51 protein-coding genes (1 of these 51 cut by a window edge) are annotated in these 55,931 nt (G+C 71.7%); 23 read left to right on the forward strand and 28 right to left on the reverse strand.

What is annotated here, in order from left to right; all coding sequences use genetic code 11:
* Positions 1–7 precede the first annotated feature (7 nt).
* Together ACIHFD_RS35305 and ACIHFD_RS35310 are read right to left on the reverse strand one after the other, a co-directional pair.
* Entirely contained in the window at positions 8–1,066 is a 1,059-nt protein-coding gene (locus ACIHFD_RS35305) for an ADP-ribosylglycohydrolase family protein (protein ID WP_397370635.1), read from the reverse strand.
* The gene (locus ACIHFD_RS35310; RefSeq protein ID WP_397370636.1) at positions 1,056–2,066 is read right to left on the reverse strand and encodes an ADP-ribosylglycohydrolase family protein; all 1,011 of its coding nucleotides are present in this window, start codon (positions 2,064–2,066) and stop codon (positions 1,056–1,058) included. The genes ACIHFD_RS35305 and ACIHFD_RS35310 overlap by 11 nt, the downstream gene beginning before the upstream one ends.
* Before the next feature lie 182 nt (positions 2,067–2,248).
* Here ACIHFD_RS35310 and ACIHFD_RS35315 point away from each other — a divergent pair, with 182 nt between their 5' ends.
* The 4 genes from ACIHFD_RS35315 to ACIHFD_RS35330 are packed head-to-tail and all read left to right on the forward strand — an operon-like array spanning position 2,249 to position 6,326.
* Positions 2,249–3,259, forward strand: a complete 1,011-nt coding sequence (locus tag ACIHFD_RS35315) for a LacI family DNA-binding transcriptional regulator (protein WP_363975133.1) — start codon at positions 2,249–2,251, stop codon at positions 3,257–3,259.
* Between the two features lie 21 nt (positions 3,260–3,280).
* Positions 3,281–4,633, forward strand: coding sequence for an ABC transporter substrate-binding protein (locus tag ACIHFD_RS35320; RefSeq protein ID WP_397370637.1), 1,353 nt, complete (start codon positions 3,281–3,283; stop codon positions 4,631–4,633).
* The gene (locus tag ACIHFD_RS35325; protein WP_355199872.1) at positions 4,630–5,514 is read left to right on the forward strand and encodes a sugar ABC transporter permease; all 885 of its coding nucleotides are present in this window, start codon (positions 4,630–4,632) and stop codon (positions 5,512–5,514) included. Before ACIHFD_RS35320 ends, ACIHFD_RS35325 begins: the two co-directional genes overlap by 4 nt.
* Positions 5,511–6,326 (forward strand): carbohydrate ABC transporter permease, encoded by an 816-nt coding sequence (locus ACIHFD_RS35330; RefSeq protein ID WP_350735656.1) that lies wholly within the window; start codon positions 5,511–5,513, stop codon positions 6,324–6,326. The genes ACIHFD_RS35325 and ACIHFD_RS35330 overlap by 4 nt, the downstream gene beginning before the upstream one ends.
* Here the strand turns inward: ACIHFD_RS35330 and ACIHFD_RS35335 are convergent.
* The gene (locus ACIHFD_RS35335; protein WP_397370638.1) at positions 6,299–6,916 is read right to left on the reverse strand and encodes a TetR/AcrR family transcriptional regulator; all 618 of its coding nucleotides are present in this window, start codon (positions 6,914–6,916) and stop codon (positions 6,299–6,301) included. The two genes, ACIHFD_RS35330 and ACIHFD_RS35335, sit on opposite strands and share 28 nt — an antisense overlap.
* 73 nt (positions 6,917–6,989) lie before the next feature.
* Here ACIHFD_RS35335 and ACIHFD_RS35340 point away from each other — a divergent pair, with 73 nt between their 5' ends.
* Positions 6,990–7,406 carry a VOC family protein gene (locus ACIHFD_RS35340; RefSeq protein ID WP_363975118.1) on the forward strand — a complete coding sequence of 139 codons (417 nt, stop codon included), beginning with the start codon at positions 6,990–6,992 and terminating at the stop codon, positions 7,404–7,406.
* Between the two features lie 23 nt (positions 7,407–7,429).
* Here the strand turns inward: ACIHFD_RS35340 and ACIHFD_RS35345 are convergent, their stop codons facing one another.
* Complete coding sequence (locus tag ACIHFD_RS35345) at positions 7,430–8,758, reverse strand: cellulose binding domain-containing protein (RefSeq protein WP_397370639.1); 1,329 nt, start codon at positions 8,756–8,758, stop codon at positions 7,430–7,432.
* 199 nt (positions 8,759–8,957) lie between these two features.
* Between ACIHFD_RS35345 and ACIHFD_RS35350 the strand changes: the two genes are divergently transcribed.
* A complete protein-coding gene (locus ACIHFD_RS35350; RefSeq protein ID WP_397370640.1) occupies positions 8,958–10,001 on the forward strand; it encodes a cellulose binding domain-containing protein in 1,044 nt (347 codons plus the stop codon).
* Between the two features lie 20 nt (positions 10,002–10,021).
* Here the strand turns inward: ACIHFD_RS35350 and ACIHFD_RS35355 are convergent, their stop codons facing one another.
* Positions 10,022–10,228, reverse strand: a complete 207-nt coding sequence (locus ACIHFD_RS35355; protein WP_397370706.1) for a hypothetical protein — start codon at positions 10,226–10,228, stop codon at positions 10,022–10,024.
* Here ACIHFD_RS35355 and ACIHFD_RS35360 point away from each other — a divergent pair.
* Positions 10,182–10,541 carry an ATP-binding cassette domain-containing protein gene (locus ACIHFD_RS35360; RefSeq protein ID WP_397370704.1) on the forward strand — a complete coding sequence of 120 codons (360 nt, stop codon included), beginning with the start codon at positions 10,182–10,184 and terminating at the stop codon, positions 10,539–10,541. The two genes, ACIHFD_RS35355 and ACIHFD_RS35360, sit on opposite strands and share 47 nt — an antisense overlap.
* 4 nt (positions 10,542–10,545) lie before the next feature.
* Here ACIHFD_RS35360 and ACIHFD_RS35365 read toward each other — a convergent pair whose 3' ends face one another.
* Positions 10,546–11,490, reverse strand: a complete 945-nt coding sequence (locus ACIHFD_RS35365; RefSeq protein WP_350735667.1) for a methionyl-tRNA formyltransferase — start codon at positions 11,488–11,490, stop codon at positions 10,546–10,548.
* A gap of 127 nt (positions 11,491–11,617) precedes the next feature.
* Here ACIHFD_RS35365 and ACIHFD_RS35370 point away from each other — a divergent pair, with 127 nt between their 5' ends.
* Positions 11,618–12,916, forward strand: coding sequence for a lysine N(6)-hydroxylase/L-ornithine N(5)-oxygenase family protein (locus ACIHFD_RS35370; protein ID WP_397370642.1), 1,299 nt, complete (start codon positions 11,618–11,620; stop codon positions 12,914–12,916).
* Between the two features lie 26 nt (positions 12,917–12,942).
* On the opposite strand, the gene ACIHFD_RS35375 is transcribed toward ACIHFD_RS35370, so the two are convergent.
* Positions 12,943–14,019, reverse strand: a complete 1,077-nt coding sequence (locus ACIHFD_RS35375) for an alpha/beta hydrolase-fold protein (protein WP_397370643.1) — start codon at positions 14,017–14,019, stop codon at positions 12,943–12,945.
* Between the two features lie 94 nt (positions 14,020–14,113).
* On the opposite strand from ACIHFD_RS35375, the gene ACIHFD_RS35380 reads away from it, so the two are divergent.
* From ACIHFD_RS35380 to ACIHFD_RS35410, 7 genes are all read left to right on the forward strand, one after another.
* On the forward strand, positions 14,114–15,169 hold the full coding sequence (locus ACIHFD_RS35380; protein ID WP_397370644.1) for a FecCD family ABC transporter permease: 1,056 nt from the start codon (positions 14,114–14,116) through the stop codon (positions 15,167–15,169).
* 11 nt (positions 15,170–15,180) lie between these two features.
* On the forward strand, positions 15,181–16,230 hold the full coding sequence (locus ACIHFD_RS35385) for a FecCD family ABC transporter permease (protein ID WP_397370645.1): 1,050 nt from the start codon (positions 15,181–15,183) through the stop codon (positions 16,228–16,230).
* An 87-nt stretch (positions 16,231–16,317) separates the two neighbouring features.
* The gene (locus ACIHFD_RS35390; RefSeq protein WP_397370646.1) at positions 16,318–17,340 is read left to right on the forward strand and encodes an iron-siderophore ABC transporter substrate-binding protein; all 1,023 of its coding nucleotides are present in this window, start codon (positions 16,318–16,320) and stop codon (positions 17,338–17,340) included.
* A 46-nt stretch (positions 17,341–17,386) separates the two neighbouring features.
* A complete protein-coding gene (locus ACIHFD_RS35395; protein ID WP_397370647.1) occupies positions 17,387–19,192 on the forward strand; it encodes an ABC transporter ATP-binding protein in 1,806 nt (601 codons plus the stop codon).
* A 7-nt stretch (positions 19,193–19,199) separates the two neighbouring features.
* Positions 19,200–30,062, forward strand: a complete 10,863-nt coding sequence (locus ACIHFD_RS35400; RefSeq protein WP_397370648.1) for an amino acid adenylation domain-containing protein — start codon at positions 19,200–19,202, stop codon at positions 30,060–30,062.
* On the forward strand, positions 30,049–31,737 hold the full coding sequence (locus tag ACIHFD_RS35405) for an ABC transporter transmembrane domain-containing protein (RefSeq protein ID WP_397370649.1): 1,689 nt from the start codon (positions 30,049–30,051) through the stop codon (positions 31,735–31,737). Before ACIHFD_RS35400 ends, ACIHFD_RS35405 begins: the two co-directional genes overlap by 14 nt.
* A gap of 18 nt (positions 31,738–31,755) precedes the next feature.
* Positions 31,756–31,965: an MbtH family protein gene (locus ACIHFD_RS35410; RefSeq protein WP_397370650.1), complete on the forward strand. Its 210-nt coding sequence runs from the start codon at positions 31,756–31,758 to the stop codon at positions 31,963–31,965.
* Here ACIHFD_RS35410 and ACIHFD_RS35415 read toward each other — a convergent pair.
* Together ACIHFD_RS35415 and ACIHFD_RS35420 are read right to left on the reverse strand one after the other, a co-directional pair.
* Positions 31,958–33,040 carry a cellulose binding domain-containing protein gene (locus ACIHFD_RS35415; protein ID WP_397370651.1) on the reverse strand — a complete coding sequence of 361 codons (1,083 nt, stop codon included), beginning with the start codon at positions 33,038–33,040 and terminating at the stop codon, positions 31,958–31,960. The two genes, ACIHFD_RS35410 and ACIHFD_RS35415, sit on opposite strands and share 8 nt — an antisense overlap.
* Before the next feature lie 58 nt (positions 33,041–33,098).
* Entirely contained in the window at positions 33,099–34,883 is a 1,785-nt protein-coding gene (locus ACIHFD_RS35420; protein WP_397370652.1) for a cellulase family glycosylhydrolase, read from the reverse strand.
* Positions 34,884–35,055: 172 nt separating this feature from the next.
* Between ACIHFD_RS35420 and ACIHFD_RS35425 the strand changes: the two genes are divergently transcribed.
* The gene (locus ACIHFD_RS35425) at positions 35,056–36,720 is read left to right on the forward strand and encodes a hypothetical protein (RefSeq protein ID WP_397370653.1); all 1,665 of its coding nucleotides are present in this window, start codon (positions 35,056–35,058) and stop codon (positions 36,718–36,720) included.
* A gap of 2 nt (positions 36,721–36,722) precedes the next feature.
* Here the strand turns inward: ACIHFD_RS35425 and ACIHFD_RS35430 are convergent, their stop codons facing one another.
* Complete coding sequence (locus ACIHFD_RS35430; protein WP_397370654.1) at positions 36,723–38,843, reverse strand: hypothetical protein; 2,121 nt, start codon at positions 38,841–38,843, stop codon at positions 36,723–36,725.
* Positions 38,844–39,009: 166 nt separating this feature from the next.
* On the opposite strand from ACIHFD_RS35430, the gene ACIHFD_RS35435 reads away from it, so the two are divergent.
* The 3 genes from ACIHFD_RS35435 to ACIHFD_RS35445 all read left to right on the forward strand — a co-directional run bounded on the left by ACIHFD_RS35435 (position 39,010) and on the right by ACIHFD_RS35445 (position 41,088).
* On the forward strand, positions 39,010–39,405 hold the full coding sequence (locus tag ACIHFD_RS35435) for a hypothetical protein (protein WP_350735705.1): 396 nt from the start codon (positions 39,010–39,012) through the stop codon (positions 39,403–39,405).
* Between the two features lie 152 nt (positions 39,406–39,557).
* Entirely contained in the window at positions 39,558–40,460 is a 903-nt protein-coding gene (locus ACIHFD_RS35440; RefSeq protein WP_397370655.1) for a family 16 glycosylhydrolase, read from the forward strand.
* 64 nt (positions 40,461–40,524) lie between these two features.
* On the forward strand, positions 40,525–41,088 hold the full coding sequence (locus tag ACIHFD_RS35445) for a hemerythrin domain-containing protein (protein WP_397370656.1): 564 nt from the start codon (positions 40,525–40,527) through the stop codon (positions 41,086–41,088).
* 72 nt (positions 41,089–41,160) lie between these two features.
* Here the strand turns inward: ACIHFD_RS35445 and ACIHFD_RS35450 are convergent, their stop codons facing one another.
* The 14 genes from ACIHFD_RS35450 to ACIHFD_RS35515 form a co-directional block, all read right to left on the reverse strand.
* On the reverse strand, positions 41,161–41,490 hold the full coding sequence (locus tag ACIHFD_RS35450) for a gas vesicle protein K (protein WP_397370657.1): 330 nt from the start codon (positions 41,488–41,490) through the stop codon (positions 41,161–41,163).
* Complete coding sequence (locus ACIHFD_RS35455; RefSeq protein ID WP_397370658.1) at positions 41,471–41,710, reverse strand: gas vesicle protein; 240 nt, start codon at positions 41,708–41,710, stop codon at positions 41,471–41,473. The genes ACIHFD_RS35450 and ACIHFD_RS35455 overlap by 20 nt, the downstream gene beginning before the upstream one ends.
* Entirely contained in the window at positions 41,707–42,486 is a 780-nt protein-coding gene (locus tag ACIHFD_RS35460) for a GvpL/GvpF family gas vesicle protein (protein ID WP_397370659.1), read from the reverse strand. The genes ACIHFD_RS35455 and ACIHFD_RS35460 overlap by 4 nt, the downstream gene beginning before the upstream one ends.
* Positions 42,476–42,895, reverse strand: a complete 420-nt coding sequence (locus ACIHFD_RS35465; RefSeq protein WP_397370660.1) for a gas vesicle protein — start codon at positions 42,893–42,895, stop codon at positions 42,476–42,478. The genes ACIHFD_RS35460 and ACIHFD_RS35465 overlap by 11 nt, the downstream gene beginning before the upstream one ends.
* Positions 42,892–43,263 (reverse strand): gas vesicle protein GvpO, encoded by a 372-nt coding sequence (gvpO, locus tag ACIHFD_RS35470; protein ID WP_397370661.1) that lies wholly within the window; start codon positions 43,261–43,263, stop codon positions 42,892–42,894. Before gvpO ends, ACIHFD_RS35465 begins: the two co-directional genes overlap by 4 nt.
* A gap of 4 nt (positions 43,264–43,267) precedes the next feature.
* Complete coding sequence (locus ACIHFD_RS35475) at positions 43,268–43,531, reverse strand: gas vesicle protein GvpG (protein WP_397370662.1); 264 nt, start codon at positions 43,529–43,531, stop codon at positions 43,268–43,270.
* Positions 43,531–44,340 carry a GvpL/GvpF family gas vesicle protein gene (locus ACIHFD_RS35480; RefSeq protein ID WP_397370663.1) on the reverse strand — a complete coding sequence of 270 codons (810 nt, stop codon included), beginning with the start codon at positions 44,338–44,340 and terminating at the stop codon, positions 43,531–43,533. The genes ACIHFD_RS35475 and ACIHFD_RS35480 overlap by 1 nt, the downstream gene beginning before the upstream one ends.
* A 2-nt stretch (positions 44,341–44,342) precedes the next feature.
* The gene (gene gvpJ / locus ACIHFD_RS35485; protein ID WP_397370705.1) at positions 44,343–44,720 is read right to left on the reverse strand and encodes a gas vesicle protein GvpJ; all 378 of its coding nucleotides are present in this window, start codon (positions 44,718–44,720) and stop codon (positions 44,343–44,345) included.
* A gap of 66 nt (positions 44,721–44,786) precedes the next feature.
* The gene (locus ACIHFD_RS35490) at positions 44,787–45,908 is read right to left on the reverse strand and encodes an SRPBCC family protein (RefSeq protein WP_397370664.1); all 1,122 of its coding nucleotides are present in this window, start codon (positions 45,906–45,908) and stop codon (positions 44,787–44,789) included.
* A gap of 5 nt (positions 45,909–45,913) precedes the next feature.
* Positions 45,914–46,387 (reverse strand): hypothetical protein, encoded by a 474-nt coding sequence (locus ACIHFD_RS35495; protein ID WP_397370665.1) that lies wholly within the window; start codon positions 46,385–46,387, stop codon positions 45,914–45,916.
* 264 nt (positions 46,388–46,651) lie between these two features.
* Positions 46,652–46,972, reverse strand: a complete 321-nt coding sequence (locus ACIHFD_RS35500; RefSeq protein WP_355199900.1) for a plasmid stabilization protein — start codon at positions 46,970–46,972, stop codon at positions 46,652–46,654.
* Positions 46,973–47,081: 109 nt separating this feature from the next.
* The gene (locus ACIHFD_RS35505) at positions 47,082–47,630 is read right to left on the reverse strand and encodes an SRPBCC family protein (protein WP_397370666.1); all 549 of its coding nucleotides are present in this window, start codon (positions 47,628–47,630) and stop codon (positions 47,082–47,084) included.
* Positions 47,631–47,985: 355 nt separating this feature from the next.
* Positions 47,986–48,351 carry a hypothetical protein gene (locus ACIHFD_RS35510; protein ID WP_397370668.1) on the reverse strand — a complete coding sequence of 122 codons (366 nt, stop codon included), beginning with the start codon at positions 48,349–48,351 and terminating at the stop codon, positions 47,986–47,988.
* Positions 48,352–48,460: 109 nt separating this feature from the next.
* Positions 48,461–48,595, reverse strand: coding sequence for a hypothetical protein (locus ACIHFD_RS35515; RefSeq protein ID WP_397370669.1), 135 nt, complete (start codon positions 48,593–48,595; stop codon positions 48,461–48,463).
* A 121-nt stretch (positions 48,596–48,716) separates the two neighbouring features.
* Here ACIHFD_RS35515 and ACIHFD_RS35520 point away from each other — a divergent pair, with 121 nt between their 5' ends.
* From ACIHFD_RS35520 to ACIHFD_RS35530, 3 genes are all read left to right on the forward strand, one after another.
* Entirely contained in the window at positions 48,717–48,881 is a 165-nt protein-coding gene (locus tag ACIHFD_RS35520; protein ID WP_397370670.1) for a glycoside hydrolase family 15 protein, read from the forward strand.
* 69 nt (positions 48,882–48,950) lie between these two features.
* Positions 48,951–49,292, forward strand: coding sequence for a DUF3147 family protein (locus tag ACIHFD_RS35525; RefSeq protein ID WP_397370671.1), 342 nt, complete (start codon positions 48,951–48,953; stop codon positions 49,290–49,292).
* Entirely contained in the window at positions 49,289–49,681 is a 393-nt protein-coding gene (locus ACIHFD_RS35530) for a DUF3147 family protein (RefSeq protein WP_397370672.1), read from the forward strand. The genes ACIHFD_RS35525 and ACIHFD_RS35530 overlap by 4 nt, the downstream gene beginning before the upstream one ends.
* A gap of 78 nt (positions 49,682–49,759) precedes the next feature.
* Here ACIHFD_RS35530 and ACIHFD_RS35535 read toward each other — a convergent pair whose 3' ends face one another.
* Entirely contained in the window at positions 49,760–49,990 is a 231-nt protein-coding gene (locus tag ACIHFD_RS35535) for a hypothetical protein (protein WP_397370673.1), read from the reverse strand.
* Between the two features lie 79 nt (positions 49,991–50,069).
* Positions 50,070–53,606 carry an alpha-N-acetylglucosaminidase TIM-barrel domain-containing protein gene (locus tag ACIHFD_RS35540; protein WP_397370674.1) on the reverse strand — a complete coding sequence of 1,179 codons (3,537 nt, stop codon included), beginning with the start codon at positions 53,604–53,606 and terminating at the stop codon, positions 50,070–50,072.
* Positions 53,607–53,713: 107 nt separating this feature from the next.
* Between ACIHFD_RS35540 and ACIHFD_RS35545 the strand changes: the two genes are divergently transcribed.
* Positions 53,714–54,901, forward strand: a complete 1,188-nt coding sequence (locus ACIHFD_RS35545) for an ROK family protein (RefSeq protein WP_397370675.1) — start codon at positions 53,714–53,716, stop codon at positions 54,899–54,901.
* A gap of 8 nt (positions 54,902–54,909) precedes the next feature.
* Here ACIHFD_RS35545 and ACIHFD_RS35550 read toward each other — a convergent pair whose 3' ends face one another.
* Complete coding sequence (locus ACIHFD_RS35550; RefSeq protein ID WP_397370676.1) at positions 54,910–55,392, reverse strand: 4-oxalocrotonate tautomerase family protein; 483 nt, start codon at positions 55,390–55,392, stop codon at positions 54,910–54,912.
* 99 nt (positions 55,393–55,491) lie between these two features.
* Positions 55,492–55,931, reverse strand: the final stretch of a protein-coding gene (locus ACIHFD_RS35555) for a zinc-binding dehydrogenase (RefSeq protein ID WP_397370677.1). The gene runs 706 nt beyond the window's last position; the window shows 440 of its 1,146 coding nt (coding positions 707–1,146); the start codon falls outside the window, past its right edge; it ends in the stop codon at positions 55,492–55,494.

Below are 55,931 nucleotides of genomic sequence, written 5' to 3' on the forward strand. Positions count from 1 at the left end.
GTTCGGCTCAGCCGGGCCCGTTGACGTCCGACTCGGACGCGGCCAGCAGGCGACCCGCAAGAGCCGTGAGGCTGAGCCCCTTCAGGTCGGGCATAAGGACGCCGGCAATCTCATCGACATGCCGGCGCCAGGCGTCGGGGACGGCGGCGGCCCCCGACGCCGCGCCGCACAGCGCGCCCACCATGGCCGGCATGCTGTCGGACTGCCGGGCGACCAGCGCGGCCGAGCCGAGAGCCGTGGCGAGGTCGCCGTCGGCCAGCTCGGCCAGGACGAAGGCCGTGGGCAGGGTCTCGGCGGCCACTCCCCCGTGGCTGTACACGGCCGGGCTGAGCCGCTCGACCAGGCCGGGGACGGCGTCGAAGGCCGTACGCGCCGACTCTCGGACGCGGGCCGCCCTGGCGAGGTTGCGGGCGGTCCAGCTGTTCTCGGGGAAGGCGCCCGCCGCCTCCCGCAGCGCGTCGCGGAGGGAGGCGCCGCCGACGAGCGATGCGATGGCGACGGCCATCGCCTGAGCGGCCCAGACCCCGTCCTCGGCGTGGGTGATCTCGGCATAGCGTCGCGCGACCTCGGCGGCCCCGGCCGGGTCGCCGGCGTAGTAGAGGCCGATCGACACTCCGGCGGGCACGGCGCTGTCGGAGTAGTGCATCGGGTTGTCGTTGCCGGTGGCGGGCGGCGTCAGGCCCCTGGCGCTGTTGATGATCGCGGAGCGTTCGGCGACGCCGGTCCATACGTCGGACGACATCCGCTTGCGCCATTCGGCGAAGAGCGCGGCCGAATCGTGGCCCGGCGCCTCGAGGAGCACCAGCGCGGCCATGGCCGCGGTCTCGGCGTCGTCCGTGGGAGACAGCGGAATGTCGTCCCCGATGCCGAGGGTGAACGGCAGCAACGGGCGCGAGACCCGCTGTTCGTCCAGCGCGGCCGAGAGCCGCCAACCGGCGGCCCGCGCCCAGGCCGAGCCGGCCCTGCGGTGGAACTGGGCGGGAAGGCCCGCGGCGTCACCGGCGGCCAGCCCCAGCAGGGCGCCGGCCGCACGGTTCTCCCGCGTGGCGGTGGCGTCAACGCCCATCGACGGCCACCTCCCTGAGCGCCGAGCTCTGCCGGCCGGCGTCGTGCAGCCGGTCGGCCAGGTCGACGAGGTCCGTGCCGGCGGTGGCGGTGATGCATCGTCCGCTCACGCGTGCCACCTGGGCCCGCCACCGTTCGGGGATGGCCTGGGCGCCGTGCAGGGCGCCCGCCATGGCGCCGGCGATGGCGGCGATGGTGTCGGAGTCGCGGCCGATGTTGACGCCCGCCAGCACCACCTGGGTGAAGTCCCCCCGGTGGGCGGCGAACAGGCCGAAGGCCAGCGCGACCGCCTCCGGGGCGGCATCGGCCCAGGGGTAGTGGAAGAGCGGGATCTCCGCGTACAGCGCTTCCTCCGCGGCGGCGGGTGAGCCCGCCGCCGCGGCCACGTCGAGCGCCCGGCCCACCAGCCGCGCCGACCAGGAGTCCCGTGGCAGCGCGCGCACGCCCGCGTCGATCACGTCGCGGTGGTCGTGCGCGGTCATCGCGACGGCGACGGCCGCGGCGACCGCCTGGGCGCCGAAGACGCCGTCGCGGGCGTGGCTGACCGAGGCGTCGACGGCCGCGATCCTGGCGGCCTCGTCGGGGTCGCCCATGCAGAGGATGCCGACGGGAGCGATCCGCATCGCGGCGCCGTCGCTCCACATCTCGTAGCTGTCGCTGCCGCTCTGCGGCGGTCGCAGCCCCGAACGCAGGTTGGCGAGGGCGACCATCTCGCTGAAGCCGGCGCCGTGGAAGCCGCCCCGCTGCGCCGCGACCGCGTCCAGCCAGACGTCGGCCACGTCGTCGGCGGTGATGCTCCTGCCGTGGGCGAGCAGGCCCCGGGCGCAGAGGACCGCGTACTCGGTGTCGTCGGTGCCGGCCGCGTCCTCGGTGAGGAAGTCGGTGACCCTGCCGTAGCGTGCGTGGATCTCAGCAGGTGTCATGCCTTCGGTGGGTGCGCCGAGGGCATCGCCGACCGCGAGGCCGAGCAGCGCGCCTCGGCACCGGTCCAGAGTGGTCACTCGCTCTCCAGAGTCGCATCGTTTTGCATGATGCCGCACACGCTAGCAGCGCACGCTCCCCCACGAACAGCGAGCTGCCTGGGATGACTTCTGGAAACAGGATCGTTACGCTGACCCCTTGACCGAAGCCGGGGCCGCACTCCATGCTACGACCCAAATCGATTTGCATTTGTGGGAGCGAGATGAAGGAAGCAGGCCGGCGCCCGGACATCGCCGCCGTCGCCGCGGCCGCCGGAGTCAGCGTGACGACCGTGTCGCACGTGCTGAGCGGCCGCAGACCGGTCAGCGCCCGTACCCGGGCCAAGGTGGAGGCGGTCATCGAAGAGCTCGGCTACCGGCCGAACCCGTCGGCCCGCAGCCTGCGGACGGACCGCAGCGAGTCGATCGCGCTGATCGTCCCCGATCTGACCAACCCGTTCTACCCGCTGGTCGCGGCGGGGCTGCAGGACGTGCTGATGTCGAGCGGTTACCTGCTGTCCGTCACCGACGCGGCGCTGCCCAGCCGGGCCCTGCCCGAGGTCGTACGGCACGTGCTGGCCCGCAGGGTCGACGGCATCGTGCTGGCCACCTACGGCGCCACCGATCAGGACATCGACAAGATCGCGAAATCCGGAACCAAGCTCGTACGGCTGGGCGGCCGGTTCCGCGCCGAGTTCGGCGACATCGTCAGGGCCGACGACACCAGCGGCGTGCACGACATCGTCAGCCACCTGATCGACCGGGGATACCAGCGCATCGCGTTCCTCAACGGCGAGCCGCACGCGCACCCGAGCCAGATCAGGCTCGAAGGCTACGAGCGGGCGCTGCGCGAGGCCGGCCGGCCGATCCTGCCCGAGCTGATCCACTCGGGCACGTTCACCCGGGCGGGCGGCGTGGAGGGGGCCAAAGTCCTGCTCTCCCGCTCGCCCCGCCCCGACGCCCTGGTCTGCGCCAACGACCTCATCGCCGTCGGAGCGCTCGACGTGACCAGGCAGCTCGGTCTGTCCGTCCCCGGCGACGTGGCCGTCACCGGCTACGACGACATCGAGGCCGCATCCCTCATCACCCCCGCCCTGACCACAGTGCTCAACCCGGCCCGCGAGATCGGCAGGACCTGCGCACGTCTTCTGCTCGACCGGCTGGCCGGCGAGTACGACGACACGGCCCGCGAGATCGTCCTCGCCCACCGGCTCATCGTCCGCGACTCGTCATAGCCGTCCGTAAGGAGAACCACCTTGTCCGTCAACCTCGCCCGCCGTGACTTCCTCAAGCTGAGCGGCACCACCGTGGCCGCCGGTCTGGCGCTCGCCGCGTGCGGCAGTTCGTCCTCCGGCTCCGGCGGCAACAGCGTCACCTACTGGGCCGCCTTCGCCACCCCCGACAGCGAGAAGTACTTCCGCCAGAACCTCGTCGACGCCTTCAACAAGAGCGCCAAGGACGTCCGCGTCAAGATGGACGTCAAGCAGCTCATGACGCTGGGCAACCTGACCAACACCGCGGTGGCGGCGGGCAAGGGCCCCGACGTCGTCTACGCCGACGGCCCCTCGGCCGCACTGTCCTTCGCCAAGAGCGCCAAGACCGTGACGCTCGACGAGTACGCCACGAAGTACGGCTGGCAGGACAAGCTGCTGCCCTGGGCGTACGAAGTCAGCAAGATCGACGGCAAGCTCCACTCCGTGCCCGTCGGCTACGGCTCGCTGGTGCTCTACTACAACCCCGACACCTTCGCCCAGCACGGCTGGAAGGTGCCGACCACGCTGACCGAGTTCGAGACCGTGTGCGCCGCCGCCAAGAGCGCGGGCCTGATCCCCGTGGGGGCGGGCAACAGCGGCTACAAGGCGCAGAGCGAGTGGTACCTGACCTGCGTGCTCAACGCCGCCGCCGGCCCGAAGGCGATCCACGAGGCGCTCACCGGCGCCCGCAAGTGGGACGACAAGGTCTTCGTCGACGCCATCACCCTGTTCAAGGCGCAGATCGACAAGGGCTGGTGGGGCGGCGGGGCCGACCGCTGGTTCACCAACACCGACACCGACATGTTCACCGGCCTCGCCGCCGGCAAGGTCGCGATGTACATGACGGGAACGTGGAGCTTCGACTCGGCCGGCACGTTCTTCACCGGCGACAAGAAGTGGGACTGGGCGCCGCTGCCCTCGCTCGGTGACGGCGTGCCCGCCGGGGTCTATCCGCTGGCGATCGGCACCACGCTGTCGATCAACGCGCGTTCGGAGAACCCGGCGGGGGCGGCCGAGTTCATCGACTACCTCATCGCCGATCCCAAGCGCATGCTCGATTTCCTCGCCACGACCGGCACCAACCCCCCGCCGCTCAAGGTCTCCGCCGACGCCTACCCGGCCGGCATGGACGAGCGGGTGGCGCGGCTGTACAAGGCCATCCCCGAAACCACGAACCTGGGCTACGCGAGCTGGAGCTTCGTCCCGCCGAAGACGGACACCTATCTCTACACGGAGTTCGACAAGGTCATCACGGGTGCGATGTCGCCCGCCGACTTCTGCGCCGGACTGCAGAAGACCTTCGCCGCAGAGCTCGCGGCGGGCGCGGTGGCCAAGCCGTTCGCCCCCGAGTCGTGAGCGCGCCCCGTGCCCGCGCCCGGCTGACGGCCTGGCTGTTCATCGCTCCTCTGCTGCTCGTGAACCTGCTCGTCGTCGCCGGGCCCGGCCTGATGTCGGTGTACTACTCCTTCACGGACTGGGACGGCCTCGACGAGGCGCACTTCGTCGGGCTCGCCAACTACGCGACGCTGTTCGGCAGCCCCGACTTCCGCGGGGCCCTGCTGCACAACCTGCTCTGGACGGCCTTCTTCCTGGTCGTGCCGATGTCGATGGGGCTGCTCGGCGCCTTCCTGCTGTCCCGGATCAAGCGCGGCCAGCTGCTGTTCCGGCTGCTCTACTTCATCCCGTACGTGATCGCGACCGTCGTCTCGGCCGCCATCTGGCGGCAGATCCTCAGCCCGACCAGCGGCCTGGCACCCGCCCTCGGCAGCCTGGGCCTCCCCTGGCTCAACGACGTGAACTTCCTGGGTGACGGGCGGATCGCGCTCGGCGCGGTCGCCTTCATCAACAACTGGCAGTGGTGGGGCTTCCTGGTCGTGATCTTCCTGGCGGCCATGCAGTCGATCGAGCCGTCGCTCTACGAGGCGGCGAGGATGGACGGCGCCGGCAGCTGGCGCGAGTTCTGGCACATCACCCTGCCGTCGATCCGCCCGACCTTCATGTTCCTGTCGCTGATGACCGTCATCTGGTCGTTCCTCGTCTTCGACTACATCTACATCCTGACCCAGGGAGGTCCCGCCGGCTCGACCGACGTGCTCAGCACCGTGATGTACCGCGCCGCGTTCAGCGAGCAGCAGGCCGGCTACGCCTCGGCGATCGGCGTCATCCTGGCCCTGATCAGCGCGGTCACCGTCGGCGGCTACCTCTACCTGCGCCGCCGCCTGAGGTGGGAGATATGACCCGGCGCCCGTTCGCCTACCTGATCCTGACCGTCCTGGCCGTCTACGCCCTCGGCCCGATGCTGGTCTTCGTCCTGGCCTCGCTGAAGACTCCGAGCGAGATCAGCGCCAACCCCCTGGGCCTTCCCGGCGAGTTCCGCTGGGAGAACTTCGCGACGGCCTGGACCGACGCGAACATGGGCGCGGGCCTGGTCAACAGCGCCATCATCGCCGTGTCGACCGCGGCGGGGGTCTGCGTCATCTCCGGCTGCGCCGCCTACGCGCTCGGCCGGCTCGACCTGCCCAAACCCGGACTGTTCATCCTCTATCTGCTGGTCGCCAGCTCGCTGCCCATCCAGCTGTTCCTGGTGCCCCTGCTGTCCCTGTGGACGAAGATCGGGCTGTACGACAGCAGGTTCGGGCTGATCGTCATCTACTGGGCCATCTACAGTCCGTTCGCCACGTTGCTGATCCGTTCGTTCCTGCTCGCCGTCCCCAGGGAGTACGAAGCGGCGGCGCGTCTCGACGGCGCGGGAGAGGTGCGGCTGTTCACCCGGATCGTCTTCCCGCTGATCTGGCCGGGCGTCCTCACCGCGGGCCTGATCGCGGGGCTGCAGGCGTACAACGAGTTCCTGCTGGCCGTGACGTTCATCCAGGACAGCGAGAAACTGCCGGTCTCCCTGTCGCTCTACTCCTTCCAGCAGGGCTTCTCCCCCGACTGGGCGCTGGTCAGCGCGGCCGGTCTGATCATGGCCCTGCCGCCGCTGGTGCTGTTCCTGTCTCTGCAACGCCGCTTCGTCGAGGGTTACACCTCCTCGGGGATGTCGGGCTGAGCGTGCCGTAGCGCCTCCAGCAGCCGCGCGAGGGCGGACTGGGTGGCCGGCAGGTCCGCGGGGTCGTCCGAGCCGGCCAGCCACAGCGCCGCCTCGTTCATCGCGCCGGACAGCAGGTGGGTCAGCGGCGCGACCGGCTGGGGCGCGATCGTGCCCTCCTTGATCAGGTCGGTGAGCGCGTCGGCCAGGTGGCGGGCCGAGGCGGCCTCGTCCATCGCGCGCCATTCGGTCCAGCCGAGCACGGCGGGGCCGTCGACGAGCATGATCCGCTGAACGCCCGGGGCCGTGCTGGCCGTCAGGAACGCCTGGCAGCCGACGGTCAGGCGGGTCCAGAGGTCGTCGTGGACGTCGGCGGTCCGCGCCACCGTCTCGGCCACCTCCTGCTGCACCTGCTCCAGGACGGCCCTGAACAACTCGGCCTTGCTCTCGAAGAGGTGGTAGAGCGCGCCCTTGGTCACCCCGGCCTCGGCGACGATCTCCGACAGGCTCACCGCGCCGTAACCCCGGTCCGCGAACAGGCGCCTGCTCTCCCGCAGCAGGACCTGCCTGGTCTGCTCCCGTTGCTGCGCCCGGACGCCGTGCGTCTTCATGCTTCCTCCCTTGACATACCGATGGTACGTCAAATACACATTCACGTACCGATGGTATGTGAAAGAGGTTCGTATGAAACTGACCAGCTTCTATCCCGTGATCTGCACCGCACGGCTTCAGGAGTCCCGCGACTTCTACACCGGGCTCCTGGGGTTCGAGACGACGTTCGAGGCCGACTGGTACGTCAGCCTGCGGCGCCCCGGGACGCCGTCGTATGAGCTCGCGCTGCTCGACCACACCCACCCGACGCTGCCCGAGGCGTATCGCGTCCCGGTCCGCGGGCTGCTGCTCAACTTCGAGGTGGCGGACGTGGACGCCGAATGGGAACGGCTCGTCGTCGGCGCGGGGCTGACCGCCGAGCTGGCGCTGCGCAGCGAGGACTTCGGGCAGCGGCACTTCATCGTGGCCGATCCCAACGGGGTCCTCATCGACGTCATCACCCCGATCGCGCCCTCGGCTGAGTACGCCGGGCAGTACGCCGGCTCATGACGCCCGGGCGGCGAAGCGGGTGGTCAGGTGGCGGTGCAGGCGAGTGCCGGGGTGGCGGCGGTCCCGGCGGCGGTGAAACCGAAGGTGGTGGTGGCGTCGGCGGCGAGCCTGCCGTTCCAGGACTCGTTGCGGACGCTGACGGACGGCGCGGTGCCCGAGCGGACCCTGCCCCCCAGCTGGGTGATGCTCTGCGATCCGGGCCAGTTCCAGGTGACCGTCCAGCCGTTGATCGCCGAGGTGCCGGCGCGGACGGTGACCGTGGACTGGAAGCCTCCGGGCCAGGCGTTGACCGTCTCGATCGTCGCCGCGCATCCGGTCGGCACCGGCGTCGGCGTGGGGGTCGGGGTCGGAGTGGGGCCGGGCGTGCCGTCGGCGGGGACGTTCCAGGGGATCTGGGCCGGGGTGGGCGCCGGATAGGGCACGTTGTCGAACGTACGCGAGACGGGCTTGCCCATGAGGTGCTTGTCAGCGAAGTCCATGATCGCGTTGTAGTCGTTCATGTCGATCTGGTGGCCGCCCGGGCGGTAGGCGATGCCGATCCGGTCGGCGGCCCCGAGATACTGGTAGACCATCTTGGCCCCCCGGTAGGTCAGGCCGCTGCCCTGGGGGTTGGTCCGCACGTCCGAGCCCTCGGTGCCGCCGGTGGCCAGCAGCGGGCGGGGCGCCACCAGCGCCGCCACCGAGTGCTGGTCGAACGGCAGCCGGTTGGCCTGGTTGCGGAACGTGGCGAACCGCGGTGTGAACCAGTAAGCGGCCCCGAGAATGTCCTCGAGCTTCTCGTCGTTGGTGTTGCCGGTGAAGAAGAACCGGTAGTTGCCCATCCCGGCCGTGCCCGACGACCCCGGTACGGTCAGCGCGATCCGCTCGTCGAACGCCCCCGCGACCGCGGCTGCCTTGCCATAGCGGGAGTAGCCCGACACGCCGACCTTGGTGGCGTCGATCTGGGGCACCGCCGCCTTGATCGCGTCCAGCGTCCGGTGGACGCCCCATGCCCAGGCCATGAGCACGCCGGTGTCCACGTCGGTGCCGTTGTACAACGTCCAGAACGCGCCGGTCTTGGCGGTGCTGTCGGCGGCGATGCTGTTGGGGTCGATGCCGACCTCGGCGTACCCGCGGCTGGTCACACTCGCTGCCAGCGGGTTGAGCAGGATGAGCGCGGGGAACGGGCCGGTGCCGCCGGGCAGCCGGACGGTCGCGTTGAACGAGGCCGAGCGGCCGTTGGCCTGCACGGTCACGGTCAGCGTGGTGCCGTTGCGGGTGCCGGTGACGCTGGTGGGCGCGGGCGGCAGGTGCCCGTACTCGTAGTACTGGATCAGCTCGCTGAGCTGCGCCGGATACCCGAAACGTTTCACGGGGCCGGTGGCGTGAAATTTTCATCCTCCGTCCGGGGCGGGCCGCGCTGCGCGACCAGGGAAGACGGCGGGCGGCAGGACGGGATCGGCGGGGCGGCGCATTGACGGGTCCACGCCCGGCGGGGTTCGCTCCACGTGGAAGGGGCCGACCGTTCAGGGACCGCGGTCTCTGTTAGCGCTCGCAGAAACGGAGACATCCATGGTGAGGATGACGCGCCTGCTGAGCGGCCTGGTCGCCGTGCTGGCGCTGCTCGCGGCCACGGTGTACGCCACGGCGGCCGGCGCGGAGTCGAACGGCGGCGTTCGGGTGATGCCGCTCGGCGACTCGATCACCGACGGGTTCAACGTGCCAGGGGGTTACCGTGTCGACCTGTGGCAGAAGCTGGTGGCCGCCGGCTACCGGGTCGACTTCGTCGGATCCCAGTTCAACGGGCCGTCGAACCTGGGCGACCACGACCACGAAGGCCACTCCGGATGGCGGATCGACCAGATCGACGCCAACATCGTGACCTGGCTGCGCACCTACCAGCCGCGTACGATCCTGCTGCACATCGGCACCAACGACATGTACCAGAACCCGACCGGCGCGTCCTCCAGGCTGGCCACGCTCATCGACCGCATCACCGGCACCGCACCCGACGCCGAGGTGTTCGTGGCGACGATCATCCCCCTCAACGGCGCCGACCCGACCGTCAGGGGCTTCAACTCGGCGATCCCCGGCATCGTGCAGTCCAGGGCCGCGGCCGGCAAGCACGTCCACCTGGTGGACATGTACAGCGCCCTGACCACCGCGGACCTGGCCGACGGCGTCCACCCCAACGCCGGCGGCTACAGCAAGATGGCGACCGTCTGGTACAACGCCCTGCGCTCGGTCCCCGGCAGCCTGGAGGGAACCCCGACCCCCACGCCGACCCCGACGCCCACGCCTCCCGGGCAGGGCGGCGCCTGCACCGCGACCTACCGGACGGTCAACACCTGGAGCGGCGGCTTCCAGGCGGAGGTGACCGTACACAACAACGGCTCGGCGCCGCTGAACGGGTGGACCGTGGGCATGACCCTGGCCGCCGGGCAGGCCGTCACCAACCTGTGGGGCGGCGTGAACACCGGCACCAGCGGCGCGATCAGCGTCCGCAACGCCTCCTACAACGGCACCCTCGCGGGCGGCGGCACCACGACGTTCGGCTACGTCGCCGGCGGCAACGGCGCGAACACGCCCACCGGCATCGGCTGCTCCAGCCCCTGAGCGGTCCCAGGCGCCGGCCGCTACCTCTGACTGCGCGAGCTGCACGAGGCGAGCACCAGCGGCGCGCTCGCCCCGCCCGACCGCCTGCGCGACGGCATCACCCTGTCCGGCGTGGACTTCTCGTACGGCGGGCCGCCCGTGCTGCGCGGCATCGACCTGCGGCTCCCGGCCGGGGCCACGGTGGCGCTGGTCGGCGACCACGGCAGCGGGAAGACGACGCTGGTCAAGCTGCTGTGCGGGTTCTACCGGCCGACCGGCGGCACAATCACCGTGGACGGGACACCCCTCGCCGAGCTGGATCCCGCGGCCTGGCGGGACCGCGTGACCAGGGCGGGGAGATCAGGCTCGGCAAGGCCCTCGGCGACGGCGTCGAGCTGTCCGGCGGCCAGTGGCAGAAGGTCGCCCTGTCACGGGCGTTCATGCGGTCGACGCCACTGCTCGACGAGCCGACGGCCGCGCTGGACGCGGCCAGCGCGTACGAGGTCTACCAGCGGTACGCGGAGGCGGCCCAGGAGCCTCCAGGCCTCCGCCTACCAGTGATCGCTCACGGGTGGCGGGAGAGGTAGCCGCCCATCGTCCGGAACACCTCGCCGGCCGGCAGGTCGGTGCCGTCCTCGGTGCGCACCCGTTCGATCACCAGGCCGTGGCTGCCGCCCCGGCGGGCCTCGGCGCCGGCGACGATGACGATGCCGTCGCCCTCGCGGATGAACACCCGGCCCGGAGTGCCGCCGTAGACGCCCTGGGAGACCGAGGCCTTCAGGACGCGGACGCGCTCGCCCCTGTAGTGGGTGAAAGCGTTGGGATAGGGGTCGGACTGGGCGCGTACCAGCCGTTCGATGTCCTCGGCGGGCCAGTTCCAGTCGATGTTGCTGTCCTCGATCGAACGCTTGTGGAAGAAGCTGGCCTTGGTGCGGTCCTGGGGCGTCCACTCGGTACGGCCGGACGCGATGAGGTCCAGGGCCTCCGCGACGATGGGGCCGATGAGGTCGACCGTGCGGTGGAACAGGTCGGTGGCGGTGTCGGCCGGGCCGACCGGGACCGCGCGCTGCACGACGATGTCCCCGGCGTCCAGTTCGGCGTTCATCATGTGGGCGGTGACGCCGACCTCCTTCTCGCCGTTGATGAGCGCCCAGATGAGCGGGGAGAAGCCGGCGTAGGCCGGAAGCAGCGAGTCGTGCACGTTGAGGATGCCGTGCCGGGGCAGGGTGAAGATCTCCGGCGGTATCCAGGTGCGCCAGTTGTTGGCGACGATGAGGTCAGGCTCGACTTCCTTGAGGGTGAGCAGGAGCTCGTCGTCGGGCCGGTTGCGGAGTACGACGGGGACGCCGTGCGCCTCGGCCAGCTCGGCCACCGAGTCGCTCCAGATCTTCTCGTAGGCGTGGTCGCTCTGAGGGTGAGTGACCGCCAGCACCACGTCATGCCCGGAGTCCAGCAGGGCTTGGAGGGTGCGATGCCCCCAGGTCTGGTAGCCGAACATCACGACCCGCATCAGCGCTCTCCTTGTGAGGTGAGGGAAATAAAGGTTAGGCTCGCCTAATTAGGCGAGCCTAACCTAAGTTGGTTCTTGATTCCACCCACGGCTCCCCATCTCGGACCGCTCTCTCGAAAGGCCTTTCATGCCCACTGCCGAGCAGCCCGTCCACGACCTCGTCGGCATCGGTTTCGGCCCGTCGAACCTCGCCCTGGCCATCGCGCTGCGCGAGCGGCAGGCGCGCACCGGCGAGCGGATCGACGCGGTGTTCCTGGAGAAGCAACTCTCGTTCGGATGGCACCGCGGCATGCTCCTCGAAGGCACCACGATGCAGGTCTCCTTCCTCAAGGACCTGGTCACCATGCGCAACCCCACCAGCGAGTTCGGCTTTCTGTCCTATCTGAAGGCGCACGGCCGGATGCTGGACTTCATCAACCACAAGACGATGTTCCCTTCCCGCATGGAGTTCCACGACTACCTGGAGTGGGCCGCGGCGCCGTTCGCCGACCAGGTCGAGTACGGCTCGGAGGTCGTCGCGGTCACCCCCGTCACCGTCGACGGCGCGGTGGAGTATCTCGACGTGGTGGTCCGCCAGGGCGACGGGGAGCTCAGCACCCGCCGCACGCGCAACCTGGTCGTCGCCGTCGGCCTGGTCCCGGTGCTGCCCGACGGGATGGTCGGCGACGACCGCGTCTGGCACAGCGAGGAACTCCTGGACAGGCTCCCCTCACTGACGGACCCGCGCCGGTTGGTGGTGGTCGGCGCCGGCCAGAGCGCCGCCGAGGTGACCGACCACCTGCACGGCCGTTTCCCCGGCGCCGAGGTGTGCGCGGTCTTCTCCAAGTACGGCTACACCCCCGCCGACGACAGCTCCTTCGCCAACCGCATCTTCGACTCCGGGGCGGTCGACCACTACTTCGACGCGCCCGAAGCGGTCAAGGACAGCCTGCGCGCCTACCACGCCTCCACCAACTACTCGGTGGTCGACCTCGACCTCATCGACGAGCTGTACCGCAGGCACTACCAGGAGAAGGTGCGGGGCAGCCAGCGGCTGCGCATCCTCAACGCCTCCAGGCTCGTCGAGGTCGCCCGGGACGCCGAGGGCGTGCGCGCCACCGTCGAGTTCCTGCCCACCGGGGAGCGGACCGTCCTGAACGCCGACGCGCTCGTCTACGCCACCGGCTACCGGCCCGGCGACCCGCTGACCCTGCTGGGCGCCGTCGGCGAGCACTGCGAGCGGCTGCCCTCGGGCGCCCTGCGCATCGAGCGCGACTACCGGATCGCCACCTCCACGCACCTGCGCTGCGGCATCTACGTGCAGGGAGCCACCGAGCACACCCACGGCCTGACCTCGACGCTGCTGTCGAACACCGCCGTGCGGGCCGGGGAGATCGTCGACGCGGTGGCCGGGCGGCTGCGCACCTCCTACGCGTTCTCGCGCTGACGGCCGCTGCGGTGACGGCCCGGCCGTCACCGCAGCGCCCAGGCCACATCCCTGAGCAGGGCGTGCCGCCAGCCCGCCCGATCGTGGCCCGAGGCCGACCGGGAGACCCGCACGGTCGCGCCGGCCTGTTCGGCCAGGGTCTCGACCAGCTCGCAGTGCGGCAGCATCCGCGCCTCGTGCTCCCCCACGTCGAACGCGACCCGCAGTCCGGACAGGTCGGGGCGCTCTCGCAGGCGCTCGGCGATGGCGCCGCCGACCGGGCCACCCATGGGGTCGGCCAGGCCGGCGGCCCCGGACGTCCACCAGAACGACCCCGACTGGCAGGCGACGGCCGACACCAGCTCCGGGAACTCCAGGGCCGCGTACATCGAGCTCAGCCCGCCGAGGCTCTGCCCGGCGACCACCAGCCGGTCCAGGTCGGCGGGCACGCCGCTCTCGGCGACCAGCGGCAGCAGTTCGTCCCGGATCGCCTCCCACAGCTCGGCCACGCACCCGAACTCGGCCTCCCTGGCCTGGGCGGGCAGGAAGACGAGCGTGACGGCGGGCATCTCGCCGTGGGCGACGGCCGAGTCGAACGCGGTCATGGCCGGGTGCAGGTACAGCCAGTCGTCCCCGTCGAGCAGCAGGACCACCGGCCCGCCGCCGCCCGCCGGGTGGACCCGCACGGTGCGCCGCCCGCCGAGCCGTTCGCTGCTCCAGCGGATCCGGGTGCGCGGGAGCGGCAGGACGTCTTGAGCACCGACGGCGGGCCAGTGCGGCTGGGCGGGGGCGTCCGGGGTCGCGGCGATGGACCGGTCACCTCCCGCGCCGACCGGGTTGAACGGGTCGGCGCAGGCCCCGTCGTCCGTGACGAACCGGTACGTCACCCGCAGCCGCGCGGGCATGACCACCTCGGCGTACCAGCAGTCCGTGTCGCCCCACCGGCGCAGGGGCAGCGGCTCCGACCAGCTCTCGAAGCCGACGCTCGCCGGGGACCCGCGCCACAGGAACAGGGTCGCCCAGCCGTCGCCGGCGGGCACCGACGCGGGCGCTCCCGCCGCCGCCCAGAACTCGTCGGAACCGGGCTCACCGGGGAGCCCGAACGTGGCGAAAGTGTTCTCCATGCGTGGTCGCACTCCGTCCCTACCGTCGGCCAGAAACTAAGGATAGACTTACCTAAGTTTCATGATCGAGACGTACCCCGTGGATTGTAGGTCGATGAGTACGACTCTGGAGAAACGTCCCACGTCCGAGGTCACAGGGGTCCGCCGGCGGCGGGTGGTGGGCTTGGGCGCGCTCACGGCGGTTCTCCTGGTCGCGGCGGCGGTGTCGCTGGCCGTCGGCGCGCGTGGGCTGAGCCTCGCGGAGGTGTGGCAGGGGTTGTTCCCGGAGCCGGGCTCCGACCAGCGGCTCACCGAGATCGCGCTGATCGTGCAGACCGTACGGGTGCCCAGGACCGTGCTCGCGATCGTGGCGGGCGTCGCTCTGGGGGTCAGCGGGGCGTTGATCCAGGGGTACACGCGCAACCCGATCGCCGACACGGGGTTGCTGGGCGTGAACTCCGGCGCCTCGTTCGCCGTCGTGTCGGCGATCCTCCTGTTCGGGCTCGCCAATCCGTACCAGTACGTCTGGTTCGCCTTCCTGGGGGCGGCGGCCGCCGGCGCCGTCGTGTTCGGGCTGGCCAGCATCGGCCGGGGCGCGGGCAGCCCGCTGACGCTCGCGCTGGCCGGGCAGGGGGTCGCGGTGTTCCTGGCGGCGATGACCACGGCGGTCGCGTTATCGGACCAGGCGTCGCTGAACGCCCTGCGGTTCTGGAACGCGGGCACCGTCGCCGGGGTCGGATTCGACGTCATCCGGCCGGTGGCCGCGTTCGTCGTGGCCGGGCTGGTGCTGGGGCTCACCACGCTGCCCGCCGTCAACCTGCTCAACCTGGGTGACGACGTCGCGCGCGGGCTGGGCGTGAACATCACGCGCACCCGGACCGTCGGCATCGTCGCCATCACCCTGCTGGCGGGCGCGACGACGGCGGCGTGCGGCCCCATCGCGTTCCTCGGGCTCATGGTGGCCCACGTGGCCCGGTATCTCACCGGGCCGGACTATCGCTGGCTGGTGCCGTGCGCGGGTCTGCTCGGCGCCGTCATCCTGCTGACCTGCGACATCGTGGGGCGCGTGGTGACCCGGCCGGGCGAGTTGCAGGCAGGCGTCGTCGTCGCCGTCATCGGCGCCCCGTTCTTCGCGGCGCTGGTCTGGCGCGGAAAGTTCAAGACGGTATGAACGAGACGGCGGTGAGGCGGCCGGCGACACCGGGCGTGCGGGTCGGCCACGCGTCGTTCGTGTGGCGACCCTGGATGGTGCTGGTCACGCTGCTGCTGGCGGCGGCGGCCTTCCTGGTGTTCTGCCTGTCCATCGGCACCGGGGACTTCCCCATCGGCCTGCCCCAGGTGATCGCCACGCTCTTCGGCCAGGGCGAGCGGGTCGACGAGTTCGTGATCATGGATCTGCGCCTGCCGCGCGCCCTGGCCGGGCTCGTCGTGGGGATCGCGCTCGGGGTGTCCGGGGCGATCACGCAGTCCATCGCGCGCAACCCGCTGGCCAGCCCGGACGTGCTGGGCATCACCGGAGGCGCGAGCGCGGTCGCGGTGTTCCTGGTGACGGTGTCGGGCGGGGTCGCCGCGGCCGTCGTCGACTCCGTGGGCCTGTCCGCGGCGGCTCTCGCGGGCGGTCTCGGCACCGGACTGCTGGTGTACTTCCTGGCGTGGCGGCGCGGGATCGACGGCCTCCGGCTCATCCTCATCGGCATCTCGGTGAGCGCCGTGGCGGAGGCGATCACGATCTGGCTGCTGGTCACGGCCGACATCCGGGACGTGGCCCGGGCCCAGGCATGGCTGGTCGGCTCGCTGGACAACCGGACGTGGGGCGAGGTCTGGGTGGCGCTGTGGTGCGCGCTCGCTCTCATGGCCGTCGTGTCGTGCGTGGCGTTCCAGCTCAGGCCGCTGCACTTCGGTGACGAGGTCGCGGCGGGCCTGGGTGTCCGGTACTCGATGGTGCGGGCGGTCCTGCTGCTGTGCGCGGTGCTGCTGGCCGGCGTGGCGGTGAGCGCGGCGGGCCCGGTCCCGTTCGTGGCGCTGGTGGCGCCGCAGGTGGCGATGCGGCTGTCACGGTGTCCGACGCCGCCACTGGTGGCATCCGGGATGGTGGGCGCGCTGCTGCTGATCGGCGCGGACCTGGTGGCGCGTACGGCGCTGCCGGTCAGCCTCCCGGTCGGCGTGGTCACCGCCGCGATCGGCGGCCCTTTCCTCGTCTACCTGCTGGTGCGGGCGAACCTGAAGAAGTAAGGTTAGGCTAACCTAATCTGCGCATGTTACGGTTCCAGTGGATCGCACGAAAGCAAGGGATTCCGGATGCTCCTCCAGCGAAGAACAGTGACGAAGACCTTGCGGGGCATCGCAGTGATGTTGTCCGCTGCGACATTGATCGCGGGATGCGGTTCCGGCTCGGCGGAGAAGCCGAGCGGCGACACCACCGCGGCCGCCACGGGTGGTGGCGTGTTCCCGTTGACCGTGGAGCACGCGTTCGGATCCACGCAGATCACCAAGGCCCCCCAGCGGGTCGTCTCCGTCGGCTACACCGACGACCAGGCCATCCTGGCCTTCGGCATCAAGCCGGTCGGCATGGTCGACCAGTACCCGAACCCGCCGGGCAAGACCCCCGACATCAACACCCAGTGGCCCTGGGTGAAGGACCGGTGGGGCGACACCCGCCCCGAGGTCATCATGAACAACGGGGACTCCGGCCCCAACTACGAGAAGATCGCCGCCCTGCGGCCCGACCTGATCATCGCGGTCTACTCCGAGATCGACCAGGCCGCCTATGACCGGCTCTCCAAGATCGCTCCTACGGTGGGCCGCACCAAGACCGAGAAGGAGCCGTTCAGCGCGCCGTGGCAGGACAACGCGCTGCACATCGCCAAGGCGCTCGGCAAGGCCGACGAGGGTGCCAAGCTGGTGCAGGGCATCCAGGACAAGCTCGACACCGCCCGCACGACGCACCCGGAGTTCGCGGAGCGCACCGCCGTCGCGGTGTCCTGGTACAAGAACTCGGTCGCCCCGTTCACCACCACCGACGTGCGCGGACGGCTGGTGTCGGGCATCGGCTTCAAGGGCGCGACGGAGATCGACAAGATCGCGGGCGGCAGCTTCTACACCGTGCTGTCCCCCGAGCGCATCGACCTGATCGACGTCGACCACATCTTCGTCATCGCCGACCAGGCGGACCAGAACGCGCTGAAGAACTTCAAGCTGTTCGCCAACCTGCCCGCGGTCAAGGGCGGCAAGGTGTCGTACCTGCTGGACAGCGAGGGCCCGGCGATCGGCGCGGCCATGTCGCAGGGCACGCTGCTGTCCCTGCCGTACGCGATCGACGAGCTCGTCAAGTCGGCCGCCTAGTGATGCCGGTGAACGTGTCCTGTCCCCGGCCTGCCGTGGGCCGGGTGTGAGCACCACCGGCACCCGCATCGCCCCGGCGATCCTGCGCACGGCGACCGGACGCGAGGCCACCCGATGGGTCGCGGCGTACTGCCGCGAGGTGCCCTGGCTGACGGGCGCCACCGTGCTCACCGCGGTGGCCGCGGCGGCGCTCCAGGTGCTGCCGTTGCTCCTGCTCGGCCGGGTGGTCGACGGGGTGGTCGAAGGTCAGTCGCGGTCGGTCCTGGTCACCGTCGGGGTGCTGATGGTGACCGCCGCGCTGCTCGGCTCGGCGGCCACCACGGCGTCCACGTACCTGATCGGGCGGCTGGGCGCGGACCTGCTCGCGCGGCTGCGGGAAGGCGCCGTACGGGCGGTGCTGGGCATGCCGAGCGCGCGGATCGAGCAGGTCGGCCGGGGCGACGTGCTGTCCAGGGTCGGCGACGACGTGGCCGTGGTGTCCAAGGGCATCCGGACGGCGGTCCCCACGGTGTTCTCGTCGGGGGTGCTGGTCGTCATCGCCACGGCGGGCATGTTCGGGCTGGACTGGCGGCTCGGCCTGGCGGGCGCCGGCGCGCTGCCCGCGTACGCGCTGGCCCTGCGCTGGTATCTCCCCCGGTCCGCGCCGCTCTACCAGCAGCAGCGGGAGGCCCAGGCCGATCGCGCGCAGGCGCTGATCAGCGGCCTGAACGGAATCGACACCGTCCGGGCCTACCGCCTGGAGGAGACCTTCCGTGAGCAGGTCACCCGCGAGTCGTGGCGGGTGCGCGATCTCGGCGTCGAGGTCTTCCGGTTCTTCGGCCGGTTCGTCGGCAGGGAGAACCGCGCCGAGTTCATCGGGCTGGTCCTGATCCTCGTGGTGGGGTACGTCCTGCTGGAGGCCGGCGCCGTCACCCTGGGCGAGGCGTCGGTGGCCCCGCTGCTGTTCCACCGGCTGTTCAACCCGCTGGGCGCCATCCTGTTCACCTTCGACGAGGCGCAGAAGTCGGGCGCGAGCCTGACCCGGCTGGTCGGCGTGCTGGGCGAGGCCACGGAGGAGCGGCTGGTGGGCCGGGTGGCCGCCGCCCCCGCGGACGCCGGGCCGTACCCGGTGGCGGTCGAGGGACTGACGTTCAGCTACCCCGGCACCGAGCGGCCGGTCCTGCGGGACGTCGACCTGGTGATCCCGGCCGGCGGGTCGCTGGCGCTGGTGGGGGCGACGGGCGCGGGCAAGTCGACCCTGGCGGCGCTGATCGCGGGGATCGGGACCCCGCAGGCCGGGTCGGTGCGCATCGGAACGACCGACCTCGCCGGGCTGGACGAGGCCGGCGCGCGGGCCCTGGTGAGCATCCTGACGCAGGAGACGCACGTGTTCTCCGGGCCGCTCTCCGGCGATCTGCGGCTGGCCGCGCCGGAGGCGGCCGACGCCGAGCTGATGGACGCGTTGCGCAGGGTCGGCGCCGACACGTGGGTCACGGCGCTGCCCGACGGGCTGGACACCGTGGTCGGCGAGGGCGGTGAGCGGCTGGACGGCACCAAGGTCGCCCAGATCGCGCTTGCCCGGCTCGTGCTGGGCCGGTCGCCGGTGGTGGTGCTGGACGAGTCGACCGCGGAGGCGGGCAGCCAGGGCGCCGCCGAGCTGGAGCGGGCCGTGGCCGCCGCGTGCCTGGGCCGTACGACGCTGTTCGTGGCGCACCGGCTGACCCAGGCGATGGCGGCCGACCGCATCGCCGTGCTGGACGCGGGACGCGTCGTGGAGCAGGGAACCCACGAGGAGCTGGTGGCTCTGGGCGGCAGGTACGCGCGGCTGTGGCGCGCGTGGCAAGAACCTTCATCCTTCGAAAGGGACGGCTGAGTCTTCGATGACGGAACCGAGCACTCGTCTCGCACTGCTCTCTCCCGCGCGCCTGGCCGACGTGCGCCGGCGGACCGGCGGCTACTCCGACAGGACCATCACCAAGGCGTGCGCCATCGGGCTGGCCTACTGGGCGACCGGCCAGAGCCCCGGCAGTCTCGACCTCACCTCCGCCACCCTGTTCGCCGACGTCCTCGGATGGGCCGACAACGGCGGGGACGGGGTCGCCGGCTGGGACGTCGGCGCGGACGGCCGGAGCATCACCGTCCCCGAGGGTGTCCCGCCGGCCGACGCGCAGCTCGCGCTGGACGACCTGGCCGACTTCCCGGATCGGCCCATCGGCACCATCGGCCCGTCCAGCGTGCCGGCCCGGCTCGCGGCCCTGGCCGAGTGGAACGACAACGACGTGGACCGGGTCCGCCCGACCATCGTGGAGATGTTCCGCGAGCAGGCTCGGACCAGGCCGGACGCCGTCGCCATCGTGGACGGGCACCGCTCGCTGACCTACCGCGAGGCGGCCGAGCTGTCCAACCAGCTCGCCCACCACCTGATCGACCGCGGGCTCACCGCCGAACAGATCGTCGGCATCTCGCTGGGCCGCTCCGCCGAGATGGTGATCGGCCTGCTGGGCGTGCTCCAGGCGGGGGGCGCGTTCGTGCCGCTCGATCCGCAGTGGCCCGCCGCGCGCCGGGCGGTCGTCATCGAGGACGCCAGGGTCGTGGCGCAGCTCAACGACTCCGGCGAGCACGGCGCGGGCGAGCCGGAGGCCGTGGCCGTCGACCTCGGCGACTGGCGGTTCGGGTCGTATCCCACCGGGGACACCGACATCGCCGTCCCCGGTCCCGCGCTGGCGTACGTGATCTTCACGTCCGGTTCGACCGGGCGGCCCAAGGGCGCGATGATTCGGCACGAGGCGATCAGCGAGCGCCTGCTGTGGCAGTCCCGCGAGATCCTGGGCTTCGGCCACGACGACGCGTCGCTGTTCAAGGCGCCGCTGTCGTTCGACATCTCCATCAACGAGATCTTCCTGCCGCTGGTGTGCGGCGGCCGGCTGGTGGTCCTGCGGCCCGGCGGCGAGCGCGACCCGCACCACCTGCTGAGCGTGATCGCCGAGCAGCGCGTCACCTTCACGTACCTGGTGTCGTCCATGCTGGACGTGCTGCTGGAGATCGCGGGCGGCTCCGGGCGGCTGGACAGCCTGCGGCACGTGTGGTGCGGCGGCGAGGTGCTGACCCCGGAGTTGTACGAGCGCTTCCGCACCCGGCTCGACATCCCCATGTACCACGGCTACGGCCCCGCCGAGACGACGATCGGCGTCTCGCACGTCATCTACCGGGGCGCGGCCGAGCGCCTGTCGACGTCGATCGGCAAGGCCAACCCCAACACCGAGCTGTACGTGCTGGACGAGGAGCTGCGCCCGGTCCCGGTCGGCGTCGGCGGCGAGCTGTACGTGGGCGGCTTCCTCCTGGGCCGCGGGTACGTCAACGCGCCCGGCCTGACGGCGTCCCGGTTCGTGGCGAACCCCTTCGCCGGGGACGGTTCCCGGCTGTACCGCACCGGCGACCTGGCGCGCTTCGCCCCCGACGGGTCGCTGGACTTCCTCGGCCGGGCCGACAACCAGATCAAGATCCGCGGCATGCGGCTGGAGATCGAGGACGTCGAGGTCGGCCTCGCGGAGCACCCCGGGGTCCGGCACACCTGCGTCGTCGCCAAGAAGAACGCGGCGGGCGGCACCTACCTGGTCGGGTACGTGATCCCGGCGGCCGGGGGTGGCGACCTGCGGGCGGACGAGGTCAAGGCGTGGGCCGCCGAGCACATGGTCGAGCACATGGTGCCCGCGCACGTCGTCGTGATGAAGGAGTTCCCGCTCACCGCCAACGGCAAGCTGGACCGGGGCGCGTTGCCGGAGCCGGCGATCGGGACGGGCGCGATCGTCGCGCCGGCCACCGAGAACGAGCGCCTGGTGTGCGCGGCGGTCGCGTCGGTGCTGCGGCTGGACGAGGTCGGTGTCGACCAGAACTTCTTCAGGCTCGGCGGCGACAGCATCCTGGCGATCTCGCTGCTGAGCGCGCTGCGCGACGCGGGCCTCCACCTCACGGCGACGCAGATCTTCGCGAGCCGCAACGTGGGAGCGCTCGCGGCGGCGGCCACCCGTGACGAGGTCTCCACCGTGGATCGCGGGGACGTCGCGACCGGCCCCGTCGCAGGGGTCCCCATCGTGCAGTGGCTCGGCGAGCACACGGAGGCGATCGACGGCTTCGTGCAGTCGGTGGTGCTGAACACCCCGGCCCACCTGACCGCCGGCGCCCTCGGCGAGCTGCTCGCCGCCCTGGTCAGGCGGCACGACATGCTGCGCGCCAGGCTGGTGCGCGGCGAACGCTGGGGCTTCGACATCCCCGAGGCGGACGGGGCCGTCGTGGGGTGGGAGGAGAGCGACCGGCCGCTCGACGAGTGCGTCCGGCTCGCCGCCGCCGGGCTGGCCCCGGACGACGGCGTGATGCTCCGTGCCGTCTGGCGGCGCGAGGCGCGGCAGCTCGTCCTGGTCGCCCATCACGTGGTGATCGACGGCGTGTCCTGGCGGATCCTGATGGAGGACCTGGCCACGGCGTGGCGGCAGCTCACCTCGGGCACGCCGATCCAGCTGCCCCCGGTGGGCACGTCGTTCCGGCGCTGGACGCAGCTGCTGGAGCGGGCGGCGTTCGACGCGGACCGCGACCACTTCCAGCGGCCCCTGCCGGGAGCGGACGGGCCGCTGGGCAGGCGTCCGCTGTCCGCATCCGACACCGTCGCGCGCGAGCGGACCCAGGTCGTGCCGGTCGGCTCCGAGGTCACCGCCGCGCTGCTGGGCGAGATCCCGGCGAGGTTCCACGCGGGCGTCAACGACGTGCTGCTGACCGCGCTCGCCGTCGCCCTCGCCCGCTGGCGGCGCGACCTCGGGCAGGACCAGACGTACGCGCACATCGAACTCGAGGGCCACGGCCGCGAGGGACGGTTCGTGGCGGACGCCGCCGGCTACGAGCCGGACCTGTCGCGGACCGTGGGCTGGTTCACCACGCTGTTCCCGGTGACCGTGGACCCCGGCGCGGCGGCCGATCTCACCGCCCCCGACTATTTGTCCGCGGCGCTCAAGGCGGTCAAGGAGGACCTCGCCCGGGTGCCGAGCAACGGCGTCTCCTACGGCGCCCTGCGCTACCTGACCGGCACCGGGTTCGCCGCGCCCGCCCCGCAGGTGCTGTTCAACTACCTGGGCCGCTACGACGCGGGCGCGTCCGGGGACTGGCGGCTCGCGGGCGCCACGGGGCAGCTGGGCGAGAAGCGCGACCCGGGGATGCGGCTGCCGCGCGCCCTGGAGTTCAACGCGATCGCCGAGCCCGGCGCGAGCGGCGCGTACGAGCTGCTCACCACCATCTCCTGGCCGGACGGGATGTTCGCCGAGGAGGACATCGCGACGATCGGCGAGTACTTCCGGGCGGCCCTGACCGGGCTGGCCGCGCTCGACCAGGGCGGCCACTCCCCCAGCGACTTCGGCGCGGTGGCCCTCACGCAGGCCGACGTCGACGCCCTGGACGGCCCGGCGCTGCGGGACATCCTGCCGCTGACCCCGTTGCAGGAGGGCCTGTACTTCCACTCGGTCTTCGACGACGACTCGGCGGGCAGCTACGTCGAGCAGCAGATCATGACGCTGGACGGCGACGTGGACGCCGACCGGCTCGCGGCGGCGGCCACCCGGCTGTTCGACCTGTTCCCGAACCTGGCCGCGCGCTTCGTCGCCCTCGCCGACGGCCGCGTGGTCTCGGTGCTGGAGAGCGGGGTGGAGGCGCCGTTCACCACGCTGGAGCGCCCCGGCATCACCGAGGACGAGATCCGCCACCACGCCGAACGGGACCGCCGCGCCGGGTTCGACCTGGCCACCGGTCCGCTGATGCGCTTCACCCTCATCCGTACGGGTTCCGGTGGGAACGTGCTGGTGCAGACCGTGCACCACATCCTCGCCGACGGCTGGTCGGTGCCCCCGATGCTGCGCGCGCTGCTGGCCGAGTATCACGCGCCGTGGACCGCGTACCCGCAGGGCGGCTTCGCCGACCACGTGCGCGCGCTGGCCGCGCGCGACGACGACGAGAGCGACCGGGTGTGGCGCGATCAGCTCGCCGGCCTGCCCGGCCCCTCGCTGGTCGCCGAGGGGCACACCCCGTCCGGCCGGTACGCCGAGACCACGGTGGAGCCGGACGACGACGTCGACACGGCCGCCCGGTCGGCGGGTGTGCCGCTGAGCGTCGCCGTGCACAGCGCGTGGGCGGTGACGCTGGGCGGCATCCTGCCGGGCAAGGATGTGGTGTTCGGCTCCACGGTGTCCGGGCGCGACGCGGACGTGCCGGGCATCAAGGACATGGTGGGCCTGCTCATCAACACGATCCCCGTACGCGTCCGGTGGGGCGGCGCCACCACGGCGGGCGAGCTGCTCGCCTCGGTGCGGGACCACCAGAGCGCGGTGCTGCCGCACCAGCACGTCTCCCTGACCAGGATCGGCCGCCAGGCCGGCGGCGGCCCTCTGTTCGACACCCTGGTGGTGTTCGACGTCGCGGCCGACGTGGACGGTCTGCGCAGGCCCGGCGACGAGTTCGCCATCACCGGCATCGTGAACGAGGGCGCCCCGCACTACCCGCTGACGCTGGTGGTGGAGCGCGCACGCTACGGCCGCCCGCGCTTCAACCTGATCTACGACGGGGAGCTGCTGCGGGAGGCGCGCGCCCAGGCGATCCTGCGCGCGTTCACCCAGGCGCTGACCGGCCTGCTCACCCGGCCGGACGACCTGGTGCCGGACGGCGCCGGGCAGCCTGCGCGGGTCACCCCGGCGACCTTGGGCGAGCTGTTCGACGCCGCCGCCGAGCGCGACCCGGCCGCCACCGCCGTCACCCAGTGCGGTCTCGACGGCGGCACCCGGTCGCTGACCTACGGCGAGCTGGCGGAGGCGAAGAACGAGCTGGCCGCGGCGCTGCGGGCGGCCGGGGTCGGGCCGGGCGAACGGGTCGCCGTCGCCGTCCCGCGCTCCGTCGAGCAGGTCGTCGCCCTGGTCGCGATCGTCAGCGCGGGCGGCGCGTACGTGCCGCTGGATCTGGCGTACCCGGACGAACGGCTGGAGTACGTCCTCGCCGACGCCGCCCCGCAGGTCGTGCTCGTGGACCGGGACCAGCGGGACCGCTTCACGGAGCTGGCGGCCCGGGCGGGCGTGCCGGCCCGCGTGCTCGTCCAGGGGGACGAGCTGCCGATGGACACCACATCGGCCGAGGTGAGCCGGCACGACCCGGCGTACGTGATCTACACGTCCGGATCGACCGGCAGGCCCAAGGGGGTCGTCGTCCCGCACTCCAGCGTGGTGACGCTGCTCGCGAACACCCGGCCGGACATGGACTTCGGCCCGGACGACGTGTGGGTGCAGTTCCACTCCTACTCCTTCGACTTCGCGGTGTGGGAGCTGTGGGGCGCGCTGGCGCACGGCGGTGAGCTGCTGGTGCCGGAGTACGGGCTGACCCGCTCCCCGGTCGACTTCCACCGGCTGGTCCGCGAGCGCGGAGTGACCGTGCTCAACCAGACCCCGTCGGCGTTCTACCAGTTCATGGAGGCCGACCGGCACGCCGGCGAGCCGGTCACCGCGCTGCGCCGGATCGTCTTCGGCGGCGAGGCGCTGGACCTCGGGCGGCTGCGCGGCTGGGTCGAGCGGCACGGCACCGGCTCGCCCGAGCTGGTCAACATGTACGGCATCACCGAGACCACCGTCCACGTCACGCACCGGGTGCTGACCGACGAGGACTTCGCCGCCGGCGACGGCGCCAGCCCGATCGGCGGCCCGATCCCCGGCCTGGTCACCTACCTGCTCGACGACCGGCTCCGGCCGGTGCCGCCGGGCCGGGTGGGCGCCATCTACGTCGCCGGCGACCAGGTGTCGCTCGGCTACCTGGGCAGGCCGGGGCTCACCGCGAGCCGGTTCGTGGCGGACCCGTTCGCGGGCGACGGCTCCCGCATGTACCACACGGGCGACCTCGCCCGCCGCACGCTCGACGGCGAGCTGGAGTTCGCCGGCCGTGCCGACGACCAGGTGCAGCTCAAGGGCTTCCGCATCGAGCTCGGCGAGGTGGAGTCCGCGATCAGGGAGCTCGACGGCGTGGTCGACGTGGCCGTCACCGTGGCGGGCAGCGGGGACCACCTGGTCGCGCACGTCGTGGGCCGGGTGCCCGGCGACGTCACCGGGCTGCTGTCGGCGAAGCTGCCCGCGCACATGGTGCCGCGCCGGGTGCTTCGGGTCGAGGCGCTGCCGCTGACCGTCAACGGCAAGCTGGACCGCAAGGCCCTGAGCGCGCACGCCGGGCGGGACGACGCTCCGGTGCCCGCGGGCGATTCCGAGGTCGCGGCGCTGGTGGGCATCTTCGCCGACGCGCTGCCCGGCTGCGAGGTGGACGCCGACACCGACTTCTTCAGGGCCGGCGGCGACAGCATCGTCATCATCACCGTGGTCAACCGGGCCAGGGCGCTCGGCCTGCCGATCACCCCACGGGACGTGTTCCTGCTCAGGACGCCGCGCGCGCTCGCCGGACACCTGGGAGCGCCCCACGCCACGGAGCCGGTGCCCGCCTCTCATGAGGACGGTCCGCTGACGCCGACGCCGATCATCCTGCGACAGCGGGGGCTGGGCGGCTCTCTCACCCGGTTCGCCCAGGCCAGGACTCTGGTGGCGCCCGAGGGGACCGGGTTCGCGGACGTCGGACGCGCCGCCGAGGCCGTCGTGGCCGCGCACCCGGCCCTCCGGCTGCGGCTGCGCGTCGAGCACGGGGTGTGGGCGCTGCGCACCGAACCCGCCCGGCAGGTCACCGTCGCCCGCACGGACGCGACCGACGCCACGGCCGTCGCGAACGAGGCCGCCGGACGGCTCGATCCCGAGGCCGGGGAGATGATCGCGTTCTCCTGGCTGGCGGCGAGCCGGACCCTCGTGGTCACCGTGCACCACCTCGCCGTCGACGCGGTGTCCTGGCTGGTCCTGCTGGACGACCTGGCCGCCGCCCTGCGCGGGGCGGCCCTGGCAGCGCCGACCACGTCCTACGCCGAGTACGCCGGCGCGCTGGCGGCGGGGTCTGCCCAGGCGATCGACGACCTCGGGCACTGGGTCACCACGCTCGAAGCGCCCCCGCTGCTGCCCGTGGTCGAGCGGCTGCGCGAGACCGTGGTGGAGGTCGCGCCCGAGGTGACCGCCCGCGTGACGCGTACCGCGCCCGCCACGCTCGGCGTCGGTGTCACCGAGCTGCTGTGCGGCGCGCTGCGGACCGCGCTGACGCACGTCCAGCCCTCGCCCACCGACCTCGCGATCGAGCTGGAGCGCCACGGCCGGGTCCCGGCGCTCGAACACCACGACTACACCCGCACGGTCGGCTGGTTCACCTCCATCGCGCCCGTACGGCTCACCGCGCAGACCGACCCCGTCGCGGCGGCGCGCGAGCTCGCCGAACGGCAGCCGGACGAGCGCGGGAACGTCGCCTACGGCCAGCTCAGATACCTCAACCCGCAGACGGCGCCGCTGCTGAACGCGCGCCCGCAGGTGCTGTTCAACTACCTCGGCCGGGGCAGCGAGTCCCAGGCGCTGCACATCACCGGCGGCGACCAGGGCAGCCCGTATGCCGTCGAGGTCAACGCGTGGATCGACACGGCCACCGGAAGGCTGCGCGCGGTCTTCACCCTCGCCGAAGGCGTCCCCGACGAGCTCACCGAGCACTGGCGGCGCGCCGTGGAGCGGATCGCGGACGCCGCCGCGACCGCCGAGTGGACGGCGCCGGTCACCCCGCTCCAGAGGGGCCTGTTCTTCCAGGCCCAGCTGGCGGGCCCGGCCGGGCACTACGTCGCGCAGAACTACTTCACCTTCGACCGGCGGCTGGACACAGGCGCCCTGGCCGAGGCGATGGCGTACGTGATCGCGCGGCACCCGGTCGTGGGCGCCGGCTTCACCACCGACGCCGGCGGCGACCCGGTCCAGGTCCTCGCGGCGCGCCGGCAGGTCGACGTCCGCGTGGTCGCGCTGTCGACGGACGCGGAGGTCGAGGCCCTGCGCGCCCGGGACCGCGACACGGGCTTCGACCCGGGTGAGCCGCCGCTGATCCGGCTGACCGTGGTGCGCCTGCCCGGCGACCGCGACGGCCTGCTGCTGAGCTACCACCTGCTGCTGTGGGACGGCTGGTCCCGCGAGATCGTGCTGCGGGACCTGTTCGACGCCTATCAGGCCGTCCTCGCGGGACAGCCACTGGACCCGGTCCCGGCCACGCCGAGCTTCCAGAGCTACGCCCGGGGGCTCGCCGCCAGGGACCTCGCCGCGTCGGAACGGTTCTGGGCGGAGCACCTGACCGGCCTCCCCGGCCCGACGCTGCTCGCCGGGCCGTCTCCGTCACTGCCGGACGAGCTGCCGAGCGCCCTCGTACGCACGCTCTCCCCCGGGCAGTCGGACCTGCTGCGGGAGGCGGCAAGGACGCACGGCGTCACGCTGAACTCGGTGCTGACCGGCGCGTTCGGCCTGCTGCTGGGCGCGCACACGGGCCGCAGCGACGCCGTCTTCGGCGTGACCGTCTCCGGCCGGGAGGGCGAGGGCCTGTCCGACATCGTCGGCGTGCTGCTCAACACCGTCCCCATGTGGACGCGAGCCCGGCCGGACGACACGGTACGGGAGTATCTGTCCGCCGTGCAGGCGGCCAGGGTCGCGGCGATGGAGCACGAGCACCTGGGACTCGGCGAGATCCAGCGGGCCAGCGGGCACGACACGCTGTTCGACAACCTGTTCGTGCTGCAGAACTTCCTGGACCTGGACGCGCTCGCCACGATGAACGCCCGGCACGGCATCACCGAGGTGCGCGCCGAGGACTCCACGCACTACCCGTTCACCTGGGTCGTCACGCCGGGCGACCGGCTCACGATCAAGCTGGAGCACCGCGACGACGACGCCGGGCGCGCCCGCCGTCTCCTGGACGACTACGTGCGCGTGCTCGAGGAGCTGGCCCGCTCGACCGGGCCGGTGGGCGCGCTGCGGGGTCTGGGGCCGGAGCCCGAGCCGGCCGTACGCACGGACGTCGGCACGGACACCGTGGTCGACCGGTTCGACCAGGCGGCGGACGGCGGCCCGCAGCGGGTCGCGCTCGTCGCCCACGGCCGAACCATGACGTTCGCCCAGCTCAGGGACCGCAGCCGCGCGGTGGCGGGGGTGCTCGCCCGGCGCGGCATCGGCCCCGAGACGACCGTGGGCCTGGCGATCCCGCGCTCCCTCGACTCGATCGTGGCGCTGTTCGCCGTGCTGCGCGTCGGCGCCGCGTACGTGCCGCTGGAGCTGGACCACCCGGACGAGCGGATCGCCGCGATCGTCGCGGACGCCCGCCCGGACGTGATCCTCACCGTGAGCGCGGTCGCTCCCCGGCTGACCGGCGACCTGATCGAGCTGGACCGCCCTCTGCCCGAGGCCGAGCCGTTCACGACGTTCGCGCCGGGCGACCCGGACCGCCTGCGGCACCCGGCGTACACCATCTACACCTCCGGATCGACCGGGAAGCCCAAGGGCGTGGTGACCGGGTACGCCGGGCTGACCAACATGCTGATCAACCACCAGCGCCGGATCTTCGAGCCGGTGCTGGCGCGGCACGGGCACCGGGTCTTCCGGATCGCGCACACCGTGTCCTTCGCGTTCGACATGTCGTGGGAGGAGCTCCTGTGGCTCGCCGACGGCCACGAGGTGCACATCTGCGACGAGGAGCTGCGGCGCGACGCGCCCCGCCTGGTCGAGTACTGCCTCGAGCACGGGATCGACGTGATCAACGTGACCCCCACCTACGCGCAGCAGCTGGTGGCCGAGGGGCTGCTCGATGACCCCGCGCGGCGGCCAGCGCTGGTGCTGCTGGGCGGCGAGGCGGTCACCCCGGCGCTGTGGCGCCGGCTCGCCGAAACCGAGGGGACGGTCGGCTACAACCTGTACGGACCCACCGAGTACACCATCAACACCCTCGGCGTCGGCACCTTCGAGTGCCAGGACCCGGTGGTCGGCGTGGCGATCGACAACACCGACGTGTACGTGCTGGACCCGTGGCTGCGGCCCGTGCCGGACGGCGTGCCCGGCGAGCTGTACGTGTCGGGCGTCGGCATCGCGCGCGGCTACCTCGGGCAGCCCGCCCAGACCGCGCACCGGTTCGTCGCCTGCCCGTACGGCGAGCCCGGCGAGCGCATGTACCGCACCGGGGACCTCGTGATCCGGCGGCCCGACGGGAACCTGATGTACCTGGGCCGCACCGACCAGCAGGTCAAGATCCGCGGGCATCGGGTGGAGCCGGGCGAGGTCGAGGCCGCGTTCGAGGCGCACCCGGCGGTGCGGTTCGCCGCCGCGGTCGCCCAGCCGGACCCCCAGGTGGACGGCGCGTACCGGCTGGCCGCCTACCTCGTGCTGGGCGACTCGGACCTCGCGACCGTCGCCGCCGAGGTGGGCGCCGGGCTGCCGGACTTCCTGCGCCCCACGCACTACGCCCAGGTCGACGCCATCCCGCTGACCGTGAACGGGAAGGCCGACGCCAAGGCCCTGCCGGAGGCCAGGCCGCTGGGCGCGCTGACCACGGCGGGTGAGCGCGGCCCGGCGACCGGGACCGAGACCGTGGTGTGCGAGTTCTTCGCCGAGGCGCTGGACCTGGACGACGACGAGGTGAGCGCGGTGAGCGACTTCATGTCCCTGGGCGGGCACTCCATGCTGGCGGTGCGGCTGATCGGGCTGCTCCGCCGCGAGTACGGCCCCGTGATCACCATTCGTGACCTGTTCGCGCTGCGGACCCCCGAAGCGATTGCCCGGCATCTCGATGACAACTCCTGACCGTACGGGGTCCGGCATCCTGCGGACTGCACTGCGACGCAACGCGGGCGCCATGGCCTGGGGCACCGTCCTCATGGGCATGTACCAGGCCGGCGAGACCGCCTTCCCCATCGCGCTCGGCCTGATCGTCGAGCACACGATGCGCGAGCGCGGCCTCGGCTCCCTCGCGGTGTCGATCGCCGCGCTGGCCGTGATCATCACGACCGTGTCGCTGTCGTGGCGGTTCGGGATGCGCATCCTGCAGAAGGCCAACACGACCGAGGCGCACCGCTGGCGGGTGCGGGTCGCGGCCTGCGGGCTCCAGCCCGTGGCCAGGGACGTCGACCTCAAGTCCGGCGAGGTCCTGACCATCGCCACCGAGGACGCCGACCAGACCGCCGACATCATCGAGGTGGTGCCGCTGCTGGTCAGCTCGCTGGTCGCGGTGCTGATCACGGCGGTCGCCCTGGGCACGGCCAACGTGTGGCTCGGCCTGCTCGTGATCGTGGGAACCGTCGCCATCCTGTCGATCCTGAGCGTGCTGTCCAGGCGGATCGGCGCCGGCACCCGCGAGCAGCAGGCCCGGGTGGCGCGGGCGGGCGCGAAGGTCGCCGACCTGATCACCGGCCTGCGGCCGCTGCACGGTTTCGGCGGCACCCACGCGGCGTTCCTGTCCTACCGGAAGGTCAGCACGGAGGCGAGGAGCCAGGCCGTCACCGTCGCCAAGGTGAACGGCGCGTACGCCGGCGCCGCGCAGATCCTCAACGCCATCCTCGCCACCGCGGTGACCCTGGCGGCGGGGTGGCTGGCGTTCGACGGCCGGATCACCATCGGCCAGCTCGTCATGGCCGTGGGGCTGGCGCAGTTCATCATGGAACCGCTCAAGCTGTTCTCGGAGATGCCGAAGTACGTGATGATCGCGCGCGCGTCGGCCGAGCGGATGGCGCTGGTGCTGGCCGCGCCCGCGGTGATGACCCCGGGGCCGGAGCGGCCGTCCGCGGGCGGGGACCTGGAGGTCGACGGCGTCCGGTACGGGGCGCTGCGCGAGCTGAAGTTCCACGTGTCGGCCGGGGAGTTCGTGGCGATCGCCGCCTACCAGCCGCGCGCGGCGGCCGATCTCGTGTCGATCCTGGCCGTGAACGTCCCGCCCGGCGCGTACGAGGGCGTGGTGCGGGTCAGCGGGCGGGAGGCGGCGGACCTGGCGATCGAGGCGGTCCGCGAGCGCATGCTGGTGAACCCGTACGACGGGGAGATCTTCGCGGGCACCCTCCGCACGAACATCGACCCGGCGGGCACCGGCCGCATGGTCCCCGAAGCCGTCGAGGCGTCCATGCTGGTCGACGTCGTGGCCCTCCACCCCGAAGGGCTCGACTACGGCGTCCGCGACCGCGGCGCCAACCTCTCCGGCGGGCAGCGCCAACGGCTGTCGCTGGCCCGCGCACTGGCCGCCGACGCCGACATCCTCGTCCTGCACGACCCGACCACGGCCGTCGACGCGGTCACCGAACAGCTCATCGCGCGCAACGTCGCGGAGCTGCGCCGGGGCCGCACCACCGTCGTGATCACCAGCAGCCCGGCCCTCCTCGACGCCGCCGACCGGGTCCTCATCCTGGACGACGGCGTCATCACGGCGGAGGACACCCATCGCAACCTGCTCACCACCGACGAGAACTACCGCCTGGCCGTGGCCCGGTGAACCCAGAAGGGATCAAGCATGACCACCAACCCGTTCGACGACGCCGACGGCCGCTTCCTGGTCCTGGTCAACGCCGAGAACCAGCACTCCCTGTGGCCCTCCTTCGCCGAGGTCCCCGCCGGCTGGACCGTCGTCCTCCCCGAGAACTCCCGCGCCGCCTGCCTGGACTACATCGAGCGGCACTGGACCGACCTGCGCCCGCGTTCGCTGGCCGAGAGGCTCAGCTGAGCACGCAGCTCACCTGGGGCGGCGTGTTGGTCACGTTGTTCCAGGTCGCGTTGAAGCCGAACGCGGTGGACGCGCCGACCGGCAGGCTGCCGTTGTAGCCGGCGTTCCGCGCCGTGACGGTGGCGCCGTTCTGCGTGATTGCGGTGTTCCACGATTCGCGGACCTGCTGCCCGTCGGCGAAGGTGAGGGTCGTCGTCCAGGCGGAGGCCGCGCGCGTGGAGGTGTTCTTCACGGTGACCTCGGCCTGGAAGGCGCCGCCCCACTGGGAGATCACCCGGTAGGCGGCGGTGCACCGGCCGTCACCGGGCGTCGGGGTCGGCGTCGGGGTAGGGGTCGGGGTGGGCGTGGTCGGCGGGATCACGCCGTCGAGCACCCGCGCGAGGGCCGGGTACCAGCGGTCGGCCATCTTCTGGAAGCCGGCGTCGTTGGGGTGCACCCCGTCGCCGGTGTCCGTGGCCGTGTTGAAGCCGGTCCACTGGTCCACGACGACGATGGGCGACTGCGCGGTCGTGAGGCCGGCGGCCCAGCCCGGGATCGCGTTGTCGAGCGCCGTCACGCCGGCCGCGCAGGTGGGGCAGCCGGACGGGTTCATGGGGATGATCTGCGCCACGATGATCTTCATGGTGGGGTTGCTCGCGCGCATCTGACCGACCAGCTTCGTGTACGCGGCCAGAACGGTGCTGGTCGGGATGAAGCCGCCCCACATGTCGTTGGTGCCCAGGTGCATGAGGACGATGTCGGGCCTGGCCGCGGCCAGCCACGGCGGCAACTGGTTCTGGTCGGCGATGCCGGTGGCGGAGTAGCCGCCGTGGCCCTCGTGGTCGCCGTCGTAGGTGTAGCCGTAGTTGCAGCCGCCGTCGGGATCGCTGCCGACGAAGTCGATGCCGGTGTACCCGGTCGTCTGCAGGCGGTGCCAGAGCATGGCGCGCCAGCAGCCGGGTCCGGCGGTGATGGAGTCGCCGAGCGGCATGATGCGCACGGGCGCCGCCGCCGACGTGGCGGGCAGGGCGGCCCCGAGGGTGACCGCCAGCAGGAGCGCGGTGAGCAGGGCGTACAGGTGGGATCGGCGAAGCATCGGTGACTCCCCGGGTGAGGCGGCCCGGCCCGCCTGGCAGCGGGCCGGGCCGGGGGTTCTACGAGTAGGGGTTCTGGGTGAGCAGGTGTGCCTTGAAGCCCTCGCCGTACGTGCTGGTCGGGGTGCCGTTGTAGTCGGTGATGAGGACGTTGCCCTGGCTGCAGCCCCACGGGTTCCAGGTCCAGGCGGTGTATCCGACGCCGTGCGCGTCGGCCCAGGCCATCACCTGGTCGATGTAGTCGTGGGCGCAGGAGTTCTGCCCGATCTCGCCGGCGTGCACGGGCACCTGCGCGGCCACGGCGCCGACCTGGCTGTTCCAGCAGGAGACGTTGGAGCAGGTGTTGAAGTTGTACGTGTGCCAGGCGGCCATGAGGTTGCCGGCCGGGTCGGTCGGCTTGTAGGTCAGCCACTGGCTCAGGTCGTTGGACCAGGCCAGGCCGCCGAGCATGATCACGTTGGTGGCGCCGGTGGCGCGTACGGCGTTGACCAGCGACTGCATGCCGGCCACCTGGTAGCTGATGCCGGTGCAGGTGCCGCCGTCGCGCCAGCAGGTCCAGCCGGCGGTCGCGTTCCAGTTCGCCGCGGCGTCCGGGTAGGGCTCGTTGAACAGGTCGAAGACGACCGCGTTGTTGCCCTTGAACGCGTTGGCCACGCCGGTCCAGAACGTGGGCGCGTACTGCGCGTCGGGCATCGGCTTCTGGCAGGTCGCCGCGGTGTCGGAGCAGCCGGCGCCCTGACCGGTGTACTGGCCGTAGTTCCAGTGCATCTCCACGATCGGCGTGACGCCGTTGTTCACCAGCAGGTTCACGTAGTCCTTGACGTTCTGCTGGTACGCGGCGCCGCTGGGCGAGCCGTTGGTGCCGATCCAGCACTCCTCGTTCAGCGGGATCCGGACCGCGTGGATGTTCCACGCCTTCATGGCGTCGATCGAGGCCTTGTCCACCGGGCCGCTGTCCCACATGCCCTTGCCCTGCACGCAGGCGAACTCGCCGCTGGCCCGGTTGACGCCGAGCAGCCGGTAGGTGTTGCCGTTGCCGGCGACCAGCTTGTTCCCGGAGACGCGCAGGATCGGCGCCGGGAGGTTGGTGCCGTCGTCGTCATCGGCCTCGGTGGCGTTGACCGTGACCGTGGTCAGGCCGGAGGAGGCGACGCTGATGGGCCGGGTGCCGTTGAGCCGGTCGGTGTCCTGTGCCGCGCGGAGCGTCACGGTCTGCGGGGTGCTCCAGTTGGACGTGGTGAAGGTCAGGGAGGCGCCGGCGCTCACGGTGATGTCGCTGTCGCCGGTGCCCGCGGTGCTGGTGACCGTCACGTTGCCGGTCGGCTGGGACTGCAGGCGGACCGTGTAGCTCGCGGTCCCGCCCTCGGGCACGCTCACGCTGGTCGAGGAGACCACCAGAGCCTGCTGCTGCGGGCCTCCGTTGCCGTTGCCGACGCACGAGACGCTGGGCGGCGGGTTGTTGGCGCCGGTGTACGTGCCGTTGAAGCCGACGGTCCACGTCGCCCCGGTGGCCTTGGCGGCGTTGTAGGTGGTCGGGTTGACGGTGACGGCCGCACCCGCCGGGGTGGGCGTGGCCGGGGTCGGCACGCCCTCCCACATCTGGGTGATCACCTGGTTGTCGGGGAAGTCGAAGCTCAACGACCACTTGGTCAACGGGTCACCGGTGTTGGTGACGTTGATGTTGGCGCCGAAGGCGCTGCCGTTGTCCCAGACCTTGGAGTAGGTGGCCGAACACGACGCCGCGGCCTCGGCAGCGGTCTGCGCGGCGGCGAGACCGAATCCGGCGAGCAGCACGGCGGCCGCGGCCGACAAGGCTCTGCGCCACGAGTTCCGGTGAATGGACATGGGGGTTCTCCGTGACTTTATGAATGGGAGCGCTCCCAAACGTTCTTCCCGACGAGTCCGCTTCGCAAGAACGCGCCCGGTGCCGGGGACGGGGCAGCCGCGCCGACCTTGAATAAGGCGGCGAACGCTGCTGAAACTTTCATCCCGACCAGTGGGGATACAGTGTGATCTCATGAGCGGCGAGCGTTGGCTGCGCGTGCCGGTCGGGGACGAGGCTGCCCGGTGGCGCACGGTCGGCTCCAGCCGCACCGTCCTCGCGGTGGCGCGTACGGTGACCTCGGCCGGCCGGCTGCTGGAGATCCTGCCGTTGTTCCGGTCCGACCCTCGCGTGCAGGTGCTGTTCACGGTCGCGGCCGGCTCGGCCTTCGGCGACGGCGTCGATGATTACCTGCGCAGCGTCCAGGCGCGGACCGTGCCCTGGTCGCAGGCCGTGGAGACGCCGTTCCACCTCGCCGTCTCGGCCAGCGCCAACGGCGCGTTGCACCAGCTGAAGGCCCCGCTGCTGGTGGTGCCGCACGGTGCCGGGTACAACCGGCTCCTCAGCCCGGCGGACGGCCCCGAGAGCGGGGTCTCGGGCCTGGCGCGGCGCCAGCTCGTCCACGAGGGCAGGATCGTGCCGGCGGCCATCGCCCTGTCGCATCACGAGCAACTGGCGCGGCTGGAGCGGGACTGTCCCGAGGCGCTCCCGCGGGCCGTGGTGGTCGGCGACCTGGTGTTCGACCGGATCCGGGCCAATCTCGCCCGGCGTGACCGCTACCGGCGGGCTCTGGGGGTGGGCCCGCACCGCAAGCTGGTGCTGGTCAGCTCGACGTGGGGCGCGCATTCCCTGCTCGGCGCGAACGGCGACCTGGTGGCCCGGCTGGTGGCGGAGCTCCCCGTCGACGAATACCAGATCGTGCTGGCGGCACACCCCAACGCCTGGTACGGCCACGGCGGCCTGCAGGTACGCCTGTGGCTGGCCGACGCCCGCGACGGCGGCCTGCTGGTGCTCCCGCCGCAGCAGGGCTGGCAGGCCGCGCTCGTGGCGTCGGACGTCATCGTGGGCGATCACGGCTCCGTCACCTTCTACGGCGCCGCCCTGGGCCGCCCGGTGCTCCTGGCCTCCTCCGGAGGCGAGGCCGAGGAGCTCGACCCCGGCTCCCCCACGGCCCTGCTGTCCGGGACCCTGCCCCGGCTGGACCCGGCCGGCGCCGTCCTGTCGCAGATCGAGCGGGTCATGGCGGCCCACGGTCCGCACGACGACGTCACCGGACGTACCCTCGGCATGCCCGGTCAGGCGGAGGGCCTGTTGCGGCGCCTGGCGTACCGGCTGATGGAGCTGCCCGAGCCCGCCGCGCCCGCGACCGCCCGGCCACTCGCCGAGCCGCTGCCCGAGCGCGGCGAGGTGCTCTCCTTCGAGGTGGAGGCGGTGGTCGGCGGCGACTGCGTGACCGTCAGCCGATATCCCGCCGTCCTGGAGCGCCCACCCGGAAGCCAGGTGCGTGACCCGCATCTGGTCGTGGACGCCGAGGAGGTGAACCCGCGGCTGCTGGAGAACGCCGCGATCGTGGTCGGCCGGGAAACGCGGCCGGGCTGGGCTCAGGAGACGCTGCGACGGTATCCCGGCTGCTTCATGGCGGCCGAGATCGTCGGCGACCGGTCGGTCGACCTGACGTTGAGGGACGGAGAACGGCTGCGGGTCGGCATTACGCCGGCCCCCGGCGGCGATCCTGACCCCCGCTGCCTGCCGTCCGCGGTGTACGGCTGGCTCGTGCGGGGCCGGAGCCGGGAGGATCTCCGCTCCGGGATCACCGTCCGGGTGGGCGACCGGCAGGTGGTCGTCAGCTGTGACGCCTGAGATCAGGGTCGGTCCACGGCGGCCAGGCGGGCACGCAGCGTCTCGGCCCTGGGCAGGTTGCCCGAGGCCAGGCAGACCGACAGGGCCCGCCGCAGGCACTCCGCCGCCTCCTCGCGGTCGCCGCCGCCCTCAGCCAGCTCCGCCAGGAGCTCCCACGCCTGGGTCTCCTTCACCGGCACCCGGCACTCGCGCGTGATCTCCGCGGCGGTCCGCGCCGACCGGATCGCTTCGGCACGGCGTCCGAGCCCGCGTTGGGCCCTGGCCAGCTCCAGGTGGATCCGCCCCTGGCTGAGCGCGTCTCCGGCGGCGACCATGAGGGGCAGGGCGCGGCCGAGGGCGGCCGCCGCTTGCCCGTGCCGGCCGGCGTCCAGGTGGGCGAGCCCGAGGTGGTACTGCTGCATGCCCACCCCTCGGCCGTTGCCCGCCAGCTCGTGGATGGCCGAGGCCGCGGCGAAGCTCTCGGCGGCGGTGTCGGGCTCCGCCTGGACGAGGGCGGCCCGGCCCAGCGACTCCAGGACCACCGCCTCCATCCTCGGGTCGCCGGACGCGCGGGCCGCTTGCCGGGCCCGTACGAGCTGATCGTGAGCCTGGTCGAGCTCGCCGAGCATCAGCTGGGCACGCGCCAACTGGTTGCGCATCCTGGCCTCCACGGCGGGAGCCTCCAGGCGGAGCGCGGCTTCCACCCCCAGAGCGTTGGCCTCGGCGCAGTCGGCGTGATAGCCGCGATCGTGGTGCAGCGGCCAGAGCGCTTCGGCCAGCTGCCAGACGATCTCGTCCCACTCGCGCGCGGCGGCGGCGCGCACCACCGCCAGCAGGTCGGCGCGTTCGGCGTCCAGCCAGTCGAGGGCTTCACCGCGCGAGGCGAACGACCACCCCGCGCGCTCGCTATGGTCGGCCAGCCGCAACCGCCTGCCCATCGCGGCGTCGGCGGCGGCCGCCCCGGTCAGATACCACTCCGCCGCCCGCCGCAGCGCCGACTCCCGCGCCTCGGGCGGCTCCGCGCTGCGCGCACGACGGGCCGCGTGCAGGCGGACGAGGTCATGCATCCGGTAGCGGTCCTCCGCGAACTCCTCCACCAGATGCGCGTCGAGCAGCAGGTCCAGCGCCTGATCCGGCTCGTCGTCCAGCACGGCGGCGGCGAGCCCCGGGCTGAACGCGCTGCCGGGCAGCACGCCGAGCAGCCGGTAGAGCCGGGCGGCGCCTTCCGGCAATCCCTCATAGACAGCCTCGAAGAACGCGTCCATGGACACCCCGCCCTCCGTGGCCGCCCGGTCGAGACGCCGTCCGGCCTCGGCCAGGTCGCGGATCAGCCGCTCGACCGACCACGCCGGGTGCCGCAGCAGCTGCGCGCCGGCCATCCGCAGGGCGATCGGCAGCCCGCCGCACAGCCGCACCAGCTCGACGGCGTGCGTACGCTGCCCGTGGACTCGTTCCTCCCCGAGCATCCCGGTCAGCAGCCGCAGCCCCTGCTCGGCTTCCAGCGGGCCGACCGTGACGGGCACCGCGCCCTCGGCGAGCAGCCCGCGCAGCTGACGGTGGCTGGTCACCACCACGGCGCTGCCGGGCGAGGCCGGGCACAGCGGCGTCACCTCCGCGGCGTGCTCCGCGCCGTCCACCAGCACGAGCAGCCGCGACCCCGCCGTCATCGAGCGGAACATCGCCGCCCGCTCCGGCAACTCCTCCGGGATCCAGCTCTCGTGGACGCCGAGCGCCCGCAGGAAGGCGGCGAGGACGTCGCTAACCCCGGTCGCCCCGCCGTGCCGCAGCGCCCCGAGGTCCACGTAGAGCTGGCCGTCGCCGAAGCGCTCCTGCGCCTGGTGGGCCCAGCGCCGCCCGACGGCGCTCGTGCCGACTCCCTTCAGGCCGCAGACGACCGCCACGGCGGGACCGTCGGCCAGGTGCCGGTCGAGCAACGCCAGCTCGAGCGTCCTGTTGACGAAGCCGGGCGGCTCCGCGGGCACCTGCCGGGGGACCCGGACGGGAGCGGCGGGCATGGCGGGCGCTGCGGCGATGTTGATGACACCGACGTCCGCAGCCTGCACCACCGCACCGGTCACCTGCCCGGAGAGCTCATTGCGGACAATTCCGCTACCTTCGGCGCTCACCACGCCCGCCTCGCCCATGAACGCTCTTCGCCGGTCACGATTCAGGAGTGTTCCCCCTCGGCCGGGACTCTCGGATACGCACAGGGAAGCCATAACCGATCGGCATGAGTACCCGTGCCGTGCGCGCTCGGCCCCGGTGTGGATCTACGCTCGAAGGACACCTCTCACACGCGAAAGAGGAGCGATGGATCCCAGTGTCATCGCCACCCTGACGGCGGTGGTCTCCGCCATCGTCGGAGGCGCCGCGGGCGAGGCCGGCAAGAGCGCGTGGGGCTCGCTGACGGCCCTCGTGCGGCGGCGGTTCGGCACGGATGCCGCCGTCACGGCCGCCTTGGAGCAGGCTGACACGAGGTCACCGGAGGAGACGACGCGGGTCCTGGTGGACCACGCGCACGCGGACGCCGAGTTCCAGCGATCGCTGGCTGACTGGGCCGGTGAGACGGCCCGCCTCCTTCAGTACAAGCACGACGTGAGCAACACCATCGGCGGCGACGCCCGCATCACCGGCACGGTCATCCAGGCCGGTGACATCTCCGGCTCCATCAACATCGGCACGCCAGGTCCGCCCGACCGGCGGTGAGGACGTAGGGGCAGAGGCGAGGCCTCAGGCCCGCGGGGCGGTGGCGGACGTGGCGGCCCATGGGGCATACTGAGTCCGCCCGACCATGATCATTAACCCGATTAAGGGCCGATCCGGCATTCCCGCACTTCTCATCCCCGCGTAAGGAAGAAATGTCCGATCAGGAAATCAATCGGCGTACATTCTTGACCTCGGCGGCGGCAGCCGGCGGCATGGGCCTGGGGCTTTCGCTCATCCCCGCCGACGCCCAGGCAGCCGCTACCCGCGCCGGCAGTAGTGCGGCCACCTGGGAGAACCTCGTCGAGAAAACCTCCTTCAACAGTCAAACGGCCTTCAACGCGGCGTGGAATTACCTTTATCCCTGGGACAGCGACCCCGACACCCACAATGGCGCCGCGCGCATGGAGGCCGCCCAGGTCTCCCTCAGCCAAGGCGTGCTGACTTTGAAGGCGACCAGGCTGTCCACCTCGCCCGGGACCAGCCCGCAGCCGCCGCACGCCCCCCTGTGGTACCGCTCCGGGGCCATCCACGCCAAGCAGCAGATCATCGTCAACGACCAGTTCCCCGAGTACGACATCGAGGGCGAGTTCCGGACGCAGACCGGGCCGGGCATCTGGCCGGCTTTCTGGACTACCGGCACCTGGCCGGAATGGCCGCCGGAGACCGACATCCTGGAATACGTCGGCGTCAACGAGCAGGGCAAGGCCGTCAACTTCTTCAACACGTACTACAAGACAGCCGGCGGAGCGACCTACCAGCGTTCCGAGGTGCCCGTCGACAACCCCGACGGGTTTCACAAATATCGGGTCTGGATGTACAAGAGCGGCGACGACGTCAAACTCGACTACTACTTCGACGGAAATTACGTGGACACCCACACCGGCTACGGCTGGGCCGGTGTCGCGCAGACGCTCATCATCAACCTGCAGATGGGCTCCTACGCCTCCAACATCGAGGAGGGCGACGCCGGCTGGGCCGACCAGCGGCCCGGTCCCGACGGCGACACCTATTTCCGCGCCCGCAACGTGTGGTTCGGGCGGACGCGCGCCTGGTGACAGCCGGGCCGCCGCAGGTTTCGGCCGCTGTCAGCGGGAATGTGGGCCGCGAGAGGAGGCTCGCATGAACACGCAGCAAGATGTGATCGAGGTCCTGGTCACCGACCACCGTGAGGTCGAGCGGATGTTCTCCGAGCTCGACCACATGAGGGGTGCGATCGGCGAGGAGCCCAAGACGCTGACCGAGCAGGTGGTCATCGAACTGGTACGGCACTCGGTCGCCGAGGAGCAATACCTGTACCCGGCCGTCCGCGAGCACGTCTCAGGCGGCGCCAAGCTGGCCGATCAGGAGATCTCGGAGCACGCCGACGCCGAGGAGACCATGAAGCGGCTCGAAGGGCTGGAGCCGGGCGACGCCGAGTTCTGGCCCACCACGGACCTGCTGATGAGCCAGATCCGCGCCCACGTCCGCGAAGAGGAGAACGATCTGTTCCCCCGGTTGCGCGAGGCCTGCGCGCCCGAGAAGCTGAGGGAACTCGGGGCCAAGGTGCAGCGGGCAAAGAAGACGGCTCCCACCCGGCCGCATCCATCGGCGCCCGACACCCCGCCGGCCAACAAACTGCTGGCGGCGGGGACGGGGCTGGTGGATCGCATCCGCGACGCCCTCACCGGCCGGGGCCGCTCCTGAAGTGAATCCGTCCCCAGGCCCGTCGGCCTGGGGACACTATCTCACTGGCGGGAGAGCGGCTCCTGAGCCGGGTCAGCGGTCCTCGGGGAGGAGCGTGCCGAGCGGCCCGAGGTCGAGGTTCAGGTCCGACGGCGACAGGTCGAAGCGCTCGCACAGCTCCGTCATGGCCTCCTCCAGCCGCATCAACGTCACGCCCAGCACCTCGACCTGCTCGTCCGACAGGTCGCCCTGTTCCATCCGCCGCACGCACTGCCGCTCCACCAGCTGGCGCACGAGCTCGACCAGGGTGAGGACGAGGCGCGACAGGTCACGTTCGACCGCTTCCCGGTCGGCTTCGATGCGCAGGCGGCTGGATCGCGCCTCCCGAACCCGGGTGGCCGGCTCATTTCCAGGGCTCGCCATCGACGCCCCCGAAAGTGTCGGATTCGCGCACCGACATGATCAGCGCGCGGACGGAGATGCGTACCAGGTCGATGTCCGCGATGGACAGGACGAGATCCCCGCTCACCACCACGCCGCCGGCCAGCAGCCGGTCCAGCAGGTCGACCAGCGCCACCCGCTCCGCCGGCAGGCGCTCCTCCGCGGCCAGGACGGCGCCGCGCGGTGGCGCGTCGTGGGTCATCGCGGGCCTCCCTCCTCCAGAACCGTGAACGAGTAGGGCGCCCAGGGGCCGGTGAGCTCCAGCTCGATCCCCTGCCCGCGCAGGTCGTCCAGGGTCCGCGCGAACTCCTCCGCGCGCTCCTCGTCGACCAGGTAGGCGCCGTTGAGGACCATCCACTCGTCCCTGCCGGAAAGCTGCGGGTCCTGCGCCCGATGCCGCCGGCTCGCGACCGCGAAGCACCTGAGGACGTCATGGATGCGCTCGGCCCGCACCCCCGCGTCCCGCCACGACTCCTCGCGGGTGCGCAGGCTCGCCTGGCGCCGCTTGAGGTAGGCGGTGCCAGGACTGGACCGCTCCTGGTCGCTCGTCTCGGGCGCCACCGGGGCGGTCTCGGTCTTCACCACGTACGCCTTCACCCCCCACTCCTGCCGGCCCGCGACGCGGGTGAGCGTGTCGGCGAAGTCGTCGTGCCGTTCCTCCAGCAGGCGGCGGACCTGCTCCTCGCCGCTGTAGACCGTGACGAGGCGCACCGGGGCGACCGGCCCCAGCCGCGCCACCGCCTCCACCACGCGGTGGTGGGCGTGGGCGGTCGCGCCCAGCCAGTCGAGGTCCTCCATGGATCGCCGCAGCGGCTCCTCACCGAACTGGTCCAGCGGGACGGTGCTCACGTACGCGACCAGGCCGGACTCGGCGATGGCCCGCACGTCCCGGTCGGCCACCCCCTTCAGGCCCTCCGGGCAGGGGACGGCGACGTCGCTCGCAACGGCGTAGAGGTACGTGCCCGCGTCATCCACCACGCTGTCCCCTTCTGACCGGCCGCTCCTCGACCTCCACGTACTCGACCTCGCCCTCGATCGGCTCGATGGCGCGGCGCCGCGGCCGGCCCTCCTCCAGGGCCGCGATCCGGTCGCGCAGCCGGCGGTTCTCCTCGACGAGGGCCTTGTCCTTGCCGGTGAGCCAGGGATCGTGCTCCCACCAGTCGATGCCCATCTCCCTGGCGGTGTCGACCGAGGCGATGATCAGCCGCAGCTTGATCGTGAGCAGCTCGATGTCCAGCAGGTTCACGCGGATGTCCCCGGCGATCACCACGCCCCGGTCGAGGACCCGTTCGAGGATGTCGCCCAGGTTGGCCGGTTCGCGACCCGAGGACACCGAGGAGGGGTAGGACTGGCGTCCCACGACCCCCGGCCGGTACTGCTCGGTCATCGCGACTCCTCCGCGTAGTCGCCGCTGCCACGCCGGTAACGCCGCAGCCTCCGGTAGGAGAGCAGATCGCCCTCCGTGTCCAGTTCGGCCTCGTAGAGTGCGAGGATGTCACCGGAGGAAGGGACGCGGCGGTCCTCGACGACCTCGACGTTGACCAGCCACCCGTCGTCCTCGGGCTTCACCCGGGTCACGCCCTCCGTCTCCCTGCCGGTCAGGTCCGCGATGTGCTGCAACCCGAACCCGCCCGCGGTCACGGCGGACAGGCCACGGGGGCGGCGCTTCGGCCGCTCGGCGGTGTCGCGGGCGGGGTCTCTCGAACGCGCCGGCGGCGGAATCCCCTCCTCGCGAGACCTTCGCCTCTCAGGCACAGGATCACCTCCCCTCGTCCCGCCGCGCCGGCTCGACCGGACCGGGGCCGCCCATCATCCCCTGCAGGACCTCCTGCGTCTCCAGGGCCTCCTCCTCCTCGGAGATCAGGCCGGCGGCCCGGGACTCCTCGATCTCCTCCAGCCGGTGCCTGACCACCGTCGGATCGCGCAGCTCGCGCTCGACCTCTTCCTGGATCAGCTCACCGAGCCGGATCACGCCGCTCAGCGGCGCCAGCGGCCAGCCGAAGACGAGGCTGAGCAGGCCCATCAGCCGCCGCCCTCCCCGGCGCTCACCACGAAGTCGTACGGCGCCAGCGGGCCGTGCAGCTGCAGCTCGATCCGTCCCGCCCACAGCCGGGAGTACTCCTCCACGGCCCCCTCCAGCGCGTCCCGGCGGTCGCTCTCGACCAGGAGCGCCAGGTGGACGGCGTCCCGCTCGTGAGACGGCTCGCGTATGACGGTGAAGACGCTGAGCGGGGTGAGCCGGTCGAGGACGGACTCGGTGTCGGCCTCCCGTTTGGCGCTGACCGCCTGGTTGACGACCTCGCCCAGCCGGATGCGCGCCTCCCTGGTCGCGGCCTCGGGCTTGCCCCGGATCTCGTCGCGCAGCTGGGCCGCCTCGACGTTCTCGTTCAGCACCTCCATGAGCACCGCCCGCTCGTCGTAGCGTCCCTTGACGACGAACTCGGCCCGTCCCTCCAGCTCGTCGAGGGCGGCGAGGAACTCGTCGTGATGCGGGGCCAGCAGCTCGTCCACCACCGCTTCCCGGTTCGTCAGCACCGCGCCGAACCGGAGGGGAAGCACGGGAACCTCGGCCGCGGTGGCGTCCAGCAGCTGCTGGTGCGCCACGAGGTCGTCGGGCGTGCCCAGCGGGCCGGTGACCGCCACCTCGCTCACCAGGGCGCCGATCTTGCCGTGCCGTACGAGTCGCACGGGGGCGGCGCCCACGCCGCGCGCGTCGTCGGAGACCTGCACGTCCTCAGGCACAATCCCGTAGACGTAGGTGCTGAGATCCCGATCCAGGGGTGTGCGCTCCTCCTCGGCCAAGGAAGGAACGGTGTCGACAGACTCGGCCATGGTCAGCCTTCCCTCCGGCTACGCCGGGCGGGCCGGCGTTCGGAGTCCTCGGTGAGGTCGCCGACCAGCTCGTGCAGCTTGTCCCCTGCGGCCTCCAGCACCCCTTGCGTGATGTCCTTGGTCCTGTCGCCGATCTGGCCGCCCTTCATCTCCTGCATGACCTCCGGCAGCCCCTGGCTCTGTTCGGCGAGATCCAGCCGGTTCACGGCCTCGGCGAAGCGCAGGTACGTGTCGACGCTGGCGATCACGATGCGCGCGTCGACGGTCAGAATCTCGATGCCGATCAGTGAGACCCGGACGTAGGCGTCGATCACCAGTCCCTTGTCGAGGATCGTGTCGATCACGTCCGCCAGACCCGTCGGGGTCGGACGTTCCGCCATTCCGCCCGCCGCGGGTTGTACAGTCATTTCCTCGCTCCTCGATCGCCACCCCGCCTGACGGCGGCGTCACCCGCGTCGGGTGGCCACCCTGCGGCGAACCGGCCGCCGGGGCTCTTCCTCCTCTTCCGCGGGACGCCGTCGCACCGGACGCCGGGCGCCCTGGCCCCTGCCGGTCTCGGCGCGGTGACGGGTTCTCTCTTCCTTTTCCTCTTCCTTTTCCTCTTCTTCCGGCTCCTCCTCGTATTCGGCCTCAGGCTCCTCCTCGTATTCGGCCTCAGGCTCCTCCTCGTATTCGCTTTCGGGCTCCTCTTCCGGCCGCTCCTCTTCTTCCTCTTCTTCCTCGCCCCGCTCCTCCTCGAGGGCCTCCTCGTGCGTCTTGACCACCTTTCCGTCGTGGATCACGCCACGCCAGCCGCCGTCCTCCGCCTCTTCCGGATGCAGCAGGGTCTGCGTCATCACGTGCCGCTGGAAGAGCTTGAACTCCAGGCGCGCCCGCCTGCCCTGCGCCCGCCAGATGTTGCCGACGTGCTCGACCACGCCCTGCGGGTGATACTCCAGGACGATCAGGATGCGGGTGAGATCGGGGGTGATGGCGTGGAAGGTCACCGCGCCGTCGACGTAGCCCTTGGGCCCCTTCGACCGCCAGATGATCCGCCGGTCGGGCACCTGCTCGACGATGTGCGACTCCCAGGCCCGGTGAGACCAGAGGATCTGCGCCTTCCAGTTGACCTTCTGATCGGATTCCTGGTCTACGTGCTCCACTTTTTTCATGTAGCCCGGGAAATTCTCGAACTGGGTCCACGTGTTGTAGACGACCCGGATCGGGGCACCCACGTCCATCCATTCGACGATATTGACGACGCGCTCCTTGCCGCCCTTTTTCCCCTTCTTCCCCAGTCCTCGGACCGTCTCCTTGACGGCTTCTCCCGCCCCGGCCAGCAGCGATTTCCCGATGATTTTCCCGGGACCGCCCTCGGATCCGGTGACGGCTCTCAACAGCCCGGTTCCGCCGCCTTCCGCGTATTCGTTGAGCCTGCCCGTCATGCCTTCGAGCCGATCGGTGAGAGACGACAGCGCTCGCTCCACCAGAGCCTGGACCAGCTTCTGCGCACCCTCCATGAGGAGATCCTTCGGCAGCGCCTCCTGTGCGACCTTCTGGACCGTCCCGGCCTTGCTCTCCTGTGCCATGGATCTCACCTCCGCCCTCTGCTCACAGGCGGGACGGACGGGACCCGCCCGGCTCCCGGCCGCCGCACGCGGGGCTTCTCCTCCTCCGGAGGCTCCTCGTCGTACGAATCCTCGCCGTACTCTTCCTCGTCTTCCGGCTCTTCCTCCGCGGCACGCGGGCGTCCCGCCTGCCGGATCGACTCGGCTCGCCCATGCAGCTTCTCGGTCAGGGAGTCGATCTGCCTGCTCGTCGCGGCGACGGCGGCCGCCTTGCCGACCTCAAGCAGTTCTCCGCGCAGCCTGCCGGTGAGTTGTTCGATCTCCGGAGACGAGCCGAGAACCTTCAGCCCCTGCCCCAGGAGACCGCCCCCGCCATTGCTCTGCCGCAACGCGCCGGCCACCCCGGCCGCCGCCAAGGCGGCCGCCCAGCGCAGTTTGCGGCGCCGGCCAAGGTAGTAACCTGCGGCCAGAGCCAGCGCCACTCGGCACCTCTGCTTCATGACCAGCCCTCCTCACTCGGCTGACCCGATCGGTCCCACCCTGCCCGTGAAGGGGATACGAAAACACATAAACCCCAAAAATGGACATACCTTCGTTCGGCGAGCAATGATTACTCTAAGTGAACAGAGCGATACGCAGGCGCATCACGCGATCATGATCAGGGTGAAGTGACGGGTGCCGACCTGATTCGACGCCTGGAGCGGCACGGTTGACGCCCTGCCGGAACATTGCGCGGGCCCGCGGCTCTCCGGCAGGGCGTCCGGTCAACCGAGAGCCCTCTCCAGTTGTGCCTTGCTCATCTTGGAGCGGCCCTTGATGTTGCGGCGCCTGGCCTCCTCGTAGAGCTGATCCCGCGTACGGCCGCCCGCTCCGGAGTGCGAGCGCAGCCCTCCGCGCCGGCTCGAGGAGATGTCCTGAGTCGAGGTACGGCTGGCGGTCCGAGACTCACCGGCCCTGGCGCGTTCCTTGTTCACGGTCCGGGCGGCGATCTCCTTGGCCCGCTTGGTGCTTTCGCCCCGCTTCTTGGCGCTGTTCTTGATGTGCTCGTACTGTCGTTCCCGTTTCCGGCTTGATCCGCGAGGCATGTTTCCCCCTTTGCCCGATGTTCGCGGTTGGCGTGTTCGCCATCTACCCAGCTCAAAGCCACGAAACGAACCGGCCGCGCCTCCCGGGCGGGAGGCGCGGCCGCGTGGACTACAGGCCGGGCCGCGTGGGCGGCGGATAGCCGGGGCGCGGCGTGCCGGTCCCCGGCAGCGGAGCATCGGGCCGGGGGACCGCGTCACCGGCGTGCTGGGGCGGCACGCTGCCGCGCCAGGCGCCGGTCTCGCTGCCGCGGGTCTCGATGTAGTCCTTGAAGCGGCGCAGGTCGCCCTGTACGCGCATGCGGACGATCTGGAGCCAGTCGCCGGCGGTCTCGACGAAGCCCTCGGGGTCGTACTCCATCTGGAGGGTGACGCGGGTGGTGGCGTCGTCGAGGCGGTGGAAGGTGACGACGCCGGCGTGGTGGGGCTTGTCGAGCGTGTGCCAGGCGACGCGCTCGTCGGGGTGCTGCTCGGTGATCTCGGTCTCGAACTCGCGCTTCACCCCGGCGATCTCGGCCAGCCAGGTGGCGCGGGTGTCGGTGTGCTGCTTGACCGACTCCACCCCTTCCATGAATTCGGGGAACGTCTCGAACTGCGTCCACTGGTTGTAGGCGACACGGATCGGGACCTTGACGTCTAGGGAGTACTCGATCGTGCTCATGGCCTCGCCCCCTGCCCGCCCTGGATCGCGGCTAACGTCAACCGTTCGACGGTCACCGTTCGGCCACGCGGGCCCATGACGTCCAACGGAGAGGTCCCGAACCGTGCAAGCCGTGGTCATCAACCGCACCCTGAGGCCCTCGCCGAGGCCGTCCCGCCGGAGGCCGGTGTCCTGTCCTGGTGGAGGCGCTGCCGGCAGATCGCCCGTGACCCCGCCACGGCACCGTGAACGTTTACCGCGTACACCTCGGGTAGCCGAGTTTTCGACAAAATCAACGTATCGGGATCGGTGAGAACATGATCATCATCGGCATCATCCTGCTGCTCCTGGGATGGCTGCTCGGCATCTCGCTGCTCTACACGATCGGTGCCATCCTGCTCGTCATCGGCGTGATCCTGCTCGTCCTGGGCTCCATCGGCCGTCCGGTCGGCGGCCGGCGATATTGGTTCTGACCGCGGAACGCGCGCCGGCCGGGGTCGCCCTTGATGATGGCCTCGGCGACGTCCTTGAGCTGCTCGAACTCCGTGTACGGCGGAATGTCCGGGTCGCAGTGGACGTCCAGGACGACGGGCCGGTCGGCGGCCAGGGCGCGGTCCCAGGCCGGGCCGATCGCCTCGGGCTTCTCGACCTCGATGCCCTCCAGGCCCAGCGAGCGGGGGAAGCCGACATAGGACACATCCGGCAGGGTCTGGGACTCCTCGAACTTGGGCGCGCCGCCCATGGCCCGCAGTTCCCAGGGGACCCGGTGACATACGGCAGATCGTCCGGCAGCACGTCCTTGCCGAGCAGCGCCTTGGCCGCCCCGGCCCCGGTCAGCTCGGCGACCTCGATCACCTCCGGCGCATCTGGGAGCTGGACGACCGCGCCTGGACGCACAGCCGCCTGAACTGCGCGGCCGGGCTGCGCGCCGTCGGGGAGAACGCGCCGGCCGACACGATCGTCGCCGACACCGCCGCCCATGCCACGCACCCCTCGGGTCGCTGGCAGCGGGCGCCCGACGACCCCCGCATCGACGGCGCGCTGCTGCTGCCCGCGTTCCTGCTCTGCGGATTCCTCGTCGCGCTCGCCGCCCACCAGCAGGGCGACGTGCCGACCGCGCTGCGCTGGTTCGAGCGCAACCGCGCCGCGTGCGGCCCGGCGGGCCTGCTGGCCGAGGAGTACGACGTGACGCAGCGGCAGATGCGCGGCAACCTCCCGCAGGCCTTCGTCCACGCGTTGCTCCTCGAATGCGCCGCCCGCCTGAACGAGTGAGACGGCCTTTACCTCATCGGGGGTTACCGGATCGGCCGGCGGGCAGCGGAACGGCGAGAGGGGCCGCTGATGAGCGAGGTGTGGTGGATCGTAGGACGCGGGTTGCTCGGCGGCCTGCTCGTGATGGTCTTCGCGGTGATCGGCGAGATGCTGACGCCCAAGCGGTTCGCCGGCATCTTCGCCGCCGCCCCCGCCGTGGCCCTGGCCGGGATGACCATCACCGTGCTGCACGAGGGCGAACATCAGCTCGACGAGTCCGCGCTCGGCATGATCGCCGGATCGGTCGCGCTGGTGGCCTACTGCGCGGCGGCCGTGCCGCTCGTACGCCGCCTGGGCGCCTTCGCGGGCTCGCTGACGGCGCTCGTGGTGTGGGCGGCCGTCGCCGGCGCGGGCTGGGCGCTGATCACATGAACGCGATCCGGCTGCAGCCGGCCAAGCTGCGGGACGCGCCGGTAGGCGGGATGGTGGTGCGCTTCGCCTTCGGGGCGATCGTCTCAGTGGCCGCCGGCCTGGTCGGGCTGCGCTGGGGACCTGTGGCGGGGGGAGTGTTCCTGGCCTTTCCCGCCATTCTGGCGGCCACGCTGACCCTCATCGAGGAGGAGGAGCATCGGCGCGACCCGGCCGCCCAGGACGCCCGCGGCGCGGTGCTGGGCGCGACGGGCATGATCGGCTTCGCCGCGTGCGTGTGGGCGCTGGCGACCTGGCTGCCCGCTCCGCTCGTCCTGGCGGTGGCCACCGTGGCCTGGGCGGTCGTCGCGGGTCTGCTGTACCTGGCGTTCGGCGCCCGCCGCGGCCGATGAGCCGTCGGCCGGACGTGGGAGCGGCCTGGCCGTACGCCGGCCAGGCCGCCCCGTGTTCAGCGGGTGTTCAGCGGGTGTTCAGCAGGGTGTCCAGGTGACTTTCAGCTGGCCCTCCAGCGACCCCCACTGGCCCGGCTGACTGCACCCGAACCAGCGCTGTCCGACGAGAGTGTCCCCGGCGTAGTAACTGAGGACCGTGAGGTTGTCGCCTCCCGGCGGAGGTGGCGGAATGGCATGAGCCGGCGTCGAGCCGACGGCGAGCATGGCGGCGATCATCGTCGCCGCGACAATCCCCTGCTTAACTCTCACGAAGGTCCCTCCAGGAGCACGTGAACTTCAAGCAACGCGACCGAACTTTATTCTCTCCGGATCACGTGCCCTGTCAATATCATTGCGCCGGCGCCCCGTACACGCTGACCTCGGTGAGGTGGAACGACAGGTTGGCGGTGTTGTGCGTGCCGACCACCCGTACGTACCGGGCCTTCGCCTCGGTGGTCATCGTGTCCCCGGCGTCGGTCGCGGCCCGGGGGCCGCGGCGTCCGCCGAGGGTGAACCAGGTGACGCCGTCGAGGCTGCCCTCCAGCCGGTACTCGTAGTAGCGCCCGCCCCCGACGTAGTTGCGCACGTTGACGCGCGAGATGTCGTCGACCGTCCCGAGATCGACCTGCCACCAGGTCGTGTCCCAGGTCATCTGGCTGGCGAAGTACGGAGAGTTGGCCCGGCTGCCGTCGTTCGCGTGCTCGGGGCCCCGGTTCGGCTCCCAGCTCAGCGCCGTGACCGGCTTGCGGAGGCTCTGCAGGGTGTCCTGCGCGCCGTCGCGGGCGGTCGACGGGGCCGGCGCGGGATCGGTCAGCACGGCGATGGCCTGCTGACCGGTGTCCCGGTTGGCCGCGCTGGTGAACAGCCCGGCGTCGAGTGTGGCGGCGGCGCCCGGGACGCGAGCCGCCCCGATCACCGCCCAGTTCCTGCCGTCGCTGCTGCACGACCCGGTGAGCCGGTCTCCGGACCTGCCGACGCGCACGTGTACAGGCGGCGCGAACCCGCCCACCTCCGCGTACGAGTCGAGCTGCCCGTCGCCGTCGGAATCCCAGCTGAACACGCAGCCGTGGCCGGGAGTGACGGCGATGTTCGCGTAGCCGGTGGAGCCGGGGGTGGCCAGGTCGTCGCTCACCACCAGCCCGGACCGGGTCCAGTCCGACGCGCCGTCCTGGCGCAGCACCGTGCTGACGAGCTGCTGCCCGTCGGCCAGGGCGTCCGCGCGGTAGGCGGTGGCCAGCTCGTTGGTCTCCCGCCACAGGTCCGCGCCGCCCGCCGCGATCGCGATCCCGTCGCCGGTGGCAGCGAACTCGGCCTGCGTGTTGCTCATCGTCCGGTACGACGCGGGCGCGGCTCCGGCGACCAGCAGGCGGGTCGAGGCCGTGTCCCGCTGTTCGGCGTCGTCGGAGCGCCAGGAGGCGGTGACGTCCAGCGCGGGGCTGCCGCCCGGGGCCTCGCCGGCGGGAACGGTCACCGTCCAGGTCACGGTGAGCTTCTCGCGCGGTGCGACGTGGTCCGCGCGGGTCGGCGAGGTCGCCCGCACCTGGTATCCGCGCGGGGCGCTGAGCTGGAGCGTCACCCGGTCGGTGGGCCGCAGCGTGTTGTCGTTGGTGAACACGGCGGTGACCTGTACGGCCCCGCCCGGCTTGACGCCCTTGCGGTCGGCCCCGACGGTCACCGCGCCGTCGGGCAGCGCGGCCACCCGGCTCGCCTCGGTGTAGGCGTCGCCGCGCGGCTCGGAGGCGAGCTTGGTGCCGGCCTTGGCCCAGTCCTGGGCGACGGCCATCCAGTCGATCCGCTCGGGATAGTCCTTGCCCGAGCGCAGCGCGGTCTTCAGGCTGTCGAAGAACAGCTGCCACCGCTTGGCGTAGTACTGCCCGACGAGACCGTTCATCTCCCTGCGGGCGTAGTCCTGCAGGCGGGCGCCGGAGGCCCAGAGCGTGACCAGCGACTTGAGGTTGTAGTCGAGGGTCGCCGCCTCGGCCGGGGTGGCGGCCTGCCGTCGGGCCTCCTTCTGCCATGCGCCGAGCAGGAAGTTCTCGTCGGTGCCGAGCAGCCGGTCCATCAGCCGCATCCGGTCCATCCACTGGCCGGTGAGGCGCTCGAAACGGTCGAGATCCTTGGCGCGGTAGGCGGCGCGGATCTTGGGCAGCTGCAGCCGGCTGTGGTTGGCCAGCACCTGCCTTGCGACGTCGACGAGGTCGTAGCGGTAGGCGCCGGAGCCGCGCAGGCGCCGGTCGACCTGGAGCAGCTCGTCGAGCGCCTTGTCGAAGGCGGCGATGTCGTACTGCAGCGGGTAGCCGGTGTTGGCCAGGCCGGGCTCGTCGTCGTACAGGCCGGTGACGTGCCGGCTGTCGGCGCCGGCGGGCCAGCTGTAGACGGTGTCGAGGAGGATCCGCCAGGCCGCCTTGGCGTGCGGATCGTCGCCGCCGTACCGGGCGGTGGCGTAGTCGTCGAACCATTGCCGCATGTCGACCGGGCCGTCCTGCCACGGCAGGTCGGTGAAGAACGCGACCGCGGCCGGGTTGTTGTCGATGGCCTCCGGCATCAGCGCGATGCCGTTCATCGCCGTGCCGGACTTGCCGCGCCAGGCGTGGAACTTCTGGTTCCACAGCGTCAGGCGGGCGCCGAGGTTGAAGTGGCCGCCGAAGTTCCAGATCGTGCCGAACGCGTACCCGGTACCGAGGAAGTCCTTGTCCCGGTCGGTGATGCCGGATTCCTCGCTGATGCCGTCGACGATGAACATCTTGGTCCGGTCGATGGCCTGGAGCGTCGCCGGGAGCGGGTTGCTCTGCCAGCCCAGGATCGTCCAGAGCGCGTCGGGGTGGGCGTCGTTCAGCGCCCGCTGCACCGCCTGCGACGCCTGCGCGACGTTGACCGTGCCGGCCGTGCCGCCCTCGTGCAGCAGGTCCATCTTGTACATCGTGCTGGGCCCGAACAGCTCGGTCTGCACCCGGTAGAACGTGGCGGCGACGCGCGCGAAGACCGGATCGGTCGGGTCGAGCCAGTGGGGGCGTTCGAGCTGGTTCCAGGTGCCCTGCGGGACGGTGTTGGCACCCGGGTTGCGGACCTTGAAGTCGGTCGGCACGGTGCCGAAATAGCCGGGCAGCACGGGGACCATGCCCAGGGAACGCAGGCGGTCGGCCATCTTGCGGCCGAGTTCGATGCGCCGGTCGATGAGTTGCTGGGAGATCGGGCTGTCGGTGCAGCACATGTTCTGCAGCAGCCACCAGGACTGGTGGCCCGGCTGCGGGATCCACTCGCGCATCTGCTGGTCGGAGTAGCCGAACTCCATGAAGGTGCGCTGGTAGACCGCCTCCTGGCCCTCGTAGACGAGCACCTCGTTGATGCCGTGCAGCGCGAGGACGTCGATCCGCCGCTGCCACTCCGGCCAGCTCAGATACGCCCCCGCATAGCCCTGGTTGGTGTCGTTGAGGGCGAAGCGATGGTCCACCGAGGAGTCCTTGGCGATGGGGGCCGCGGGCAGCGGGAGGCGCTGGGGCAGGTCCACCTGGGAGCCGTTGATCGAGACGTCGGCGTGCGCCACCTGGCGCAGGTAGTGGCCGAAACCGGTCAGCTGCACCGCAGGCGTCGTGCCGGCGACGACGAGACGGCCGTTCTCGGCGTACACCTCGAACCGGTCCCGGCCCGTGCCCTTGTCGATCGCGCGCAGAGTGACCTGCCTGGCGCGCGAGGTCCCGATCAGCCGTTCCAGGGCCTGCGCCGCCGGGCCGTCGAGCCGGGCGGACGCCTCCTGCGCGGGGGTGCCGGCCGCCGCTGTCGGCTGCGCGGCGAACGGGGCGGCGAGCATCGTGAGCAGGACGGCGAGCGCCGCCAGGAGCGGTCGCCGTCGGCGCGGTAACGGGGCGGCGGAGATCTGCGGTGTCATGGGGGGCGGCCACCTCCGGGAGGGCGAACCTATTATGTAAAGACTTTTCGTAAGGTCTCTGCGAAATATACTCAGCCGGAGTCGACAGAAGGTCAAGAGGGGCGTTGATGACGGAGGAGCGGCCGGCGGGCACACCGGTCCTGCGGAGGATGAACCGGGCGGCGGTGCTCGACGCGGTCCGGCGGCGCGCGCCGGAGCCCGTACGGGTGGCCGAACTCGCCCGGCTGACCGAGCTCACCCGCCCGACGGTCGCCCAGGCGGTGGAGGACCTGCTGGCCGCCGGCTGGCTGCGGCAGGTCGCACCGCAGCAGGCCACGGTGGGCAGACCGGCGACCCGGTTCTCGCTGAACGGCCGGGCGGCGCCCGTGCTCGCCCTGGACGTCGGCCCGCACACCGTGACGGCGGGGATCGCCGACCTGGCCGGTGAGCGCCTCGCGCTGATCCGCCGGCCGGTCGGCCGTCGTGGTGCCCGGCACCTGCTCGAGGCGGTCGACGAGGCGACGGGCGCGGCTCTGGCGGCGGCCGGCCTGGCCGCCGAGCAGATCGCGGCGGTCACCGCGGCGACCCCGGGCATCGTCGAGGTGGCCACCGGCCGGGTGCTGTTCGCCCCGAGCGTGCCGGGCTGGCCGGAGATCGACCTCGCCGGCCGCCTGCGCGCTCGTTTCAGGTGCGCGGTCACGGTGGAGAACGACGCGAACCTGGCCGCGCTGGCGGCCGTCCGGCAGCACACCGGCGCGGGCACCCTGCTCGCGGTTCAGTGGGGCGAGCGGCTCGGAGCCGGGGTCGTCATCGACGGGCGGCTGCACCGGGGCGCGGGCCAGGCCGGCGAGATCGGCTTCATCCGTCCGATCGGCGACCTCCCCGACCCGGCCGGGGACGGCCGCGGGCCGCTGGAGCGGGCGATCGGCGCCGAGGCGATCGTCGATCTCGCCCGCCGCCGTGCCGCGGGCCAGCCGGAGTCCGGGCTCGCCCGCGCGACGGACGCGGCCGCCGTCTTCACGGCCGCCGCCGACGGCGACCCGATGGCCGTGGAGGTCGTCGACCGGGTCGCCGCCGTCTTCGCCGAGGCGATCGCCCCCGCCGTCCTCGTGCTGTCGCCGCACGCGATCGTGATCGGCGGCGGCATCGCCCGCGCCGGCGCGGTTCTACTGGACGCCATCGCACGGCACCTTGCAGACCTGACCCTCACCCCGCCGAGCGTGGAGCTGTCGGAGCTGGCCGAGGGCACCGTGCTCACGGGCGCGATCCAGCTGGCCCTGGACGAGGTGTGGCGCGACACCCTGGCCGGCTGCTGACCTCGCCGTCAGGACGACAGCGCCGCGCGCACCGCCTTGGCGCGTTCCTCGGTGAAGACCCCGGTGTCGAGCAGGTCGAGGATCGACAGGACGCGGCCGCCCGAGGCCCAGCTGCCGTCCTCGATCACCCGGAAGTTCACCCACCACGCCGGGGACGGGGCCGGCAGGCCGCACGCCTCGGCCAGCGCCGCCAGGATGCGTTCGATGGCCTCGGCGCGCACCTCGCGCCGCCAGTCGGCGTCCATGACCGCCACGTCGACGACCATCACGTCCTGCTCGGCGTCGGCGAGCAGGTCGGCGAGCAGGGTGCCGCCGATCGCCATCATGTCGGGTGCGCGCTCCACGAAGTGGACCTGGAAGCCCACCCGGGCGGCCGGCGCGAGCTGCCCGACCTCCGGCACCAGGACCGCGTCGGTCAGCGTCCGGGCCAGCGCGCGCCGCTGCTCAGCGCTGAGCCGCCCCTGCGGCGCGGCCACTGTGATCACTGTCATCGTTTCCTCCTGTGACGGTCGTCCTCAAAGGGCGAAATAGGCCCGCAGCCGTTCCACGACGGTTTCCGGCTCGTCGGTGATGGGCGTGGTGCAGGTTGATCATGGTGTGGGCCCGTTTCCGGTCGGGAGCGGGTCGCGGGCCAGGACGAGTTTGGTGGTACGGGCGGCATAGGCCGTGGGGGCGTCGTCCCAGTCCGCGAGCAGGGTGATGACGCGTTCGGCGGGGAAACCGGTGCGGTGGACGAACTCCAGGAGGTCGGGCAGGGTGGCGCGGGCGTGGGAGACGCCTACTCGGAGGGTGGTGTCGGTGGCGTACATGCGCATGAGGGGGACGCGGGTGCCGGTCGCCAGGTAGTAGCCCACCGCGGTGCACACGCCGCCGGGAGCCGTCGCGGCGAGCGCCCGGCGCAGGCCCGGGGCTCGCGAGGTGGCCTCGACGACGATGTCGTACGTGTCACGGACGGGGCCCGACAGTGGACGGGCCTCGGCGCCGAAGGATTCGGCGATCTGGCGCCGCCCCGGGGCGTCGTCGAGGTAGT

It is taken from the genome of Nonomuraea sp. NPDC051941, from assembly GCF_044593615.1.

Bases quoted from the DNA above. Each gene is read 5' to 3' on its own strand.
- ACIHFD_RS35440 (WP_397370655.1), top strand. From the start codon at position 39,558: ATGTCCGATCAGGAAATCAATCGGCGTACATTCTTGACCTCGGCGGCG.
- ACIHFD_RS35410 (WP_397370650.1), top strand. From the start codon at position 31,756: ATGACCACCAACCCGTTCGACGACGCCGACGGCCGCTTCCTGGTCCTG.
- ACIHFD_RS35475 (WP_397370662.1), bottom strand. From the start codon at position 43,531: ATGGGCCTGCTCAGCCTCGTCTTCGGCTGGCCGCTGGCGCCGCTGAGC.
- ACIHFD_RS35335 (WP_397370638.1), bottom strand. From the start codon at position 6,916: ATGAAGACGCACGGCGTCCGGGCGCAGCAACGGGAGCAGACCAGGCAG.
- ACIHFD_RS35420 (WP_397370652.1), bottom strand. From the start codon at position 34,883: ATGTCCATTCACCGGAACTCGTGGCGCAGAGCCTTGTCGGCCGCGGCC.
- ACIHFD_RS35530 (WP_397370672.1), top strand. From the start codon at position 49,289: ATGAACGCGATCCGGCTGCAGCCGGCCAAGCTGCGGGACGCGCCGGTA.
- ACIHFD_RS35445 (WP_397370656.1), top strand. From the start codon at position 40,525: ATGAACACGCAGCAAGATGTGATCGAGGTCCTGGTCACCGACCACCGT.
- ACIHFD_RS35405 (WP_397370649.1), top strand. From the start codon at position 30,049: ATGACAACTCCTGACCGTACGGGGTCCGGCATCCTGCGGACTGCACTG.
- ACIHFD_RS35425 (WP_397370653.1), top strand. From the start codon at position 35,056: ATGAGCGGCGAGCGTTGGCTGCGCGTGCCGGTCGGGGACGAGGCTGCC.
- ACIHFD_RS35525 (WP_397370671.1), top strand. From the start codon at position 48,951: ATGAGCGAGGTGTGGTGGATCGTAGGACGCGGGTTGCTCGGCGGCCTG.
- ACIHFD_RS35370 (WP_397370642.1), top strand. From the start codon at position 11,618: ATGCCCACTGCCGAGCAGCCCGTCCACGACCTCGTCGGCATCGGTTTC.
- ACIHFD_RS35330 (WP_350735656.1), top strand. From the start codon at position 5,511: ATGACCCGGCGCCCGTTCGCCTACCTGATCCTGACCGTCCTGGCCGTC.
- ACIHFD_RS35545 (WP_397370675.1), top strand. From the start codon at position 53,714: ATGACGGAGGAGCGGCCGGCGGGCACACCGGTCCTGCGGAGGATGAAC.
- ACIHFD_RS35340 (WP_363975118.1), top strand. From the start codon at position 6,990: ATGAAACTGACCAGCTTCTATCCCGTGATCTGCACCGCACGGCTTCAG.
- ACIHFD_RS35365 (WP_350735667.1), bottom strand. From the start codon at position 11,490: ATGCGGGTCGTGATGTTCGGCTACCAGACCTGGGGGCATCGCACCCTC.
- ACIHFD_RS35400 (WP_397370648.1), top strand. From the start codon at position 19,200: ATGACGGAACCGAGCACTCGTCTCGCACTGCTCTCTCCCGCGCGCCTG.
- ACIHFD_RS35505 (WP_397370666.1), bottom strand. From the start codon at position 47,630: ATGAGCACGATCGAGTACTCCCTAGACGTCAAGGTCCCGATCCGTGTC.
- ACIHFD_RS35415 (WP_397370651.1), bottom strand. From the start codon at position 33,040: ATGCTTCGCCGATCCCACCTGTACGCCCTGCTCACCGCGCTCCTGCTG.
- ACIHFD_RS35500 (WP_355199900.1), bottom strand. From the start codon at position 46,972: ATGCCTCGCGGATCAAGCCGGAAACGGGAACGACAGTACGAGCACATC.
- ACIHFD_RS35315 (WP_363975133.1), top strand. From the start codon at position 2,249: ATGAAGGAAGCAGGCCGGCGCCCGGACATCGCCGCCGTCGCCGCGGCC.
- ACIHFD_RS35305 (WP_397370635.1), bottom strand. From the start codon at position 1,066: ATGGGCGTTGACGCCACCGCCACGCGGGAGAACCGTGCGGCCGGCGCC.
- ACIHFD_RS35450 (WP_397370657.1), bottom strand. From the start codon at position 41,490: ATGGCGAGCCCTGGAAATGAGCCGGCCACCCGGGTTCGGGAGGCGCGA.
- ACIHFD_RS35495 (WP_397370665.1), bottom strand. From the start codon at position 46,387: ATGAAGCAGAGGTGCCGAGTGGCGCTGGCTCTGGCCGCAGGTTACTAC.
- ACIHFD_RS35490 (WP_397370664.1), bottom strand. From the start codon at position 45,908: ATGGCACAGGAGAGCAAGGCCGGGACGGTCCAGAAGGTCGCACAGGAG.
- ACIHFD_RS35480 (WP_397370663.1), bottom strand. From the start codon at position 44,340: ATGGCCGAGTCTGTCGACACCGTTCCTTCCTTGGCCGAGGAGGAGCGC.
- ACIHFD_RS35510 (WP_397370668.1), bottom strand. From the start codon at position 48,351: ATGGGCGGCGCGCCCAAGTTCGAGGAGTCCCAGACCCTGCCGGATGTG.
- ACIHFD_RS35550 (WP_397370676.1), bottom strand. From the start codon at position 55,392: ATGACAGTGATCACAGTGGCCGCGCCGCAGGGGCGGCTCAGCGCTGAG.
- ACIHFD_RS35465 (WP_397370660.1), bottom strand. From the start codon at position 42,895: ATGACCGAGCAGTACCGGCCGGGGGTCGTGGGACGCCAGTCCTACCCC.
- ACIHFD_RS35380 (WP_397370644.1), top strand. From the start codon at position 14,114: ATGAGTACGACTCTGGAGAAACGTCCCACGTCCGAGGTCACAGGGGTC.
- ACIHFD_RS35350 (WP_397370640.1), top strand. From the start codon at position 8,958: ATGGTGAGGATGACGCGCCTGCTGAGCGGCCTGGTCGCCGTGCTGGCG.
- gvpJ (WP_397370705.1), bottom strand. From the start codon at position 44,720: ATGGCGGAACGTCCGACCCCGACGGGTCTGGCGGACGTGATCGACACG.
- ACIHFD_RS35375 (WP_397370643.1), bottom strand. From the start codon at position 14,019: ATGGAGAACACTTTCGCCACGTTCGGGCTCCCCGGTGAGCCCGGTTCC.
- ACIHFD_RS35455 (WP_397370658.1), bottom strand. From the start codon at position 41,710: ATGACCCACGACGCGCCACCGCGCGGCGCCGTCCTGGCCGCGGAGGAG.
- ACIHFD_RS35435 (WP_350735705.1), top strand. From the start codon at position 39,010: ATGGATCCCAGTGTCATCGCCACCCTGACGGCGGTGGTCTCCGCCATC.
- ACIHFD_RS35430 (WP_397370654.1), bottom strand. From the start codon at position 38,843: ATGGGCGAGGCGGGCGTGGTGAGCGCCGAAGGTAGCGGAATTGTCCGC.
- ACIHFD_RS35540 (WP_397370674.1), bottom strand. From the start codon at position 53,606: ATGACACCGCAGATCTCCGCCGCCCCGTTACCGCGCCGACGGCGACCG.